At 30.8% G+C, this 57,671-nt stretch carries 55 protein-coding genes (1 of these 55 running past the window's edge); 51 read left to right on the top strand and 4 right to left on the bottom strand.

The window, feature by feature from the left end; genetic code table 11:
- The 18 genes from prdR to folK all read left to right on the top strand — a co-directional run.
- On the top strand, window positions 1–994 hold the 3' portion of the coding sequence (gene prdR / locus TR13x_RS07280; protein WP_054871256.1) for a sigma-54 dependent transcriptional regulator PrdR. It extends 761 nt beyond the left edge of the window; the window shows 994 of its 1,755 coding nt (coding positions 762–1,755); its start codon lies off the left edge, out of view; it ends in the stop codon at window positions 992–994.
- 311 nt (window positions 995–1,305) lie between these two features.
- Window positions 1,306–2,592 carry a proline reductase-associated electron transfer protein PrdC gene (gene prdC / locus TR13x_RS07275; protein ID WP_200905834.1) on the top strand — a complete coding sequence of 429 codons (1,287 nt, stop codon included), beginning with the start codon at window positions 1,306–1,308 and terminating at the stop codon, window positions 2,590–2,592.
- A gap of 59 nt (window positions 2,593–2,651) precedes the next feature.
- On the top strand, window positions 2,652–4,547 hold the full coding sequence (gene prdA / locus TR13x_RS07270; protein WP_054871254.1) for a D-proline reductase (dithiol) proprotein PrdA: 1,896 nt from the start codon (window positions 2,652–2,654) through the stop codon (window positions 4,545–4,547).
- Window positions 4,548–4,564: 17 nt separating this feature from the next.
- The gene (locus TR13x_RS07265; RefSeq protein WP_054871270.1) at window positions 4,565–4,816 is read left to right on the top strand and encodes a CBO2463/CBO2479 domain-containing protein; all 252 of its coding nucleotides are present in this window, start codon (window positions 4,565–4,567) and stop codon (window positions 4,814–4,816) included.
- Between the two features lie 4 nt (window positions 4,817–4,820).
- On the top strand, window positions 4,821–5,546 hold the full coding sequence (prdB, locus tag TR13x_RS10960) for a D-proline reductase (dithiol) protein PrdB (RefSeq protein WP_082394828.1): 726 nt from the start codon (window positions 4,821–4,823) through the stop codon (window positions 5,544–5,546).
- Between the two features lie 43 nt (window positions 5,547–5,589).
- Entirely contained in the window at window positions 5,590–6,351 is a 762-nt protein-coding gene (gene prdD, locus TR13x_RS07250) for a proline reductase cluster protein PrdD (protein WP_054871251.1), read from the top strand.
- A gap of 11 nt (window positions 6,352–6,362) precedes the next feature.
- The gene (locus TR13x_RS07245; RefSeq protein WP_054871250.1) at window positions 6,363–6,836 is read left to right on the top strand and encodes a glycine/sarcosine/betaine reductase component B subunit; all 474 of its coding nucleotides are present in this window, start codon (window positions 6,363–6,365) and stop codon (window positions 6,834–6,836) included.
- Window positions 6,837–7,844 carry a proline racemase gene (locus TR13x_RS07240; RefSeq protein WP_054871249.1) on the top strand — a complete coding sequence of 336 codons (1,008 nt, stop codon included), beginning with the start codon at window positions 6,837–6,839 and terminating at the stop codon, window positions 7,842–7,844.
- A 93-nt stretch (window positions 7,845–7,937) separates the two neighbouring features.
- A complete protein-coding gene (locus TR13x_RS07235; RefSeq protein ID WP_054871248.1) occupies window positions 7,938–8,825 on the top strand; it encodes a sulfite exporter TauE/SafE family protein in 888 nt (295 codons plus the stop codon).
- A gap of 225 nt (window positions 8,826–9,050) precedes the next feature.
- On the top strand, window positions 9,051–9,860 hold the full coding sequence (gene proC / locus TR13x_RS07230; protein ID WP_054871247.1) for a pyrroline-5-carboxylate reductase: 810 nt from the start codon (window positions 9,051–9,053) through the stop codon (window positions 9,858–9,860).
- A gap of 790 nt (window positions 9,861–10,650) precedes the next feature.
- Window positions 10,651–11,229, top strand: coding sequence for an aminodeoxychorismate/anthranilate synthase component II (locus TR13x_RS07225; protein ID WP_054871246.1), 579 nt, complete (start codon window positions 10,651–10,653; stop codon window positions 11,227–11,229).
- Entirely contained in the window at window positions 11,183–12,589 is a 1,407-nt protein-coding gene (gene pabB, locus TR13x_RS07220) for an aminodeoxychorismate synthase component I (RefSeq protein ID WP_255351320.1), read from the top strand. Before TR13x_RS07225 ends, pabB begins: the two co-directional genes overlap by 47 nt.
- Window positions 12,570–13,337: an aminotransferase class IV gene (locus TR13x_RS07215; protein ID WP_054871244.1), complete on the top strand. Its 768-nt coding sequence runs from the start codon at window positions 12,570–12,572 to the stop codon at window positions 13,335–13,337. The genes pabB and TR13x_RS07215 overlap by 20 nt, the downstream gene beginning before the upstream one ends.
- A complete protein-coding gene (locus TR13x_RS07210) occupies window positions 13,315–13,986 on the top strand; it encodes a nucleotidyltransferase domain-containing protein (protein WP_054871243.1) in 672 nt (223 codons plus the stop codon). The genes TR13x_RS07215 and TR13x_RS07210 overlap by 23 nt, the downstream gene beginning before the upstream one ends.
- A 2-nt stretch (window positions 13,987–13,988) precedes the next feature.
- A complete protein-coding gene (folE, locus tag TR13x_RS07205; protein ID WP_054871242.1) occupies window positions 13,989–14,552 on the top strand; it encodes a GTP cyclohydrolase I FolE in 564 nt (187 codons plus the stop codon).
- A gap of 10 nt (window positions 14,553–14,562) precedes the next feature.
- Window positions 14,563–15,354 (top strand): dihydropteroate synthase, encoded by a 792-nt coding sequence (gene folP, locus TR13x_RS07200; protein ID WP_054871241.1) that lies wholly within the window; start codon window positions 14,563–14,565, stop codon window positions 15,352–15,354.
- A gap of 7 nt (window positions 15,355–15,361) precedes the next feature.
- Window positions 15,362–15,730 carry a dihydroneopterin aldolase gene (gene folB / locus TR13x_RS07195; protein ID WP_054871269.1) on the top strand — a complete coding sequence of 123 codons (369 nt, stop codon included), beginning with the start codon at window positions 15,362–15,364 and terminating at the stop codon, window positions 15,728–15,730.
- Window positions 15,723–16,223 (top strand): 2-amino-4-hydroxy-6-hydroxymethyldihydropteridine diphosphokinase, encoded by a 501-nt coding sequence (gene folK / locus TR13x_RS07190; protein WP_054871240.1) that lies wholly within the window; start codon window positions 15,723–15,725, stop codon window positions 16,221–16,223. The genes folB and folK overlap by 8 nt, the downstream gene beginning before the upstream one ends.
- Here the strand turns inward: folK and TR13x_RS07185 are convergent.
- Complete coding sequence (locus TR13x_RS07185; protein ID WP_054871239.1) at window positions 16,215–16,472, bottom strand: hypothetical protein; 258 nt, start codon at window positions 16,470–16,472, stop codon at window positions 16,215–16,217. The genes folK and TR13x_RS07185 overlap by 9 nt on opposite strands.
- A gap of 309 nt (window positions 16,473–16,781) precedes the next feature.
- On the opposite strand from TR13x_RS07185, the gene TR13x_RS07180 reads away from it, so the two are divergent.
- On the top strand, window positions 16,782–17,090 hold the full coding sequence (locus tag TR13x_RS07180; protein WP_054871238.1) for a YerC/YecD family TrpR-related protein: 309 nt from the start codon (window positions 16,782–16,784) through the stop codon (window positions 17,088–17,090).
- A 13-nt stretch (window positions 17,091–17,103) separates the two neighbouring features.
- Here the strand turns inward: TR13x_RS07180 and TR13x_RS07175 are convergent, their stop codons facing one another.
- Window positions 17,104–17,979: a nucleoside hydrolase gene (locus TR13x_RS07175; protein ID WP_054871237.1), complete on the bottom strand. Its 876-nt coding sequence runs from the start codon at window positions 17,977–17,979 to the stop codon at window positions 17,104–17,106.
- A 244-nt stretch (window positions 17,980–18,223) separates the two neighbouring features.
- Between TR13x_RS07175 and TR13x_RS07170 the strand changes: the two genes are divergently transcribed.
- The 10 genes from TR13x_RS07170 to TR13x_RS07125 are packed head-to-tail and all read left to right on the top strand — an operon-like array spanning window position 18,224 to window position 26,079.
- Complete coding sequence (locus TR13x_RS07170; RefSeq protein WP_054871236.1) at window positions 18,224–18,925, top strand: YeeE/YedE thiosulfate transporter family protein; 702 nt, start codon at window positions 18,224–18,226, stop codon at window positions 18,923–18,925.
- Window positions 18,926–18,941: 16 nt separating this feature from the next.
- Window positions 18,942–19,169 (top strand): sulfurtransferase TusA family protein, encoded by a 228-nt coding sequence (locus TR13x_RS07165; RefSeq protein ID WP_054871235.1) that lies wholly within the window; start codon window positions 18,942–18,944, stop codon window positions 19,167–19,169.
- 20 nt (window positions 19,170–19,189) lie between these two features.
- Window positions 19,190–19,708 (top strand): YeeE/YedE thiosulfate transporter family protein, encoded by a 519-nt coding sequence (locus tag TR13x_RS07160; RefSeq protein ID WP_054871268.1) that lies wholly within the window; start codon window positions 19,190–19,192, stop codon window positions 19,706–19,708.
- Between the two features lie 14 nt (window positions 19,709–19,722).
- The gene (locus TR13x_RS07155; protein WP_054871234.1) at window positions 19,723–20,961 is read left to right on the top strand and encodes an ABC transporter substrate-binding protein; all 1,239 of its coding nucleotides are present in this window, start codon (window positions 19,723–19,725) and stop codon (window positions 20,959–20,961) included.
- A gap of 4 nt (window positions 20,962–20,965) precedes the next feature.
- The gene (locus tag TR13x_RS07150; protein WP_152912130.1) at window positions 20,966–21,829 is read left to right on the top strand and encodes an ABC transporter permease; all 864 of its coding nucleotides are present in this window, start codon (window positions 20,966–20,968) and stop codon (window positions 21,827–21,829) included.
- Between the two features lie 6 nt (window positions 21,830–21,835).
- Entirely contained in the window at window positions 21,836–22,642 is an 807-nt protein-coding gene (locus tag TR13x_RS07145; RefSeq protein ID WP_054871233.1) for an ABC transporter permease, read from the top strand.
- Between the two features lie 13 nt (window positions 22,643–22,655).
- A complete protein-coding gene (locus TR13x_RS07140; protein ID WP_054871232.1) occupies window positions 22,656–23,705 on the top strand; it encodes an ABC transporter ATP-binding protein in 1,050 nt (349 codons plus the stop codon).
- A 4-nt stretch (window positions 23,706–23,709) separates the two neighbouring features.
- Window positions 23,710–24,381, top strand: a complete 672-nt coding sequence (locus tag TR13x_RS07135) for a TIGR04283 family arsenosugar biosynthesis glycosyltransferase (protein ID WP_054871231.1) — start codon at window positions 23,710–23,712, stop codon at window positions 24,379–24,381.
- 2 nt (window positions 24,382–24,383) lie between these two features.
- A complete protein-coding gene (locus TR13x_RS07130; protein WP_054871230.1) occupies window positions 24,384–25,091 on the top strand; it encodes a TIGR04282 family arsenosugar biosynthesis glycosyltransferase in 708 nt (235 codons plus the stop codon).
- Window positions 25,066–26,079, top strand: coding sequence for a phosphotransferase (locus tag TR13x_RS07125; RefSeq protein ID WP_054871229.1), 1,014 nt, complete (start codon window positions 25,066–25,068; stop codon window positions 26,077–26,079). Before TR13x_RS07130 ends, TR13x_RS07125 begins: the two co-directional genes overlap by 26 nt.
- 22 nt (window positions 26,080–26,101) lie before the next feature.
- Here the strand turns inward: TR13x_RS07125 and TR13x_RS07120 are convergent, their stop codons facing one another.
- Window positions 26,102–26,992 (bottom strand): LysR family transcriptional regulator, encoded by an 891-nt coding sequence (locus TR13x_RS07120; protein WP_054871228.1) that lies wholly within the window; start codon window positions 26,990–26,992, stop codon window positions 26,102–26,104.
- A 349-nt stretch (window positions 26,993–27,341) separates the two neighbouring features.
- On the opposite strand from TR13x_RS07120, the gene TR13x_RS07115 reads away from it, so the two are divergent.
- The 3 genes from TR13x_RS07115 to TR13x_RS07105 are packed head-to-tail and all read left to right on the top strand — an operon-like array spanning window position 27,342 to window position 31,655.
- Window positions 27,342–29,897 (top strand): FAD-dependent oxidoreductase, encoded by a 2,556-nt coding sequence (locus tag TR13x_RS07115; RefSeq protein WP_054871227.1) that lies wholly within the window; start codon window positions 27,342–27,344, stop codon window positions 29,895–29,897.
- 18 nt (window positions 29,898–29,915) lie between these two features.
- Complete coding sequence (locus TR13x_RS07110; protein ID WP_054871226.1) at window positions 29,916–30,899, top strand: sulfurtransferase; 984 nt, start codon at window positions 29,916–29,918, stop codon at window positions 30,897–30,899.
- A 48-nt stretch (window positions 30,900–30,947) separates the two neighbouring features.
- Window positions 30,948–31,655 (top strand): TVP38/TMEM64 family protein, encoded by a 708-nt coding sequence (locus TR13x_RS07105; RefSeq protein ID WP_054871225.1) that lies wholly within the window; start codon window positions 30,948–30,950, stop codon window positions 31,653–31,655.
- Window positions 31,656–31,696: 41 nt separating this feature from the next.
- Here TR13x_RS07105 and TR13x_RS07100 read toward each other — a convergent pair whose 3' ends face one another.
- The gene (locus TR13x_RS07100; RefSeq protein ID WP_054871224.1) at window positions 31,697–34,171 is read right to left on the bottom strand and encodes an ABC transporter substrate-binding protein; all 2,475 of its coding nucleotides are present in this window, start codon (window positions 34,169–34,171) and stop codon (window positions 31,697–31,699) included.
- 235 nt (window positions 34,172–34,406) lie between these two features.
- Here TR13x_RS07100 and pdxS point away from each other — a divergent pair, with 235 nt between their 5' ends.
- From pdxS to TR13x_RS07005, 19 genes are all read left to right on the top strand, one after another.
- Window positions 34,407–35,279 (top strand): pyridoxal 5'-phosphate synthase lyase subunit PdxS, encoded by an 873-nt coding sequence (pdxS, locus tag TR13x_RS07095; RefSeq protein WP_054871223.1) that lies wholly within the window; start codon window positions 34,407–34,409, stop codon window positions 35,277–35,279.
- A gap of 2 nt (window positions 35,280–35,281) precedes the next feature.
- Window positions 35,282–35,863, top strand: coding sequence for a pyridoxal 5'-phosphate synthase glutaminase subunit PdxT (pdxT, locus tag TR13x_RS07090; protein ID WP_054871222.1), 582 nt, complete (start codon window positions 35,282–35,284; stop codon window positions 35,861–35,863).
- A gap of 150 nt (window positions 35,864–36,013) precedes the next feature.
- Window positions 36,014–38,203, top strand: a complete 2,190-nt coding sequence (gene pcrA, locus TR13x_RS07085) for a DNA helicase PcrA (protein WP_054871221.1) — start codon at window positions 36,014–36,016, stop codon at window positions 38,201–38,203.
- A gap of 162 nt (window positions 38,204–38,365) precedes the next feature.
- Window positions 38,366–40,366, top strand: a complete 2,001-nt coding sequence (gene ligA / locus TR13x_RS07080) for an NAD-dependent DNA ligase LigA (protein WP_255351319.1) — start codon at window positions 38,366–38,368, stop codon at window positions 40,364–40,366.
- Window positions 40,367–40,408: 42 nt separating this feature from the next.
- Window positions 40,409–40,726 (top strand): Asp-tRNA(Asn)/Glu-tRNA(Gln) amidotransferase subunit GatC, encoded by a 318-nt coding sequence (gene gatC / locus TR13x_RS07075; protein ID WP_054871219.1) that lies wholly within the window; start codon window positions 40,409–40,411, stop codon window positions 40,724–40,726.
- A gap of 159 nt (window positions 40,727–40,885) precedes the next feature.
- Window positions 40,886–42,370, top strand: a complete 1,485-nt coding sequence (gene gatA / locus TR13x_RS07070) for an Asp-tRNA(Asn)/Glu-tRNA(Gln) amidotransferase subunit GatA (RefSeq protein ID WP_054871218.1) — start codon at window positions 40,886–40,888, stop codon at window positions 42,368–42,370.
- The gene (gene gatB / locus TR13x_RS07065; RefSeq protein ID WP_054871217.1) at window positions 42,360–43,790 is read left to right on the top strand and encodes an Asp-tRNA(Asn)/Glu-tRNA(Gln) amidotransferase subunit GatB; all 1,431 of its coding nucleotides are present in this window, start codon (window positions 42,360–42,362) and stop codon (window positions 43,788–43,790) included. Before gatA ends, gatB begins: the two co-directional genes overlap by 11 nt.
- Before the next feature lie 521 nt (window positions 43,791–44,311).
- The gene (locus TR13x_RS07060) at window positions 44,312–45,229 is read left to right on the top strand and encodes an ABC transporter permease (protein WP_054871216.1); all 918 of its coding nucleotides are present in this window, start codon (window positions 44,312–44,314) and stop codon (window positions 45,227–45,229) included.
- A gap of 18 nt (window positions 45,230–45,247) precedes the next feature.
- The gene (locus TR13x_RS07055) at window positions 45,248–46,171 is read left to right on the top strand and encodes an ABC transporter permease (protein ID WP_054871215.1); all 924 of its coding nucleotides are present in this window, start codon (window positions 45,248–45,250) and stop codon (window positions 46,169–46,171) included.
- 14 nt (window positions 46,172–46,185) lie between these two features.
- Entirely contained in the window at window positions 46,186–47,208 is a 1,023-nt protein-coding gene (locus tag TR13x_RS07050) for an ABC transporter ATP-binding protein (RefSeq protein ID WP_054871214.1), read from the top strand.
- A gap of 2 nt (window positions 47,209–47,210) precedes the next feature.
- A complete protein-coding gene (locus TR13x_RS07045) occupies window positions 47,211–48,173 on the top strand; it encodes an ABC transporter ATP-binding protein (protein ID WP_054871213.1) in 963 nt (320 codons plus the stop codon).
- 430 nt (window positions 48,174–48,603) lie between these two features.
- Entirely contained in the window at window positions 48,604–50,313 is a 1,710-nt protein-coding gene (locus TR13x_RS07040; protein WP_054871212.1) for a peptide ABC transporter substrate-binding protein, read from the top strand.
- A gap of 352 nt (window positions 50,314–50,665) precedes the next feature.
- The gene (locus TR13x_RS07035; RefSeq protein ID WP_054871211.1) at window positions 50,666–51,283 is read left to right on the top strand and encodes a hypothetical protein; all 618 of its coding nucleotides are present in this window, start codon (window positions 50,666–50,668) and stop codon (window positions 51,281–51,283) included.
- On the top strand, window positions 51,261–52,244 hold the full coding sequence (locus TR13x_RS07030; protein WP_054871210.1) for an AIR synthase family protein: 984 nt from the start codon (window positions 51,261–51,263) through the stop codon (window positions 52,242–52,244). Before TR13x_RS07035 ends, TR13x_RS07030 begins: the two co-directional genes overlap by 23 nt.
- Before the next feature lie 220 nt (window positions 52,245–52,464).
- Window positions 52,465–54,513 (top strand): N-acetylmuramoyl-L-alanine amidase family protein, encoded by a 2,049-nt coding sequence (locus tag TR13x_RS07025; RefSeq protein ID WP_054871209.1) that lies wholly within the window; start codon window positions 52,465–52,467, stop codon window positions 54,511–54,513.
- 58 nt (window positions 54,514–54,571) lie between these two features.
- Complete coding sequence (locus TR13x_RS07020; RefSeq protein WP_054871208.1) at window positions 54,572–55,594, top strand: GerMN domain-containing protein; 1,023 nt, start codon at window positions 54,572–54,574, stop codon at window positions 55,592–55,594.
- Between the two features lie 114 nt (window positions 55,595–55,708).
- Window positions 55,709–56,485 (top strand): ribonuclease PH, encoded by a 777-nt coding sequence (gene rph, locus TR13x_RS07015; protein ID WP_054871207.1) that lies wholly within the window; start codon window positions 55,709–55,711, stop codon window positions 56,483–56,485.
- Window positions 56,472–57,080 carry an XTP/dITP diphosphatase gene (locus TR13x_RS07010; protein ID WP_054871206.1) on the top strand — a complete coding sequence of 203 codons (609 nt, stop codon included), beginning with the start codon at window positions 56,472–56,474 and terminating at the stop codon, window positions 57,078–57,080. Before rph ends, TR13x_RS07010 begins: the two co-directional genes overlap by 14 nt.
- A gap of 5 nt (window positions 57,081–57,085) precedes the next feature.
- Window positions 57,086–57,565: a metallophosphoesterase gene (locus tag TR13x_RS07005; protein ID WP_054871205.1), complete on the top strand. Its 480-nt coding sequence runs from the start codon at window positions 57,086–57,088 to the stop codon at window positions 57,563–57,565.
- Window positions 57,566–57,671: the final 106 nt, after the last annotated feature.

Raw genomic sequence — 57,671 nt, 5'->3', positions numbered from 1 at the left:
TTATCTAAAAAAAGAAGTTGATAAATATTCTAGTAACAGTTTTAGTCATATTATTGGAAAAAGTGATAAAATACTAGAAAAAGTAGAGATAGCAAAACAAGTGTCGAAATCTGATATATCTATTTTAATAACTGGTGAAAGCGGAACAGGAAAAGAGGTTTTTGCAAGAGCGATACATGAATATAGTGGTAAAAAAGGATTGTTTGTACCAGTAAATTGTAGTGCTATTCCAAGTGAATTACTTGAAAGTGAACTTTTTGGGTATGAAGGAGGAGCTTTTTCAGGCGCAAATAAAAAAGGGAAAATAGGTCTTTTTGAACTTGCTAATAATGGTACTATATTTTTAGATGAAATTGGTGAGATGCCTTTATTTATGCAAGCTAAATTATTAAGAGTTTTACAAGAAAAAGAAATAAGAAGGGTAGGAGGAACTAAAAATATTAAAATAAATACAAGAGTTATCTCTGCAACAAATAAAGATTTGAAAAAACTAATTAAAGAAGGTAAATTTAGAGAAGATTTATATTATAGATTAAATGTAGTAGAAATTAACATACCACCTTTGAGAGAAAGAAAAGAAGATATAGTCTTATTAATTGATTATTTTATAGAAAGTATTTGTAAAAGAAATAGTTTGAAACTTCCTGAAATTGAAAAAGATGTTTATGACATATTAACAAATTATGAATGGAAAGGGAATGTTAGGGAGTTGAAAAATATTATTGAGTATTTAATTATTTTTTCTAAAAACAGCTACATTAGTAAAGATATTATTCCAAATCATATTTTATTAAAAAATAAACATTGTGATCAATCTCAGGAAGAATGTATTTTAGATTTGAACGAAGCTATAAAAAGATTAGAAGTAGATTTAATAAAGAAAGCTTTAAAGGTTTCAAAATCCAATAAAGCTGAAGCAGCCAAATTACTAAATATACCAAGGAGTACATTGTATTATAAAATTAGCAGTTATAATATAAAGATTGATAAATAAGTGTCAAATAATTGACGAGCGTCAATTATTTGACACTTATTTATTATAATAAATTATTAATCTTATTAAATTATTAATTTAAGTCTAAAACTAGGATTTGTGAGATGGATATTAAAATAATCCATCTTTTTTAATTTATTTAAAATGTTAAAATATTGTTTTTGTATGTCAAAAAATTGACAATCATTTTTGTGAAAAAGTTTTTTCTTAGACAAATTATAGATAGTTTATAAAAAAATATAATAATAATTTTGGCATAATATTTGCAAGAATTAATTACAAGAGTTAATTATTAGAAAGGTGGTGAAGAAATGAGAATCATTTTGCCATTAAAACAGCATGTGGGGAACAGATGCAAACCAATAGTAAAAAAAGGAGATGAAGTTACAAAAGGCCAGCTTATAGCAGTACCAGACGGTTTAGGAACAAATATACATTCGAGTGTTTATGGAAAAGTAATCGAATTAAATGATGATTATGTATTTATTGAAGCTTTTGAAAAACAACCAGATGAATATCAAAAGATAAAGGAAACAGATAATTATTTAGAAGCTATTAAAGAGGCAGGAGTTGTTGGAGCAGGTGGAGCAGGATTTCCGACTCATGTTAAGTTAAATGTCGACTTAGAAGGTGGATATGTAATAGCAAATGCTGCAGAATGCGAACCAATTTTAAACCACAATATAAAATTAATAGAAGAAAAACCAGAGATGATTGTAAGAGGTATGAAGTATGTAATGGAGATAACAAATGCATCTAAAGGATATATAGCGATAAAAACTAAACATAAAAAAGCGATTATTTCTATTGGGAGATCATGTAAAGATGAAGAAAATTTAGAAGTTAAGTTTTTACCAGATATTTATCCAGCTGGAGATGAAAGAGTAATAATTAGAGAACTTTTAGGTATTGAACTGAAACCAGGACAATTACCACTAGAAGCTAAAGCTGTAGTTATTAATGTAGAAACGTTAAAAAATATCGTTTTGGCTATTGAGGAGAGGAAACCTGTAATTACTAAAGATATAACATTAGGTGGGAGAATAAAAGATTCAAAAAAAGGTAAAATATTTTTTGATGTACCAATCGGATTCCCAATAAAACATTATATAGAAATAGCAGGTGGATATATTGAACCTTATGGTGAAATAATTATGGGTGGTCCTTTTACTGGTAGAAGATCAGATGAAAATGATCCTATTATCAAGACAACAGGCGGTATTATTGTAAGCATGCCATTTCCAACTGAAAAGAGAAAAGTAGGATTAATAGCTTGTGAATGTGGTGCTCAAGAAGATAGATTAAAACAAATTGCTGAAGGAATGGATGCTAAAGTTGTTGCTATTACAAAATGTAAAAGAATGATAGAAGTTAGTGGAAGATTTAGATGTGAAAAACCAGGAGTGTGTCCTGGACAAGCTGAAAAAGTTCTGTTTTTAAGAAAACAAGGAGCTGAAGCGATAATAACCGGTACATGTGAAGATTGAACAAATACTGTGATGAAAGTAGCTCCTAGGTTAGGAGTAGTTGTATATCATAGTACAGATCATATTTTGAGAGCAGCTGGACATAGGTTGTACAGAAGAAGAAAAAGTTAATTTTATTTACAATTTTAAGTTTAATAAAACAAATATCAACAGAAGGAGGGAATATTAATATGTCAATTACACCAGAAACTGCGAAGCAACATGAAAATGATTATGCTGTAACTTGTTGTAGATTTGAAGCAGGTACTATTATCGAACCTTCTACATTAGAAGACCCAAATATTTTGCCAGATTTACAAGATTCAGGTTTGCTTGAAATACCTAAAAATTGTTTGAAGATTGGAGAAGTTTTAGGTGCAAAATTAATTAAAACAATTGATGCTCTTACACCATTAACTCCTGATTTATTAGAGGGTGTAAATTTAAAAGAAGAAAAAAAAGAAGTTTCAGAAGATATAGTGGAGAAAAATATTGAGGCTAGCAAACAAATTTTAACATGTACGAATATTGATAATACAAAAATGAATAGTCAAGTTATTAAGATTCACATTGGAGAAGGTAAAGATATTAATTTAGAGATACCTTTTATATATGGCTATAATGGACAAGCATTAGATACTAATCAAGATATATTAGAGCAAAAAAACAACATAAATCAAGTTGCTATAGAAAAAGAAAAGCAAAAACAAGAACTTAAGCCAAAAGCTATCAGAAAATTAATAAAAAAACATTATAAAATTGATACAGTTAAATTTGGAGATGAAACTAAAATTGAAGGAACTACTTTATATATAAGGAAAGACATATGTAAAGACGCTGTTAATGCAGATGATTTAGTAACTGATATTAAATTAGATATTATTACTCCTGATAAATATAACCAATATAGTGAAACTATAATGGATGTTCAACCAATTGCAACAAAAGAAGAAGGTAAATTAGGAGAAGGTGTTACAAGAGTACTAGATGGAGTAATAATGATGGTTACTGGTACAGATGAAAACGGAGTACAGATAGGTGAATTTGGTTCTTCAGAAGGTATACTTGAGAGAAATATAATGTGGGGTAGACCTGGTGCTCCAGATAAAGGCGAAATTTTTATAAAAACTCAGGTAACAATTAAAGAACATACAAATATGGAAAGACCGGGGCCATTAGCTGCGCATAAAGCTTCAGATTATATAACTCAAGAAATTAGAGAAGCATTGAAAAAATTAGACGATAATTTAGTTTCTGAAGTAGAAGAATTAGTGCAATATAGAAGACCTGAAAAGAAAAAAGTGGCTATAATAAAAGAAATTATGGGCCAAGGAGCTATGCATGACAATTTAATTCTACCTGTTGAGCCAGTTGGTATATTGGGCGGTAAGCCTAATGTTGACCTAGGAAACATACCAATCGTTTTATCTCCACTTGAAGTTCTAGACGGTGGAATACATGCATTGACATGTATTGGACCAGCATCTAAAGAAACTTCAAGACATTATTGGAGAGAACCTCTTGTAATTGAAGCTATGAAAGATGAAGAAATAGATTTAGTAGGTGTTATTTTCGTTGGTTCACCTCAGATAAATTCTGAAAAATTCTATGTTTCAGAAAGATTAGGTATGCTTGTTGAAACAATGGATTTAGATGGTGCAATAATAACAACAGAAGGTTTTGGAAATAACCATATAGACTTTGCAAGTCATCATGAGCAAGTAGGAAAGAGAGGTATCCCTGTTGTTGGAATGACTTTTGCTGCAAATCAAGGTGCATTAGTGGTTGGGAATGAACACATGAAATATATGGTGGATCTTAACAAATCAGAACAAGGTATAGAAAATGAAATTTTATCTAATAACACATTATGTAAAGAGGATGCAATAAGAGCTTTAGCAATGCTAAAAACTGTTATGGCTGGTGAAGAAGTAAAGGAAGCTGAAAGAAAATGGAATGTAAATGTAAAACTAAATAACATTGAATTGATAGAAAAAGAGTTGGGAGCGAAAATTGAATTAGTTGAAAATGAGCAGATTTTACCTAAGAGTAAAAAACGAAAAGAGATCTATGAAAAGGAAGATTAATGAAAAGAGGTTACAAAATGAATAGATTTAAATATAGTAATTCTCCAATGTATTTTGAAGGAGTTATTGTTGAATTAAAAGATGGATTAGTAGGTATTGATTTAAAAGGAAGATTAGGTCATATTAGAATTCCGAAAAGAATGCTTATTACAGATTATGATTTGAAACTAGGTCACGAAGTTGGATTTATGTTAAGTTATCCAGAAGTACTGAGTGATGACATAAATGAAAAATATATAAATAGTATAAGATTTAAGAAAGGGAGGTAAAGAAATGAGATTAACAGCAATAAAAGGTCTTCAGTCGGAAATATATGTTCCTATAACACCTCCTCCAGTATGGACTGAGGTTAAAAAAGAATTGAAGGATATGACAGTTGCATTAGTTACAGCAGCAGGTGTTCATCTAAAGTCTGATAAAAGATTTAATTTGGCAGGCGATTTTACTTTTAGAGTTATACCAGGAGATGTAGATTCAGGTGAGTTGATGGTATCACATGGTGGATATGATAATGCTGACGTTAATAAAGATATAAATTGTATGTTTCCAATAGATAGGATTAGAGAATTAGCTAAAGAAGGTTTTATAAAAGCTTTATCACCTATCAATTTTGGATTTATGGGTGGTGGAGGAGATCAACAAAAATTTAAAAATGAAACAGGACCTGAAATTGCAAGAAGACTGAAACAAGAAAATGTAGATGCAGTTATTTTAACTGCTGGCTGAGGAACTTGTCACCGCTCTGCCGTGATTGTGCAGAGAGCAATTGAGGAAATAGGCATACCTACAATAATTATTGCAGCCCTTCCTCCTGTTGTAAGACAAAATGGTTCACCAAGAGCAGTTGCGCCATTAGTACCTATGGGTGCAAATGCAGGGGAACCAAACAATCCAGAAATGCAAAGAGCTATTGTAAAAGATACATTAGTAAAGCTAACTGAGATAACAACACCGGGACAGATAATATCATTACCATATGAATATATTGCTAAAGTTTAATATTATTCAGGAGGAGCTTTTCCTCCTACAAAAAGGTGGTTTTATGAAAAAGGAGATTTATAAAAAAAGGTTATTAATTAAATCTTTTCATATAACTAAAGTGATTTTTGGTAATAAGAGTGATATCAAAGATAGGGAATTGATTATTAATAAAGAGATTTTAGATGAATTAATAAAAAACTATGAAATAATCGAAAAAATTAATATTCAAATTATTGAACCTAGAAAATATAATATTTGGGTTAATAATATAATGGATGTAATTCCTATATCAACAAAAGTTTTAGGAAATATAGGTGAAGGAATAACACATACAATAACTGGTGTTTATGTTTTATTAACAGGTGCTTATTCAGATGGAAAACAGATAACTGAATTTGGTTCTTCTGAAGGCATTTTGAAAGACCATATAGTTTTTGGGAAAGCAGGTACGCCTTCCTTAAGTGATTATATTATAAATTTTGACGTTATATTGAAACCGAATTTGAAATTTAATAGAGAATCTCCATTGACTATTCATAAGGTTTGTGATGAGTTTATACAGATTTACAGAAATATATTAAAAAAGTTTGATGGTAGAAAAGCAGATGAAGTTAATGAGTATTTTGATATAGTTAGACCTGGCAAAAAGAAGGTAGTTATTATAAAACAAATAGGTGGACAAGGAGCAATGCACGACAATCAGCTATTACCTAAAGAACCATCGGGTTTTATTGGTGGTAAATCGATAATTGATATTGGTAATGTTCCAATTATTCTTACACCAAATGAATATAGAGACGGAGCTTTAAGGGCAATGACATAAGAGGTGATTTTATGGGGATTGGACCATCTACTAAAGAAACTACTTTGCATCATTTCAGAGATCCTTTATTAGATGTAGTTTCAAATGATAAAGATATAGATTTATTAGGGGTTATTTTGGTAGGTACTCCTCAAAAAAACAATGAGAAGTATTTTGTAAGTAAAAGAGTAGCTGTATGGGTAGAAGCTATGCGTGCTGATGGAGTGATAATTTCTGTAGACGGTTGGGGAAATTCTCATATTGATTTTGCTAATGCTATTAAAGAAATAGGAAAAAGAGGAATAGAAGTTGTTGGGATGAGTTTTGTAGGCACTCAAGGTAAATTTGTAGTTACAAACAAATATATGAATACAATTGTAGATCTTAACAAATCAAAATTAGGAGTTGAAACAGAGGTCGTAGGAGAGAATAATGCAGATGAGTTAGATGCAAAAAAAGCGTTGGCGTTATTAAAATTAAAAATGAAGAGGAATGGAGGGGAATAAATGCTTGCTATAAGGGGTATACATGCTGTTGATTCACATACCATGGGGGAGCCAACAAGAGTAATTATCGGAGGAGTACCTAAAATTCCAGGGAAAACTATGGCGGAAAAGAAAAGTTATTTAGAGCAAAAAATGGATAATATCAGAACTGCGGTTATGTTAGAACCAAGAGGGCATAATGATATGTTTGGATCAATTATTACTGCTCCAGTTAATGAAGAAGCTGATTTTGGGATTATATTTATGGATGGTGGAGGGTATTTAAATATGTGTGGTCATGGCTCGATTGGAGCAGTTACTGTTGCGATTGAAACAGGCATGGTTGAAGTAGTAGAACCTATTACAGAAATTAAAATGGATACTCCAGTAGGGCTAATCAAAGCAAAGGCTAAAGTTGAAAGAGGTAAAGTAAAAGAAGTTTCAATTGTTAATGTGCCAGCTTTTCATTATATGAAAGATGTTAAGATTGATGTACCTAATATTGGCGAAGTTACATTAGACATTTCTTTTGGTGGAAGTTTTTTTGCGATAGTAGATGCTCAACAATTAGGTATCGAGGTACAACCTAAAAACACACAAAAATTAATTGATTTAGGGTTAACAATTAGAGAAATTATTAATGCTTCTATTAAAGTTCAACATCCTATATTAAAGCATATTAATAAAGTTGATTTAGTAGAAATATTTGATAAGCCTACTAATAAAGAAGCAGATTTAAAGAATGTAGTTGTATTCGGTCAAGGACAAATTGATAGATCACCTTGTGGCACAGGAACAAGTGCTAAACTTGCAACTTTGTATTCAAAAGGGAAACTAAGAATAGGAGAATATTTTGTTTATGAAAGCATATTAGGAACAACGTTCAAAGGAAGAATTTTGGGTACAACTAAAGTTAAAAACTATGAAGCTGTAATTCCAGAAATAACAGGTTCAGCATATATAACTGGATTTAGTCATTTTGTTATAGATCCTGAGGATCCTGTAAAATATGGTTTTGTTTTAAAGTAGTAATAATATTAAAGATAAATGAAAAGCGGCTAAACTTTTATTTATGTAGTTTTTTATAAATAAAAATAAATGTAAAATTAAGGAGGAGATTGGATGATTACTGCTGTTTTAGGAACTTTGGGGGCTTTTGGTATTTGGTTTAGTAGTGTATTTTTAAGAGATTTTATGAAACATAAGGATAATTTAGAAGATAATTCTTGGGCTAAAGTTTCTGTGATTGGATTCATTACAAACTTTTTTGATACTTTAGGAATTGGTTCGTTTGCACCAACAACAGCACTTTTAAGAGCATTCAAACAAACTAAAGATAGAGTAATACCTGGAACATTAAATGTATCATGTACTATACCTGTTATTTTAGAAGCTTTTATCTTTATTAAAGTTATTAAAGTTGATACATTAACTTTAGTTTCGATGATAGCAGCAGCAACAATTGGAGCGTGGTTGGGTGCTGGAATTGTTTCAAAATTCCCTGAGAGAAAAGTTCAATTTATAATGGGTATAGCTTTATTTGTAACAGCATTTTTAATGTTTGCTGGCCAAATGGACTGGTTTCCAGGTGGTGGAGAAGCTATTGGTTTAAGAGGAGGCAAATTAATAATTGCGATAGTAGCTAACTTTATTTTAGGAGCTTTAATGACTGCTGGAATAGGTTTATATGCACCTTGTATGGCTTTGGTTTATTTATTAGGGATGTCTCCTAGAGTTGCTTTTCCTATAATGATGGGTTCATGTGCATTCTTAATGCCAGTTGCATCAGTTAAATTTGTAAAAGAGGGAGCTTATGATAGAAAAGCTTCAATGGGGATAACTATTGGTGGTGTAATCGGTGTTATAATAGCAGCTTATATAGTTAAATCATTACCATTAAATATGTTAAAATGGCTAGTGATAGCTGTTATCCTATATACTTCATTAACAATGATTAGAGCAGCTTTAAATAATTCTGTAAGTAATAAAGAAGTAATTGAAATAGAGTAATTTATAGAAAAGCAAAATTTATAGTTACTGTAAAAAAACCTCTGTGGATATTTGCTATCCACAGAGGTTTTTAGTGGCATGTAAAAAGATTTTATTTAATGTCGAAATACTTAAATTAGATTCATATATATTAACATTAGTTAATAATCAATAGAACATAATTTTTTATTAATCTAATGTGAAAGTTTTAAAGTATAATAGAATAGAAAGGAAGGAGGAGCAAAAATGCAAAAGATAATAGGATTTATTGGTTGTGGCAATATGGGCCAAGCAATGATGGTGGGAATAGTAAAATCAAATTTAGTTTTGCCTGAGCAAGTGATAGTATCAGATATTAATGAGAAAAGGTTAAGTTTTGTTTCAAACGAGTATGGAGTAAAAACTACAACAGATAATAAAAAAGTAGCAAAGGCGGCAGATATTTTAGTATTAGCAATTAAGCCGGATATATATGAACAAATAATAGAAGAAATAAGAGATTTTGTGAAAGAGGATGTAATAATAGTTATTATAGCAGCAGGAAAAGACATAAATGGAATTGAAAAAAGTTTTGGGAGAAAGTTAAAAGTAGTCAGGACAATGCCTAACACGCCAGCTCTTGTAGGTGAAGGTATGACTTCAATGTGTTTCAACGAAAAATTGACTAAAGAAGAAATAGATGAACTAATAAGTATTTTTGAGAGCTTTGGCAAGGTTGAAATAGTAGATGAAAAATTAATGGGAGCTGTAATTTCGGTAAGTGGTTCTTCGCCTGCTTATGTATTTATGCTTATAGAAGCAATGGCAGATGCTGCAGTTCTTGATGGACTTGCAAGAGATAAAGCATATAGAATGGCAGCTCAAGCAGTTTTAGGTGCTGCCAAGATGGTATTAGATACCAAAAAACATCCTGGTGAATTAAAGGATATGGTATGCTCTCCAGGTGGGACAACTATAGAAGCCGTAGCTACTCTTGAAAAAGCTGGATTTAGATCAGCAATTATTTCTGCTATGCAAAGCTGTACAAAAAAATCTATAGAAATGTCAAAAAAATAAATTAAAATCCATGCTTTTTTCCTATTCTCTATCCTCTGTACCCTGATTTCTAGTTCCAATACCCAGACTCTAGACCCCAGTACCCAGTACCTAGTACCTAGAACCTAACATCTGTAATCACTTTTATTGTCGTTAAATTTTGTTATGAAATGTCATTTCCCAGGAAATATGTCGCATTTTCGCTGTTTGATATCGTCATTTTTGTTTACTACTCGTCATCTAATTATCGAACAGCGAATAGCGACCTACGAACAGTTCCTAGTTATTAGTTGTTCCCTGTACCCTGTCCTCTGTCAACTGTAAACTGATTCCATATTTTCCATTTTCAATTTTACATTTCTTTAGTCCATCTCCAGTACCCAGTACTTAACCTCTATTCCCAATTGACACTAATAAGATATAAGTTTAAAATTAACTTAAAGGTAGAAAATTGAAATTATTTGTCAGAATAATATGAATAAAAAACCCTTAAAAATATATATGAAAAATACGCTCATGCAAACAAATTTAGAAAAAACTTAAGGCTCAAATTTTCAGAAAATCCTAACGCACCTAATCAAGACGTCCTGTCTTGTAGGATGCTGGCTTAACATCCTATTAAGCCTACGGATTTTCTTGAAAATTTTCACCTAGTTTTTTAACTAAATTCTTTCAAGCATTCGCTTTATTTTCATATATTTTAAAAGGTAAGTTTGTAAATAGTTTGTGAAAACAGATAGTTATCTGGTGAATTTCAAACATAGAATAAATAGCGAACGACGAACAGTGAGTTAAAAAGGGAGGAATATTTTTGATCTTCATGCTTGATAATTACGACTCTTTTACCTATAATTTATACCAATTTTTAGCTGAATTAGGGGAAGAAATATTAGTTAAGAGAAATGATGAGATTTCAATAGAAGAAATAGAAAAATTAAATCCAGAGATTATTATTATATCTCCTGGACCTTGTTCACCTTCTGAAGCGGGTCTTTCGATAGATATAGTAAAACATTTTAAAGGCAAAGTGCCTATATTAGGTATTTGTTTAGGTCACCAAACAATAGGACAAGTATTTGGCGCAGAAATCATAAAAGCAATAAGGCCAGTTCACGGGAAAGTAGAACCAATAATTCATTATAATAAAGGAGTATTTAGAGGATTAAACAATCCTTTGAAAGTTACTAGGTATCATTCGCTTGTTATTGATAGAACTACTCTTCCTAATGATTTAGAAGTTACGGCTGAAACTGACAAAGGAGAAATAATGGGAATAAGACATAAAAAATATTTAATAGAAGGAGTGCAGTTTCATCCAGAGGCTATTTTGACAGAAAAGGGGCATGAATTACTTAATAACTTTATTAAACAAGCAAGAGGAGAAGATTAGAATGATTCAAGAAATATCTACTAAATTTAATTCGTTTGAATTATATACGATATTTAAAGACGATAGTTTTAGCTTTATTCTTGATAGTGGGATGGATGCAAATAGATTGGGAAGATACTCTTTTATAAGTTCTGATCCATTTAAGATAATAAAAATATACAAAAATTCTACAAATCCATTTGATATACTTAAAGAGGAGCTAAATAAATATAAGATTAAGAATTCTACTCATTTACCTTTTATTGGAGGTGCAGTAGGATATCTTTCATATGATTTATGCAGGTTTATAGAAAGAATACCAGACAGTGCAATAGATGATATAAATATACCACTATTATATTTAGGGCTTTATAATTGGGTAATTGTAGTAGACCATCTAGAAAACAGAACATATATAGCAACGCCAGATATAGATAAGGAATTAGAAAATATTGCTGTAACAAAAGTTTTAGAAAGAATAAAAAATGCACAATTAAGTGGTATTGATTCAATATACTATCAAAATAAAGAATATCCAGAAGTAATACTAAAGTCTAATTTTACAAAAAAGGAATACTTACAAAGCGTAGAGAAAATAAGAGACTATATTAGGTCTGGAGATGTTTATCAAGTTAATCTTACACAAAGGTTTGAAGGAAAGGTAATGGCCACAGGGTATGAAATATATAAAGATTTAAGAATGGTGAGCCCTGCACCATTTGGTGCTTATCTCAATTTTGAGGAAGTTGAAATTCTTTCAAATTCTCCTGAAAGATTTATTAAAGTAAAAGATAGAGTTGTAGAAACTAGGCCAATCAAGGGGACAAGGCCTAGAGGCAAGACGCATGAAGAAGACTTACGTTTAAGAGAAGAACTTTTAAATAGCGAAAAGGACAAGGCAGAACTATTAATGATAGTTGATTTAGAAAGAAACGATATAGGAAAAGTAGCCAAAATAGGAAGTGTAAAAGTACCTGAACTTTTTAAGCTAGAAGAGTATTCTAATGTACATCATTTGGTATCTACTGTAGTTGGAGAATTAGATGAAGGCAAAGATTTAGTAGATTTAATAAAAGCAGTTTTTCCTGGAGGTTCCATTACAGGTGCTCCAAAAGTAAGAGCTATGGAGATAATAGACGAATTAGAGCCAAATCAAAGAAATATCTATACAGGATGTATTGGTTATTTAGGGTTCGATGGATCTGTAGATTTAAATATAGCAATAAGAACTATAGTTAAAAAAGGTGATTGTGTATATTTTCAAGTAGGTGGAGGAATAACCTGGGATTCAAATCCTTATGATGAATATGAAGAAACTCTCCATAAAGCAAAATCTATAATAAAAGCACTTAGGGGGCAATATGAAGAGAAAAGCAACTGAAAATAGCGAACTTTTTAAGTTTGGTATTGGTGTATTTGAGACGATGAAAATATATAAAGGAAATCCGATTTTATTAAAAGAACATCTTGATAGAATGTATAATTCAATTAAGGAATTAAATATAGAAATTAATATCTCTTATGAAGAATTACAGAAAAAAATATATGAATATGTAAAAAGCTATGATTATAAAGCTTTGCGAATTACTGTATTTGATGAAGGATATAACTTTATGATAAGAGATATACCTTACAAGTATGAAGACTATGTTAGAGGATATAAGCTTAATATTGCACATATAAGAAGGGGAGAAAGTTTTATATACAGATATAAAACTACAAATTATTTTGAAAATATTTATTTAAAGAGGTTAGCTTTAAATAAAGGCTTTGATGAATCTTTAATAATAAATACTGATAATAAAATACTTGAAGGTACAATGACAAATATTTTTTTTGTAAGACGAAATGAGCTATTTACGCCAAAGCTTTCCTTAAATATATTGCCAGGTATAATGAGAAGAGAGGTTATAAAAATAGCAAAGAATATAGGAATAAAAGTACATGAATGTACAATAGATGTAAAAGACTTAAATAAATTCGATTTTGCTTTTATAACTAATAGTTTGATAGATGTTTTAAAAGTTAGAGAGATTGAAGATATAGTGTATGATAAAGATAATGAAGTTTTTTATAAATTGAGGACTGCCTTGGAGGAAAAGCTTTATGAATGCTTTAGATGTTGTTAAATATCAAATAAAGGAAATTAGGAAAAGCACAAATGTAAATTCCATTATTTTAGTGGGTTCTATGAGGAATTTAGAGTTTGATATAAAGTCAAGTGATATAGATATATTTGTAATAACTGAAGAAGGTAATAGACAAATAAGGAAGATTTTAGAAGTTTCAGGCATAGAATTTGATTTAAATTTTTTTCCTAAAAAAACTTCAGAAGAATTAATTAAGAAAAGAGAGCAATTTTTCATTGAATGTCTTAAAGATGGTAATTTAGTATATGATAAAGATGGATTTGGTGATTATATTATTAAAGAGTCTATTAAAGAATATAATAAAGGGCCAAAAAGAATAGAACATTATGAAATAAATAATTGTATAATTAAGATAAATGATTATTTTAAAAAGCTTAAGAAACTACAAAATGGACCTAAGTATGAATTTCATTTTCTTTCAAATCTATGTTTGAAGGAGATGATAAAATTATATTATAAATTAAATAATATGTGGATTCCAAAGGATAAAAAACTTCTAAAAAGTCTTAGAGATTTTAATAATGATTTATTTAGTATTGTTGTAGATTTCTATAATGAATATGATATTAATAAATTAAAAGAAGTATTTGATTATATTATAGAAAAAAACACACAAAAGGAGATGTAAATATGGATAAAGAAAAGATTAAAAGAGCTATTAGAGATATTTTAGAGGCGATAGGTGAAGATCCAGATAGAGAAGGACTTAGAGGAACACCTGATAGAATAGCTAGGATGTATGAAGAAATATTTTCAGGATTAAATGAAGATCCGAAAAAGCACTTAGAAATATATTTCCAAGATGAAAAATATGAGGAATTAGTTTTAGTTAAAGATATACCTTTTTATTCAATGTGTGAACATCATTTAGTACCTTTCTTTGGTAAGGCACATGTTGCATATATACCTAAAGATGGAAAACTTACGGGACTTTCTAAACTAGCAAGGGTAGTTGAGACTGTAGCAAAAAGACCTCAATTACAAGAGAGAATTACTAAGACTATTGCAGATACTTTAATGGAAGTTCTAGAGCCTTATGGTGTAGTAGTTGTAGTTGAAGCTGAACATATGTGTATGACTATGAGAGGAGTAAAAAAACCAGGTTCAAAAACTGTGACATCAGCAGTAAGAGGTATATTTGAAACAAGACCAGAATCTAGAGCAGAAGTTATGAGTTTGATTAATCACAAGTAAGGGGGATATTATGTTTAAATTTGGCAAAAAAACTTATATAATGGGGATATTAAATGTAACTCCTGATAGTTTTTCAGATGGTGGCGAATATTTTGATATAGAAAAAGCTGTTGAGCATGCAAAAGAAATGGTTAGAGAAGGTGCAGATATAATTGATGTAGGAGCTGAGTCAACAAGGCCTGGAGCACAGGAAGTATCTGAAGAAGAAGAGTTAAAAAGAATAATTCCAGTAGTTAAAAGATTAGTTAAGGAAATTAATATACCAATTTCAGTAGATACTTATAAGGCTAGGGTTGCTGAAGAGGTTTTAAAGCTTGGTGCTCATGTAATAAATGATGTTTGGGGACTTCAAAGAGATAAAAATATGGCAAATGTTGTTGCTAAATATGATGTTCCAGTTATTATTATGCATAATCAAATAGGGACTGAATATAAAAAAGATATTATGGAATCAATAAAAGATTTTCTAAAAGAAAGTATTAGATTAGCAAAAGAAGCAGGTGTAAAAGAAAAAAATATTATATTAGATCCAGGCATTGGTTTTGGAAAAACTCCTGAGCAAAATATGCAGGTTATGGCTAGATTATCGGAACTTACTGAGCTAGGATATCCAATTTTATTAGGCACTTCTAGAAAATCTATGATTGGTAAGATTTTAGACTTACCTCCAAAGGAAAGAGTTGAAGGGACTATAGCGACAACAGTTATGGGAATCATGCAGGGAGTTGATATTATAAGAGTACATGATGTAAAAGAGAACTTAAGAGCTGCTAAAGTAACCGATGCTATTTTTAGAAAGTAGGGATATTTTGGATAAAATAATATTAAAGGGCCTAAGTTTTTATGCTTATCATGGAGCATTAAAAGAAGAAAATGTTATAGGTCAAAAATTTATTATTGATTTGGAAGTCTTTTGTGACTTGAAAAGGGCAGGAAAAACTGATGATTTAGCTCAGTCAGTAAACTATGCTAAAATTTACGAATTAGTCAAAGCTATATGCGAAAATAATACATTCAAGCTTATTGAGGCATTGGCTGAGAATATTGCAATAGGGATTTTAAATGAGTTTAAGAATGTTAAAGAGATAGTTGTAACAGTAAAGAAACCTCAAGCTCCTGTTAATGGGATATTTGACTATTTTGGTGTAGAAATAAGGAGAGCAAGAAAAGATGGCTAAGGTATATCTTGGACTAGGAACAAATTTAGGAGATAGACTTAATTATTTAAAGGAAGCTATACAGCTTATTAAAAACTTTAAAGATACTAAATTAATAAAAGTTTCTAAAATATATGAGACCGAGCCTTGGGGTTATACTCTACAAGATAGCTTTTTAAACTTATGTATAGAGATACAAACTGATTTAAGCCCATTTGAACTTTTAGAAGAATGTCAGAAGGTTGAGAGAATATTAAAAAGAGAACGTCATTTTAGATGGGGTCCTAGAACTATTGATGTCGATATATTGATTTATGATGATGTTTTTATAGATGACGATAAGTTGATAATACCTCATCCTAGAATTCAAGAAAGAGCTTTTGTTTTAGTACCATTAAAGGATTTAAACGAGAATCTAGTAATTAAAGGAAAAACGATTACAGAGTGGATAGATATTGTAGGGCTTGATGGGATAAAGGAATTTAAGGCTTGCAATTGCAAGCCTCTACCTTAAATCAGTATTTTCCATATTCTTTGGACTGGCAGGAATTCCTTCAATTCCTCTTTTTTCAGTAATAGGAGTAGTTTCTGCATAGAATCTCATAGTATCAATGGCGTCTACATCTCTTTGCATATTCCAAGGGAATACAAATGCATTTGTTTGTCTTTCTATTATTGGATATTTTTCTGCGTTGTATGTTGATAGTATGATGTCTTGACCGTTTGAAGCATTAGGCTTGTTTTGGTTATAGTAATTTTTCAAAATATCACTTCCTTTATGATATGTTAAATAAAAGAGGATAAACTTCAAAAATAGTATTTGCAAAATAAGTTAAAATATTATAATTTTTTTAAAGCCTTTAGTAGACAGGGAACAGAGAACAGGGATCAGAGAATAGAGAACAGAGGACAGGGATAAGGAATTGAAAATTGAAAATGTAAAATGTAGAATTAGCTTATAGTCAATAGTTGATAGTTATTAGAAGTAGTATAGAATTAATTCTTTGCTATAGATGACAATATATATATTTAGCATTTAAAATTTAAAATTCAATTGTTCGGGAGGGGTTTAATGAGTTACAATTCTAAAATTAAAGATTCTCATATTGATGAGCTTTTTGAAGCTATTTTAGAACTTAAAAATATAGAAGAATGCTATAGATTTTTTGAAGATATTTGCACAATAAAAGAAATAAAGTCTCTGGCTCAGAGACTTCAGGTTGCAAAATTATTAAGAGAGAATAAGACATATATAGAAATTGAAAATGAGACAGGTGCTTCTACAGCAACTATTAGTAGAATAAATAGAGCGTTAAATTATGGAGCCGAAGGATATAACTTAATACTGGATAGATTAGAGCAAAAGAAAGGTAATAAATAGATTTTGTAGGTAATTATATAATTACATTATCCCATGTTTTAAAAATTATATTATTAAATCTTTCTACGTCTTTAATTCTAGTAGGTATATTAATTTTATATCCTTTAGGTGAATTTTTATCTATTATAAGATATCCTTTTTCTAAATCATTTGGGGTAGATATTATGTTTTGATAGTTTTCTTCAAACAATTCTGGATTTGTTACGTAAACTGCAGCAACTATGTCCCAGTTGTAAAATCCTTTTATACCAAATTCATTCATTACAAAGTTAAACCAATTGATGGTTTTATCTTTAATATATTTATATATTTTAGATTTACTGTTCATCAATCTTTTGTATTCATATTCACCAAAGAATGCTTGTAAGCAAATATGTCCTGTTAAAATTGTTATTTTAACTCCAGATGTTAATACGATATGGGTAGCTTCTGGGTCACATGAGAAATTAAGTTCGTCTAAATTTTTTCCATTAATGATTAAAGGCTTTGTTATGCCTCCCATTAACACAATCTGTTTTAATTTTTTGAAAAAGTTTTTATCAATTTCATAAGCATTTTTAAGATTTGTAAGGGAACCTGTTGCTAACAGTGTAATTTCATTAGGATATTTATTCACAATATTTACTAAAAAATTGGCAGCAGGACTATTTTTTTTAGATTTAGAACTAGCTCCCTTGTAAAGGGGTAAATTTATATTTAATTCTTTAAACATTTTTTTAGTATTTTCATATACTGAGTCGATTGTACTGTTTCCATAAGTTGTTGTAACACCTAGTAAATCTACATCTTGTCTACCTAACAGATATATAAGTGTAAGACCATCATCTACATCTTTACCTTCTAAACCCATGGTGTTATCACAATCAAATATTACCTTTATTTTTTCCATACAAGCTACCTCCTTCATTTAATTTATAATATATTTTGTTTTATTTTTATCAGTTAAACAAACCTAAATTTATTATATCACTTTATTAATTATACGGGTTTAATACAGATTAACACAACTATAAAACATTCTTATTCTATATAATTATACTCTATATGAAATGAATGAGCGGTGATGTATAATATAGATTATAGGGTGTTTGTTTGATAATTAACATACTTATAGATATCTAGGGGTTGATTATATGTCTTCTAATAAGATTGAAGAGTTAAAAAAAAGAAGGCAGCAAGAGATTAGAGTTAATAAGAAAAAAAATCAAAAATTTTATGCATTTATAATGTCTATTATTGCTATAATAATATTTATATTTTTATTGCGACACAACAAAATTTATAGTATTTTTTGGTTTGTTGGACTTTTAATAGGTATAACACTTCAAAGGTCAAGGTTTTGTTTTGCTGCAAGTTTTAGAGATCCAATAATGGTTGGTAGTACATCTATTTTAAAAGCAATTATTATAGCTTTCATGGTAGCAACTATAGGATTTGCAATTATTCAGTATTATTCAATAGATAGTAGTGGTGTTATTGATGTATATAGATTACCAGGTCAAATTAGTCCAGTTGGAATCCACACAGCTATAGGAGCAATACTTTTTGGTATTGGTATGGTAATTGCTGGTGGATGTGCTAGTGGAACTCTTATGAGGATAGGCGAAGGTTTTTTGCTACAAATTGTTGTGCTCATTGGATTTATTATAGGAACTGTATTAGGAGCACATGATTTTGAATTCTGGGACAAGCTTATTATTAGAAAGTCGCCAACAATTTATATACCTAAGTATATCGGGCTACCGACAGCAGTAATTTTACAAATAATTTTTCTTACAGTATTATATTTTATTACAGATTGGTATGATAAGAAAAACAATTTGATGTCTAGTTGATTTAGGAGGGATATAATTGAATGAGATAAAACTAGATTGTATGTATGAAGCATGCCCGATTCCTTTGTTGAAGGCTATGAAGAGATTAGCAAAAATGGATATAGGAGATGTGTTAATTTTAGAAACAGATCATAGTTGTTCTATTAAGAATGTAGTTGAATGGGCTAAGAAACAAGGGCATAATGTAGATTATATGGAAATAGGAGAAGGTGAATGGGAGATATATATAGAAAAGCGAAAATAAAGGGGTGATATGTGGGAGTTATGAAATTTTTTCAAAAAATCATAAAAAAACCTTGGCCATATTGGGTAGGTGGTATTTTACTTGGAGTTTTAAACATTATTTTATTAGCATCAACTGGAAAAGCATGGAAAATAACGACTGGTTTTTTATATTGGGGGCTATCTTTTTTAGAGCTTTTAGGATTTAATTGTTCAGATTGGTATTATTTTAGTGTTTATTCTAATCAATTGAGAAAAGGTGAGACTTTTATTTATAATTATTATACAATAATAAATTTAGCTGTAATTGTTGGAGCATTATTAGCTGTTCTTTGGGCATCTGAATTTAAATTTAAAAAAATAAAAAATAGAAGACAACTATTATTTGGATTATTCGGCGGAATAATTATGGGATATGGAACAAGACTGAGTTTTGGATGTAATATTGGAGCTTATTTTAGTGCAATCCCTTCATTTTCTTTACATGGGTGGGTATTTGCAATTTTTATGTTTGTAGGAGCGTTTATAGGGACTAAAATATTATTTAAATATTTATTATAAAGGAGGTATTTATTATGAAAAAAAAGTTTTTGAGTATACTGCTTATTTTAGCTTTAGCCATAAGCGTAGTTGGGTGTAGTAGTAATGAAAAGATAGAAGGAAATGTTTTACAAAAAAGTTGGGAAGATATATTGGCTGAAGCTAAGGGAACTACTGTTAACTTTTATGGTTGGGGTGGAAGCCAAAAAGTAAATAATTGGATTGACACATATTTAGCGAAAAGGCTAAAAGAAGAGTATGATATAACTTTAAATAGGGTACCTATGAACATTGATGATATTTTAAATAAATTATTAGGAGAGAAACAATTAAATAGTCAAGAAGGGACTATTGATATAGTTTGGATTAATGGTGAGAATTTCTATACAGCTAAAAAAAATAAGTTATTATTCGGACCTTTTACAGATAAGTTACCAAATTTTAATAAATATATTGATGGTAGCTCTGATGAAGTTAGATATGATTTTGGGTTTAAGGTTGATGGTTATGAAGCACCTTATGGTAAAGCTCAGCTTGTTATGATATATGATAAGAAAAAAATAGAAACAACACCTAGAAATTATAAAGAGCTACTAGAATTAGCTAAGAAAAATCCTGGAAAGTTGACATATCCTGCTCCTCCAGATTTCACAGGTAGTGCTTTTGTAAGAAATATAATATATGATATTGTTGGATATAAACAATTTATGGATATGGAGCCGGATAAAAAGACAGTTGAGAAGGCAATCAAACCAGCTATTGATTATCTAAAAGAGTTGAAACCTTATTTATGGAGAGAAGGTAAGACATATCCAGCTACAATATCTCAGCTTGACAATATGTTTTCTGATAACGAGGTATTGATGACTATGAGTTATAATCCAAACCATGCTGCAAGTAAAATCCAAACAGGTGAGTTTCCAGATACGACAAATACTTTTATTTTTGATAAAGGGACTATAGGAAATACACATTTTCTAGCAATACCTTTTAATGCACCAAATAAAGCAGGAGCTTTAGCTGTTATTAACTTTATTTTGAGTCCTGAAGCACAAGCTTCAAAATATAACCCTAAAAATTGGGGAGACTTACCAGTTTTAGACAACAATAAATTAAGTGATAGTGAAAAGAATTTGTTTACTGATATTAAAATAGGAAAAGGGACATTACCACAACAATACTTGTTAGATCATAGAGTTCCTGAGATGCCTGCAAATTTGATACCTATTATTGAAGAGATATGGTTAGAAAACATACCTGTAGAGGGTGAGTAGAATATTGAATACAAAAATGAAACCATATATACTTTTGCTTCCTGCATTGACAATATTAATAGGAATATTCATCTCTGGACTAATTTTGGGATTAGTCCAGAGCTTTGGGTATTTTCCCGTAATAGGACTAAAAAATTTTACTTTAAGATACTATTTAGAAGTATTAACAGATAAAGATTTTTTGCAGTCGTTAAAGTTTAGTTTTTATATTTCTTTGATTTCATCTGTAATCGCAGTAATATTGGGAGTTATACTTGCTTATTCTATACTAAAAAGCAGACATAAAAAGAGTATAGAAAAATTTATTTATAAGTTACCTATCATAGTTCCTCATACAATTGCTGCTTTGCTTGTATATAATTTATTTTCGCAGAGTGGTGTTATACCTAGGATACTTTATAATGTTGGAATAATAAATAGCCAGAATCAATTTCCATCTTTAGTTTTTGATAAAGTTGGAATTGGGATAATAATAGCTTATTTGTGGAAAGAGATACCTTTTATAGCTATGGTAGTATATACAATTCTTAGTAATATAAATAATAGACTTGTTGAAGTTGCCTTAAATCTTGGAGCTAATAACAGACAGATATTTTGGCATATTTTGTTGCCTTTAATTATGCCATCTATATTTTCTTCCTTTATAATAATCTTTGCTTTTTCGTTTGGGGCTTTTGAAGTGTCGTATTTATTGGGACCTACATCACCAAAGACACTACCTGTTAAGGCTTACATTGAATATACAAACCCAGATTTAACAAATCGTCCATATACTATGGTAATAAATATGATTTTAACTTTTATTTCTGTATTATTTGTATGGATTTATAGTAGAACTTTTAAATTGATATCCAAATATAATGGGTGATAAAAAATGAAAAAAAATAACTTTATATATACTGTAGTAATGTATTTTCTTATATTCGTTTTAATTTTTCCCCTAATTATTTTATTAATATGGAGCATAACCAATAATTGGCCTTGGCCTCATATGTTCCCTAATAGTTTTGGTTTAAGAGGTTATAGGCAAATTTTTAGCTTTTCTAACAAAACTATTAAGATACTATTATTTAGCGTATGGCTATCTTCTGTAGTTACCTTGATAACATTGATAATAAGTATACCTGCTGCAAAAGCATTAGGAGTATATAATTTCAAAGGAAAAAAATTTATAAAAATACTTGTATTAGCACCAATAATAGTTCCACCTTTGACGGTAGTTATGGGAATTCATGTTACATTCATAAAATTGGGACTAGCTAATACATTTTGGGGAGTCGTTTTAGTTCATTTAATTCCATGTCTACCATATGGAATAAGGATTTTAACTGATGTATTCGAGATAATAGGTGAATCAATGGAGATGCAAGCAAGAGTTTTAGGTGCAAGACCAATGCAGGCTTTTTTTAGAATTACTCTTCCTTTGATAACTCCAGGTTTAATATCAGCAGGAAGTCTTATTTTCATAGTTTCATTTAGTCAATATTTTTTAACTTTTCTAATAGGTGGCGGAAGAATAGTTACATTTTCTATGCTTTTATTTCCATATATCCAGAGTGGGGATAGGATGATGGCTTCAGCATATAGTGTAGTCTTTATTTTTACAGTTTTAATTGTATTGTTATCGGTTGAGAAAGTTGTTAAAATATATTATAAAACTGAAAACCATTTTTATTTATAAGGGGTAGTGTACAATGTCTGAAATTCTGCTAAAAAATGTCTCCAAGGTTTTTGACGGTAAAAAGATACTTAATAACATAAATATACATGTAAAAGAAGGAGAAATGGTTTCGTTATTAGGTCCTTCAGGTTGTGGTAAGACTACAACTCTTAAGATAATTTCAGGGCTTATAAAACCTGATGAAGGAGATGTAGTGTTTAACGGTAACTCTGTTATGAATGTTCCAGTTGAAAAAAGGGGAGCAGTTATAGTTTTTCAAGATTATCTACTTTTTCCTCATATGACTGTAGAAGAAAATATAGGGTTCGGCTTGAGAATGGCAAAAGTGAAAAAATCTAAAAGGATAGAAAAAGTTAAAGAGATGATTGATTTAGTTAAATTAACAGGACATGAAAAAAAATATCCTAAAGAGCTTTCAGGAGGGCAAAGACAGAGAGTAGCAATTGCAAGGGCATTAGCAATAGAACCAAAAGTTTTGTTACTTGATGAACCATTTTCTAATTTAGATACTAGATTAAAAGAGACCATGAGAGATTTTATTTGTGATATACAAAGGAAACTTAATATAACTACTATTTTAGTTACCCATGATAAAGAAGAAGCTCTTATGACTTCGGATAAGATAGTAGTAATGATGGATGGAGAAATTAAACAAATAGGTACTCCAAGAGAGCTTTATCAAACTCCTTCTACTATTGATGTTGCCAATTTTTTGGGAGAGAAAAACTATATACTAGGTGAAATTAAAGAAGGGAAATTTGTAAGTGATTTCGGAACTTATGAAATAGATTATAGAGACAGTAAAAGAGTAATAGTGATGATTAGATCTGAAGAGATTAGATTATTACCTAAAGAAATCGGCACGGGAATTCCAGGTATAATAACTGCAAAAAGGTATGCAGGGTATAGAGTATATTATAATGTTACTGCAAGCGGATATCTTTTTAAGTGTTTAAGCAAACCAGAAATTAATTTTGAAGTAGGTGACGAGGTGTTCCTTAATATAGATTATAAAAAGGCAGTATTTTTTGATGAACGGACTAAAAAGCGTATAAGTTGGTGATTTTATGATATCTATAATAATACCTGTACTTAATGAGGAAAAAGGCATAGAGCCTTTACTTAAACAGATTAATAAACTAAAAGGAGATAAAGAGGTTATTGTTGTAGATGGTGGCAGTGTAGATAATACGGTTAATATCGCAAAAAAATATGCCAAAGTTATAATGAGTGAAAAGGGCAGAGCTAAGCAGATGAACAAAGGAGCCAAAAACGCAAAGGGAAATATTCTATGGTTTGTTCATTCAGATTCGTATGTACACGAAGAAGCTTTAAAGAAAATAGAGGAAGCTATTCAAGCTGGTTATATTGGAGGTGGGCTTTCTCTATATTTCTATGACTTAGATACACGTTTCATGAAATTTGTAGCTATAACATCTAATTGGAGAGCAAAATATTTTGGCCTGTTTTTTGGAGACCAAGGAATATTTGTTAAAAAAAGCATTTTTGATGAATTAGGAGGATATCCTGAGATTGAGTTAATGGAAGATTGGGAATTGTCAAGGAAACTTATAAAAAAAGGTAAAATGACTATGATAAAAGTACCAATAGGCACGTCGGCCAGAAGGTTCATAAAAGGAGGCCAATTTAGGACACTACTTCTGATGCATAAAATCAAATTGTTATATTTATTAGGGGTGTCTACAGATAAGTTAAGTAAGATTTATAGGGGAGGCTAACTATGGATGCATTAATATTGATGACACGAATACCAATACCAGGTAAAACTAAAACTAGGCTAATTGGCACATTGACTAAGGAAGAATGTGCTGAAATACACAAAGCCTTCCTACTGGATATTTTCAAATCATTCAGTTTTATTAAAGATGAAATAGATATATATTTAACTTTTACTCCAGAAGATTCTCTTTATCTAATAGAGAACATATTACCAGATTATATTGAGTGTTTTCCTCAAACTGGAGATAACTTAGGTGAGAGGATGTCAAATGCAATAGAATATCTTTTTGAAAAAGGGTATACAAAGGTAGGATTAATGGGGTCAGATATACCTGATATTCAGCCTTTTGAAATAAGAAAAGCATTTGAAGTACTTGAAAACAATGATGTTGTAATAGGTCCTACATTTGATGGAGGATATTTTTTCATTGGATTAAAAGAAATGAACAGGCAATTGTTTGTAAATGACATAAAATGGGGTAATAAGTCGGTTTTAGAGGGTACAATTGATATTATCAATGGAATGGGGCTGAAGATAGCATTAATAGAAAAACACAGAGACATAGATACAAAAGAAGATTTATTTGCTTTTTATGAAAATATGAGAAAAGGTATTTGGGAAGATAAAATAATTCCCCACAATACTATAAAGTTTATACAAAATTGTTGGAGTGATATGGGAAATGTTAAAGGTTACGCTAAAAGATAAAATCATAGATTATATTAAAAACAATAAAGAATTACAATATCTCGGTTTTGAAAATGACTTTCGGGTAAAGTTCCTAGCTCAAGGAGAGTATAACATAAACTTTACCATATATTGTGGTGAAAAAAAATATGTGTTTAGAGTAAATACAGGTAGTCAAATAGATGTTAAAAGCCAAATTAGATATGAATTTGAAGCTTTAAAGAGACTTGAGATAAGTGGAGTTACCCCAAAAGTATTTTTTGTAGACGATACAAAAAAATATTTTAATTATGGTATATTGATTATGGAATTTTTAGATGGAAGACCTTTAGAGTATGATAAAGATTTAGATAAGGCAGCTTACATTTTTTCTAAGATACATTCTTTAGATTTGAATAAGATAGATATAAGTAATTTTATTGTTGAGGAAAAAATTTTTACAGACAGAGTGAATGAAGGAAAAAAATTACTCAAGGACTTCTTGGTTGAACCTAAGGTGAACAAAGATATTAAGAAATTTTTTTATAGGTTTTTAGAGTGGGCAGAAGAGAACAAGTGGAAGGAAAAATATTTTACAGACTATAAATGGCATGTAATAAACAATACAGAAGTGAATTCGCATAACTTTATAATTGGTGACAAAAAGAGTTATCTTATTGACTGGGAGAAACCTGTTTTGAGTGACCCTTGTCAAGATTTAACACAGTTTTTAGCTCCAACTACTACACTTTGGAAGGCTGACTATATTTTAAGTGTTGAAGAAAAGGAACAATTTTTTAAAGAATATACAAAAGGTCTTGGAGGTATAGATAATCAAATTAGAGATAGGGTAAGATTATATATGCCATATCTTTATCTAAGAGCATTGTCATGGTGTGCTTTTGCATACCTTGAGTATCAAAAACCAGACAAAGATATTAAAAATATGGATACATTCAAAAAGATTAGAGCGTATTTAGATATTGATTTTATGAGAACACTTTTAAAGGAATATATTGGTGATATCTAACAAAGCGGCTAATGCCGCTTTGTTAACAGAAACCGCGTTTTGAAGAGCGTATAAAATCTATAAAATTTAATTCATAAGGATTTAATTCGAGGTCTTTTCTGTAAGCTACGTAGAAGTCCGATAAAATTTCCATATTTTCTATTTCTATAACTTTCAATAAACCATCTTTTAGTTCTCTTTTAATTGATAACTCAGGAATAAAAGATATACCTTTTCCAGATAAAACAGAGGTTTTAATAGCTTCCATTGAGTTGAGTTCATATATGATATTTAAATCATCTATCTCAATGTCTTGACATTTTAAAGCTTTTTTTATAGTTTCTCTAGTACCAGAACCTTCTTCGCGGAAAATAAGAGGAAGTTTAACTAGTTCGTCTAAAGTGATTTTTTTCTTGATAACTGGTAACGATGTAACTAAAAGTAATTTATCAGAAGTGATTTTAAGAATTTTTAAATCTTTATTTTTAACATTTCCGTGTATGATACCTATGTTTGTATTTCTACTAATAAGATTTTCTATGACTTTTTTTGTATTGGTAATTTCTAGATTTATTTCTACGTCTTTATTATCTTGCTTATATACATATATGCTACATGGTAATGCGTATTCTCCTACTGCTTTACAAGAGCCTATTAGTAAGTGTTTTTTATGGGTTTTTAGATTTTCAAGATCTCTTTCTATATTCTCTTGAAGAGAAAGAATAGTATTTGCATAATCAAAAACTATCTTTCCAGCTTCAGTTAATTTAACACCTTTATTACTTCTGTTAAGCAAACTAACTTGTAATTCTTTTTCTAAAGATTGTATTTGCATACTTAATCCTGGTTGAGTTAGATGGAGTATTTTGGCAGCCTTTGAAATGCTATTAACTCTTACAGTTACATAGAAGGCCTTAAGATACTGTAAATTCATGATATCACCTATTCTTTGAATTTCTAGTAATACTAATTTCTGTTATGTGTTTTAAAAAAATAAACCCAATCAATTTAAAGATTGGCATTTAATTCTAGCTTGTATTATTAATATTATATCATATAATAAATTATGCAGCACATTACATTTTGAATCTTATACTTGTATGTGATATTATGGTAAAATAATTTCTATTGACAAAAAGTGTATATGCAATAAATTATTGTTATACATCATAAACAATGCTTATTATTTGTTAATAAAATTTTATATTATAATTTAATTGTAGACATTTTAACAAATTAAATAGAAGTTAATAAACTTTTATCGAATGAAAAGGGGGTCAATGATGAATAAGGTTACTTATCCAAAAGAAGTATTGGAAAAAATGAAGGAAATCGTAGATACTTGTATGGGTGATGCTCCACCTTATTGTGAAGCTACTTGTCCGATGCATACTGATGTAAAAGGCTATGTAAATTTGATAGCTGAGGGGAAATACAAAGAGGCGATTGAACTAATAAGAGAAAAACTATTCTTACCTGCAACTTTGGGAAGAATTTGTGCTCACCCATGTGAGGAGAAGTGTAAAAGAGGAGAATTTAAACAACCTATGTCAATTGCAGCATTAAAGAGATTTGTTGCAGATAACTATGATAATGAGAAAGATTGGAATCTAAGTATTGAAACTGAGAAGGATAAAAGAGTTGCAATTATTGGTGCAGGACCTGCTGGAGCTCAGGCAGCATTAGACTTAAGAAGAAAAGGCTATAATGTAACAGTATTTGAGAAGCTACCTGTTTTAGGTGGAATGATGAGAGTTGGAATTCCTGAATACAGGTTGCCAAGAAATATTATAGATTTTGAGTATAGCTTACTAAAAAAGATTGGTGTTGAGTTCAAACTAGGAGTAGAAATTGGAAAAGATATATCATTTGAAGCACTAAAGAAAGATTTTGATGTAGTGTTAATAGCAGTAGGAGCTCATAAAGGAGTAGTTATTCCAGTACCTGGTCGTGAGCTTAATGGAGTTTTAAATGCTGTTGAATTTTTAAGAGAAGTGAGTTTAACTAAAAAGGCTAATATAGGTAAGAAAATAGCTGTTATAGGTGGCGGAAATGTTGCGATAGATGTTGCTAGAAGTGCAAGAAGAGTAGGAGCAGAAGAAGTACATCTTGTATGTCTAGAGTCAAGAGAGACAATGCCTGCTCATACTTGGGAAATTGAAGAAGCAGAAGAAGAAGGTATAATTATACATGATAGCTTTGGTCCTGAAAAGATAATAGGAAAAGATGGTGAAGTAGTAGGGTTTGAAATAAAAGAATGTATATCAATTTTTGATAAAGAAGGGAAGTTTAATCCTCAATTCAATGAAAGTAATAAGCAAATTCTAGAAGTTGACAACGTTATTTTTGCTGTAGGACAAGCAGTAGATAATTCTTTTGTTTCAGATGGGATGCTAGAAACACAAAGAGGTGGCAGATTTAAGGTTGACCCTATAACTTTACAGACAAAATTAGAAAATGTATTTGTTGCAGGAGATGCATCTGGAAGATCTACAATTGTAATTGAAGCTATGGCAGAGGGAAGAAAGGCTGCAATTTCAATTGATAGATATCTTCAAGGCAAAGATTTGTATTCTGATAGGGAATTTGAAGGAAGTTATGAGACTTGGTTAGAAACTGAAATAAAAGATGATACTCCTAACTTACCAAGAGTTGAAACTACAAAGGTTGAACCAAGTAAGAGAATATTGAGTTTTGAAGAAGTAGACTTAGGTTTTAATGAAGAGCAGGCAAAAGAAGAAGCTTCTAGGTGCTTAAAATGTGAATGTAGATTATGCGTAAAAGAGTGTGAGATGTTAAAGGATTTTTGTAATTGTCCTAAGGACTTATTTGAAGAGATATTAGAAACAGGAGAAATTGATCCTAAAATACCATATTCATGTAATATGTGTAGTCAGTGTACTTTAGTATGTCCAAAAGACTTCAAGATTAAAGATAGATTTATGGATATTAGAAAGCAGATGATTAAAGCTAACAATGGTAAGTCTCCAATGAAAGGGCATAATGCAATTGAGGTGCATCAAGCTTTAGGATTTTCAAAATTATTTAATATAGCAATAAAAGATGGTAAAGCTAAGAAAACTAAACGTGTATTTATACCAGGATGTAGTTTGCCATCGTATAATCCTTACGCTGTAGGTAAGACTTTAGAGTATTTACAGGAAAAGCTACCAGGTACAGGTGCAATATTAAAATGTTGTGGTAAACCAACTAAAGCTTTAGGACAGATTGATAAGTTTAAAGAAAGATATGCAGGTTTACAAGCAGAAATAGACAGATTAGGGGCTGAAGAAATAATAGTAGCCTGTCAATCATGTTTCTTAACAATTTCAGAGTACAGTCCAAACCAAAAAGTAAGGTCATTATGGACAGTTTTACCTGAAATAGGATTACCTGAAAATGTTAGGGGTATAGGTAAGAATAGTGATATAACATTTGCAATACACGATTCATGTTCAACTAGAGATAGGTCAGATATACATGATGGAATTAGATGGATAATAAACGAATTAGGATATAAAATTGAAGAATTATCTTATTCAAGAGAGAATACTAGATGCTGTGGTTTTGGAGGAATGGTAGTGCCTGCTAATCCAGAACTGGCATTAAGAGTTATGAAAAGAAGGACAGCCGAGGCGAAATCTGATTACATGGTTACTTATTGTGCAGCTTGTAGGGAGTCTATGGTTAGAGGTGGAAAAAATGCACTTCATATCTTAGACTTGATATTTGGAGGTCCATGGACTTCAAAATCTAAGTTCCCTGGAGTTCCAAGCAGTCCTATTACAAGCTGGGCAAATAGATATAAATCTAAGAGAGAAATTAAAAAGAGAAAATAATTAGAAAGGGGTAATGAAATGAGTAAAGCAAAAGTTATAAGCATAGCGTTAATTGTAATTGTAGTTGGAGTATTAGTTTGGTACTTTGGTTTCCAAGGACCAAATGTAAAAACTAGTGACGAATTAATTAAACAAGAAGGTAAGTATGCTGAATATGCAAATCCGGAAGTTATAGTAAGTGCACTTAAGGCTAAGGAAATAATTGATAATAACAAAAATGTTGTTGTTATCGATATTAGAAAATCACCAGAATACTTATTAGGTCACATACCTGGTGCTGTTAATATATGGAGACCAGACTATGAGAGCGAAAATTATCCATTTGGTGGAATGAGAGCAGAAAAGGAGAAAGTAGAGAAATTATTAGGTAGCTTAGGAATCGATAATGATACATTTATATTGTTGTATGATGGAAAAGGAGATTATGATGCAGCTAGGCTATGGTGGATACTTGATATGTATGGTCATGAGAAAATGGCATTAATAGATGGTGGTATTGATGGATGGAAAGCTGCAGGACTTGAATTAACAACTGCTAAGCCAGAGATTACTCCAAAAGAATATAAATTTAAAGGTAAAGTAGATGAGAGTAAGCTAGCTACATTAGAAGATGTTAAAGCTGCAATGAATGATCCAAATGTGATAATATTAGATACTCGTTCAATAAAAGAATTTACAGGTGAAACTTTAAAGAAAGGTGCTTATAGAAAAGGAAGAATACCTACAAGTGTTTGGATTGAATATAAAGAGGCTATTAATGTTGGAGAAGGTGAAGACAAAACTTTCAAAACTGTAGAAGAATTAAAGAAAATCTATGAGTCAAAAGGAATTACTCCTGATAAGACTATAATAGCATACTGCCAATCAGCAGTAAGATCAGCTCATACTACTTTTGTTTTAACTCAATTACTTGGATATGAAAATGTTAAGAACTATGATGGTTCATGGATTGAATGGAGTTATAATAAAGATTTACCAATCGAAACTGGAGAGCCTAAATAATGTATAGGGAGCAATGCTCCCTATACATTTAAAAATGGAGGTGTAGTTATGGATAGTAAAAAAGAAGTAAAGCAAGATAAAAAGAAAAGTTATGTGAAACTTGCTATTACTCTTGGACTTATAGTGGTTGTTATTGGTCTTATGAAATATTTTGGACTATTTGAATATATTAGTCTTGAAAATATGCAAAATCTAAAAGCATGGATTAATAGTTATGGAGTCATTGGACCTATAATTTATATAATTCTATACATTGTAGCATGTTTATTCTTTCTTCCAGGATTACCTATAGCTGTATTAGCAGGTTTAGCTTTTGGACCTGTAATGGGAGCTGTATATGCTTCTATAGGATCTACTTTAGGTGCTTCAGCCGCATTTTTAGTAGCTAGATATGCAGCTAGGGATATGGTAGAAAGTTGGGTTGAAGGAAATGAACAATTTAAGAAGATAGACGAAGGTGTTGAAAAACAAGGATGGAGAATGTTAATGATAACTAGATTAGTTCCTGTATTTCCTTTTAACCTTCAAAACTATGCTTATGGTCTTACTAAAATTAAATTTGGCACTTATGTTTTAGTTTCATGGATATGTATGATACCAGGAGCTATAGCTTTTACCTTCATGGGAGGCTCAATTGTAAGTGGAGAAGGTAATATAGGTAAGACTTTAATGTATCTTGGAATTGGAGCAATTTTCTTTGTAATACTAACATTGATACCTGGATGGTTAAAGAAGAGAAAAGGATTGGAAATATAAAAGTTAGACCTACACCAAAATTAAAGGTGTAGGTCTTCCTATTATTCGCAAATAATATCTTCAAATCTAACTTTTCCTAATGGATTGAGTTGTACATTTTTTATATGTGTTTTATGAACATAAGCTGTTTGTGGATGATATAAGAATAGCCATGGTACATCTTCTATAATTTTATCCTGAATTGTCTTGTATAAATCAATTCTTTTTTCAGGATTTATAATTTCCCTAGCTTCTTTCATCAATTTTGTTACATATTCATTATTATATCCAGTAAAGTTAGTATAAGCTTTAGGATTAAATAAAGGCTCTAGATAGTTGTCAGGGTCCCCAGTATCAGCAATCCATCCCATAATGAATAAATGGCATTTATTCATGTTTTCGGCTTTTAAATATTCTCTAGAAGGAACTTTGATGATTTTACAGTTAATTCCTACATTATTCAAGTCTTCTACAATAAGTTCGATTATTTTATTGTTGGAATTATTGCTGTCACCTTCGTATCCTAGTATTATCAACTTTTCATTATTATAATTACTTTCTCTTAATAATCTTCTGGATAAGTTAGGGTTAAACTCAAAGCCTGTAAGATGACTATTGTCTAGAATTGCTGGAGGGAATACTCCTTTAGATTTAGAAGCAAGTCCATTAACAACTTCGTTAATTATTCTTTCTTTGTTTACTGCATGATTAATGGCTTTTCTTATACCTTTATCTTTGGCAAAAATTGAATTAGATTTTAAGTTAAATCCTGCAAAAAATGTTGTCATTACATCTTTTACTTTAATTTCACTACTAAATCCTTTTTCGTATAATTCTTTGACACCAGAGTTATTGAGCATTAAGAAGTCATATTTATTGTTTATATAACCTTCAACAGGATTGTTATCATTATGATAAACCTCTATTTTATCTATATATGGTTGTCCACCAAAATATCCTTCAAAAGCTTTTAATGTGTATTTTTCATCATCCATTTCTTCGATTATATATGGTCCACAGCCTATAAATTTATTATTAAGTGCTGAAATTTTTTCTATAATTGCACAACAAGGCTGAGCTAAGTTAAGTAGAAAACCACTATAAGGCTTTGTTAAGGTTATAGATAATCTGTATCTATCTATGACTTTTATACCTCTAACATGATTAGCTTCACTATTGTGAAATTCTTCAGCACCATCAATAGAATATAAAAGCCATGCATTAGGAGATTTAAGTTTTGGACTTAATATTCTTTCAAGAGAAAATTTAACATCTTCAGATGTAACTTCTTGGTTATTATGGAACTTGGCACCCTTTCTAAGATTAAAAGTCCAAGTAAGATTATCTTCACTTACAAACCAGCTTTTAGCTATGCTAGGCAATACATCAGTTGTAGCGCTTGAAGCTAGTAAACCAGTATGTACATTACCTAAAATTTTCAAACTATCTTGATCAAATGGAATAGCAGGATCTAATGTATCTAAACTTTTTCCCATAACTGTCCTTAGTTTAGTTTCTTTTCTATCTGCTAATTTGATATTGTTAAGGACTTCATTAGTTATGTTATTAAGGTTTTCTGATGTTTTAGACAAAATTTCAATTGAAGTTTTTGTATGCTGTGCATTCATCAAGGCAACTTCAATCATTGATATAATCTTTTCAGATATGTCATTCATTTCTTTAGCTGAAAATACAACTTCTTCTAAGTTACTAGTTTGCTGTGAAATTGCAGATGTTATTTCATTAGTTACTTCAGTAGTTGTATTTATTGATTCAATTATTTTATTAAAAACAGTTATTGTATTATTTGCAATGTCTACACCTTTATCAACCTTTAACCCACTTTCGTTCATAGCATTTATAGTTTCTTGTATACTGTCTTTAATTTTTATTATTACTGAAGATATTTGCTCAGCAGATTCCTCGCTTTTTTGTGCTAGTTTTCTTACTTCTTCTGCTACTACAGCGAAACCACGACCATGTTCTCCTGCTCTTGCAGCTTCTATTGCTGCATTTAAAGCTAATAGGTTGGTTTGATTAGCAATATCTTTGATTATCTTAAGCATATTATCAATTTGAGAAGTTTGCTTATTTAAATTTGCAACAATATTTTTAGTATTATCAACAGATATTTTTATTTCATTCATTGCTTGAATAGAATTATTTACAGCTTGGTTACCTTCTTTAGCAACCTCTTTTGTATCTTCTGCTATCTGAAGAGAACTAATAGTACTAGCTTGAACTTCTTCAGTTAATGCAGAATAGCTTTCAATTTCGTTTACAACTTTTTCGATAGCTTGCATTTGTATTTCAACATTTCTAGAAATATTGTTTATTATTTCGATTAAATTTTCTGTTGCAAATCCAGTTTCGTCTATTCTGTTCGAAATCTTATCGATTGTACATTTTTGATTATGTATTAGTAGGCTTGTGTAATCTGTATTTGTTTCTTTTTCCTTATCATTAGTTGGAATAACTTTGTTTTCAATGTTTGAACTTAAAGATTTTGGCTTTTTTCTCAGCAGGTTCTTAAACATTCCCGATACCTCACTTTTAGTTATTTTAGTTAATAAATAGACAAGCTATCACTATAATTTTATAATAATGATTTTGATTTTTCAAACAATATTGACGCAGTACAATTGTTGTGACATAATAGAATTGTACTGGTAATGTTATTATATAACGATACAATAGCATTACAATCTTAAAACAACAACCGATACAATATTGATTAATTTTTAAAATTAATAAAGCATAGGGGGAGATAGTATGAATAAAAGATATGAACTAAATAAAAATCTTGCACAAATGCTTAAAGGTGGAGTGATTATGGATGTTACAAATCCAGAAGAGGCCAGAATAGCTGAAAAAGCCGGGGCTGTAGCAGTTATGGCTTTGGAGAGAGTACCTGCTGATATTAGAAAGCAGGGTGGAGTGGCAAGAATGTCTGATCCTAAAATGATAAAAGAAATAAAAAAAGCAGTATCAATACCAGTTATGGCAAAGGTAAGGATTGGTCATTTTGTAGAAGCTCAAATTCTAGAAGCGATAGGAATAGACTTTATTGATGAAAGTGAAGTTTTAACCCCAGCAGATGAGATGTATCATATTAATAAAAAACAGTTTAAAGTTCCTTTTGTATGTGGCGCTAGAAATTTAGGAGAGGCATTACGAAGAATTGCTGAAGGAGCATCTATGATAAGAACGAAAGGAGAAGCAGGAACTGGTAATGTTGTAGAAGCTGTAAGGCATATGAGGCAGATGTTATCAGAAATAAGGAAATTGAAACTTATGCCTAAGGAAGAACTTATGACTGCTGCTAAAGAAATGGGGGCACCTTATCATTTGGTTGAATATGTAGCTGAACATGGAAGACTACCTGTTGTAAACTTTGCAGCTGGTGGAATTGCAACTCCTGCAGACGCAGCTCTTATGATGCAGTTAGGATGTGATGGAGTATTTGTAGGTTCTGGGATTTTTAAATCTTCTAATCCGGAAAAGAGAGCAAAAGCGATAGTGAAAGCAACCACATATTATAATGACCCTGAAATTCTTGCTGAAGTTTCTGAGGATTTAGGAGAACCTATGTATGGATTAGAAATTAGTAAATTGACTACAGAATTTGCTGAAAGAGGATGGTAATAATGATTAAAGTCGGTGTACTTGATTTTCAAGGTTCTGTAGTTGAACATATAGAAATGCTTAAGAAAATTGAAGGGATTAAGCCAATTAGGGTTAAATATGCTAAACAGATAAATGAAATAGATGGTCTGATTCTTCCAGGAGGGGAAAGCACGACTATAGGGAAACTTATGAAGGATTTTGATATATTTTTACCTTTAAAGGAAAGGATAACAAAAGGAATGCCTGTATGGGGAACGTGTGCAGGAATGATATTATTGGCGAAAAAAATTGTAGGGCAGGATTATGCACATTTAGAAGTAATGGATATTGAAGTGAAAAGAAATGCTTATGGTAGTCAGATAGATAGTTTTATGATAGAAAAAACAATACCGCAAGTTTCATCAAAACCAATATCATTAGTGTTTATCAGAGCACCTTACATTGAGAAGGTTGGATATGGAGTTAAAATTTTATCAGAACATGAAGGGAAAATTATTGCAGCAAGGGAAAAGAATATGTTGGCAACTTCATTCCATCCTGAACTTACGGGAGATGAATCATTTCACAGATATTTTGTTGATATGATTATAAAAAGATTATAATTTTGTTTTATTACCCCTGCTTTTATAAGTAGGGGTTTTATTTTTTAAAAATTCAAATTTAATAATATCAATATTGAAGCTTCAACAAGAAAGTACTTTCCTATATAATATAGTTTGAAGAAAAGAATGAAATCGAGAGGAGATAAATACATGATTTCTTTAGATACTTTAAATGATAGACAAAAAGAAGCAGTATTGACAACTGAAGGACCTTTGTTAGTATTAGCTGGTGCAGGTTCGGGAAAAACGAGAGTTTTAACTCATAGAATAGCATATCTAATAGAAGAAAAAGGGGTAAATCCAGAGAATATCTTGGCAATAACTTTTACTAATAAAGCTGCTAATGAGATGAAGGAAAGAATAGAAGGACTTATTGGTGGAAAAGCTGAAAGTATGTGGATTGGAACATTCCATTCAATATGTGTAAGAATTTTAAGAAGAAATATTGATAGAATAGGGTATAGTAGAAATTTTGTAATATTTGATACAACTGATCAAAAGACACTTATTAAGGATTGTATAAAAGAACTTAATTTAAATGAAAAGTTATATGACCCAAAAGCTATGTTAAATTTTATAAGCTCTCAAAAAGATAAGCTTATAGATGCTGATACATATATGAGAGATAATTATGGGGACTTTAGAGAAAGAAACAAGGCAGAAATATATAGTTTGTATCAAAAGAAATTAAAAGAAAATAATGCATTAGATTTTGATGACTTAATATTTAAGACTATAGATTTACTTAGAAAAAATCCAGATGTTTTAAATGATTATCAAGAAAGATTTAAATATATTTTAGTAGATGAGTACCAAGATACCAATAAAGCACAGTATGAATTAATTAGATTATTGTCTAGAAAATATATGAATATCTGTGTTGTTGGCGATGATGACCAGTCAATTTATGGATGGAGAGGGGCAGATATTAGAAATATACTTGAATTTGAAAAGGATTTTCCAAATACAAAGGTTATAAAGCTTGAGCAAAATTATCGTTCTACTAAAACTATATTAGAAGCAGCCAATCATGTAATAAAGAACAATTATGGAAGGAAATCAAAAAAATTATGGACTGAAAATGATGGAGGCACTCTAATAAAACTTTATAGTGGTTACAATGAACATGATGAAGCTGACTTTATAGCGAGCAAAATAAATGAAAATATTAAAAATGAAGGTTTAAAGTTTTCAGATTTTGCTGTTTTATATAGAACAAATGCTCAATCACGTGTTATAGAAGAAGCATTAATAAAATCTAATATCCCTTATAAAATAGTTGGGGGACTTAAGTTCTATGATAGAAAAGAAATAAAAGATATTATAGCATATTTAAGGCTTATACAAAATCCAGTTGACAATGTCAGCTTAAAGAGGATAATCAATGTACCTAAAAGGGGAATTGGTAGTAAGACTATTGAAAAGATTGAAGCATATTGTCAAAAGACAGGGGAAAGCTTATATAGCGCCATATTAGATGTAGAGGATATCCCAGGATTATCACAGAGAGCTATTGCTAATATAAATAAGTTTACTACTCTAATAAACAAGTTTATAGCTATGAAGGAAATTTTAGGAGTAAGAGAGCTTATAGAAAATGTTATAGATTCAATAGGATATATAGATGAACTAAAAAAGGAAAATACAGTTGAAGCAGAGAGTAGAATAGAGAATATAAAAGAATTTATTTCTGTAGCCATAGATTTTGAACAAAAAAGTGAAGAAAATACTTTAGAAGAATTTTTAGCAAGTATTTCGCTGCTTTCAGATATTGACAATGTAGAAGATGAAGGAAATACTGTTTTACTTATGACACTGCACAGTGCTAAGGGTTTGGAGTTTCCAGTAGTTTTTTTAGCTGGAATGGAGGAAGGAATTTTTCCACTTTCAAGAGCACTTAACAGTGATGAAGAACTAGAAGAAGAAAGAAGACTATGCTATGTTGGCATTACCAGAGCAATGAAGATTTTATATATAACTTATGCTGATGTAAGGACTTTATATGGACATACTATGTATAATACTGTATCAAGATTTATAAAAGAGATACCAGAATGGTTGGTGGAGAATTTAAATGAAAAAACAGTAAAGGTACTAGGTAAGATAAAAAAAGACGCCAACAAGCTTTTCACAGGAGTAGTAGAGAAAAGTACTGGCAAATCGAACTTATCTTCAAATGATATAAAGCCTGGAGCAAAAGTGAAGCATAAGATGTGGGGGATAGGTACAGTTGTACAAGTTAAAGATAAGGATGGAGATAAGGAAATAGCAGTTGCATTTGCAAGTAAGGGTGTTAAGAAACTTATGCTTAGCTTTGCACCAATAGAAGTGGTAGATTAGGTACTGGATATTGGGTACTAGGTACTGGATACTGGGTACTAGGTACGGGGTACTTGGTACTGGGTACTAGGTATTAGGTACTAGTTAGAGGACAGGGGACAGAGAACAGGGTACAGGGGATCTGTTTTCTGGCAACTGTAAAAACTGAAAGAAGGTGAGATGATGGATAAAAGAGAGCGTATTAAAGAGCTTGTTGATATAATAAATGACTTAAATTACCATTATTATGTTCTAGACAATCCTAAGGTCAGTGATAAAGAATATGATAAACTTTATGACGAACTAGTAAAATTAGAAGAGGAAACTGGGATAATACTAAGTGACTCTCCAACACAGAGAGTTGGAGGAGAGCCACTTGAAAAATTTCAGAAGCATAAACACTTAGGCAAATTATGGAGTTTAGATAAATGTAAAACTGCTTTAGAATTAAGAAATTGGGATACAAGAGTAAGAAGATTAATAAATGAATATAATAGAGAAAATGAAGAAAAATTACCTAACCCTACTTATGTAGTTGAATATAAATTTGATGGACTTACAATTAATCTTACTTATAAAGATGGAAAATTAGTTCAAGGTGCAACTAGAGGTAATGGAGAGGTAGGAGAGGCAATACTTATGCAGATAAAAACTATAAAATCAATACCTCTAAGTATAAAATTTAAAGGTACTGTTGAAATACAAGGTGAAGGTTTGATGCCTTTATCAGTTTTAGATGAATATAATAAAACAGCTGATGAACCGTTAAAAAATGCAAGAAATGCAGCAGCAGGAGCTTTGAGAAATTTAGACCCTAAAGTTACTGCGAAAAGAAAATTAATAGCTTATTTTTATAATGTTGGTTATATAGAGGGTAGAAGTTTTAATACACATCTTGAAATGATAGATTTCTTAAAAGAGAACAGGTTACCAGTTAGTGAATATATAAAGACTTTTGATAGTATTGAAGAACTTATAGAAGAAATAGAAAAGATAAAAGAAATTAGGAATTCTCTCGATGTTTTAACAGATGGACTTGTAATAAAGATAAATGACATGAGAACAAGGGAGGTTTTAGGTTATACACAGAAGTTTCCACGTTGGGCTATAGCATATAAATTTGAAGCAGAAGAAATGACCACAAAACTGATTGATGTAGTATGGAATGTAGGAAGAACCGGAAAGGTTACTCCAACAGCAATACTTGAGCCTATTGAAATAGGGGGAGTAACTGTTAAAAGAGCTACATTAAATAATTGGGATGATATTCAAAGAAAGAAAGTTAAAATTGGCTGTAGAGTGTGGATAAGAAGGTCTAATGATGTAATACCAGAAATAATGGGAACAATTGAAGATAGCTGTGAAAATCCTAAGAAAATAGAGAAGCCAAAAGAATGTCCTGCTTGTGGTAGTGAACTTATTCAAGAAGGAGTGCATATTTTCTGTCCGAACTCTTTATCTTGTAAACCACAGTTAGTTTCTAGATTAGTTCATTATGCAAGTAGAGATGCGATGAATATAGAAGGTTTTAGTGAAAAAACAGCAGAGCAATTATACGAAGAATTAGGGCTTGAAGATATACCTAAGCTTTATGAGTTAAAATTCGAAGAGTTGATTAAATTAGATAGATTCGGAAAGAAAAAAGCAGAGAATCTGTTAAAGGCTATTGAAAAAAGTAAAAATTGCAGATTAGACTCCTTCATTTTTGCATTGGGTATACCTAATGTAGGAAAGAAAACTTCAACTGATTTGGCTAATACATTTAAATCTCTTGAAAGATTGATGAAGGCAACATATGAAGAGCTTATAGCAATACCTGATATTGGAGACAAAGTCGCAAATAGCATAATAGAGTTTTTTGCAGATGAAAAAATAATTTCTAACATAAATAAGCTTTTAGAAGAAGGTGTAAATCCAGTTTATGAAGAAGAGGAAATAGAAAATGATACTATATTTTCAGGTAAAACAGTTGTTGTAACTGGCACTATTGAAGGGATTAGCAGGAAAGAAGCAAAGGAAATAATAACTAAAATGGGTGGAAAAGTAGCTGGTAGTGTTAGTAAAAAGACTGATTATGTAGTTGTAGGAGAAAATCCAGGATCTAAATATGATAAAGCAAAAGAATTAGGTATAAAAATAATTACTGGTAGTGAATTTTTAGATATTATCGGCTTTAACGATTAGCGAATGACGAGCGACCAATGACGATTTTTAGGAGGATATTTTATGAGAATCTCTCAAAAAGAAATAGAACGCATAGCAAAATTAGCTAAGCTAGAAATTTATGAAAAAGATATAGAGAAATTTACTAATCAATTGACAGCAATTTTAGAATTAGTTGAAAAATTAAAAGAAATAGATACAGAAGGTATTGAGCCGACTTATAATATACATAATTCCAAAAACTTTTTTAGAGAAGATAAAGTAGAACCTTCTTTAGAAAGAGAGAAGGTTCTTTCTAATGCAGAAGAAGTGAGAAATGGGTACTTGGTGCTGGGTACTAGAACTAGAGAACAGGGGACAGGGGACAGGATTCAGAAATGAAAAATTTAAAATGTAAAATTCTAGGTACTAGACAGGCTTTAGGAATGAAAAATTAAAAATTGAAAATGGAAAATTAGTTGACAGTCAACTTACATTATTTATTATCTGTTTTCTGTTCTCTGTATACTGTCAACTGATTCAACTAGAGGTGAGATAAAAGTGGATTTAACAAATCTTACGGTTCATGAGTTGAGAGATTTGATAAGAAATAGAGAAGTGTCATCAGAAGAAATAGTGAAAAATTTTTTAAAAAGAATAGAACAAGTAGAAGATAAAGTAGGTAGCTTTATAACTTTAATTAAAGAAAAAGCTCTTGAAGAGGCTAGAAGAATAGATAAAAAAATAAAAGAAGATATCACTAGCTTAAGTGATATAGCTGGAATTCCTGTAGGGATTAAAGATAATATAGTAACAGAAGGAATTAAGACAACCTGCGGGTCTAGAATTTTAGAAAACTTTATACCACCATATGACGCGACTGTTATAAAAAAACTTAAGTCAAATGGCGCGATTATAGTAGGTAAGACTAATATGGATGAATTTGCAATGGGTTCTAGCACAGAAAATTCTGCTTTCAAGATTACTAAAAATCCTTGGGATTTAAACAGAGTACCAGGCGGCTCAAGTGGTGGCTCAGCGGCAGCTGTTTCAGCATCTTTGGTTCCATATGCTTTAGGCTCATCTACAGGAGGTTCAATAAGACAACCAGCAGCTTTTTGTGGGGTAGTTGGGTTAAAACCAACCTATGGGCTTGTATCTAGATATGGGTTAGTAGCATTTGCATCATCATTTGACCAAATAGGGCCTTTGGCTAAGAATGTAGAAGATTGTGCGATTGTGTTAAACAGTATAGTAGGGTTTGATAAAAAAGATTCTACATCTACTGATAATGGCAGTGTTGATTATATAAAAGCATTAATGAAAGATATTAGGGGACTAAAGATAGCCTTGCCTAAAGAATACTTCAATAATAGGATAGATAATAGAATTAAAGAAAAGGTATTAGATGCAGTTAAAATTCTTGAAAAGCTTGGTGCTAAAATAGATTATGTTTCACTGCCTTATTCAGAATATGCTTTAGCTACTTATTATATCTTAGCACCTTCTGAAGCTAGTTCAAATCTTGCTAAGTTTGATGGTATAAGATATGGAAGAAGAGCTAAGAGCTACAATTCAGTTGAAGAGTTAGTTATAAAGACAAGAACAGAAGGCTTTGGAGATGAGGTAAAGAGAAGGATAATGATAGGGACTTATTTCCTAAGCTCAAGTCATTATAGTGAATATTATAAAAAGGCTCAGAAAGTAAGGACATTAATTATAAGAGATTTTGAAAAGGTATTTAAAGAGTTTGATATTATTATATCACCTACGACTCCTACATTACCCTATAAAATTGGAGAAAAAAAAGAAAACCCTATATCTATGTATCTTTCAGATATATTAACAGTTTCAGCAAATATTGCAGGAATACCTGCTATAACAATTCCTTGTGGATATATTGATGACCTGCCAGTAGGAATGCAAATAATGGGTAAAGCTTTTGGAGAAGAAGATATATTAAGTGTAGCATATACTTACGAAAAGAATAGTAATTTTCAAAGAAGAGCTCCTAAGATAAAGGAAGGGATAAAAAATGGCATATAAAACAGTGATAGGGCTTGAAATACATGCTGAACTTTTGACAAAATCTAAAATATTTTGCAGTTGTTTAGCTAAATTTGAAAAAGAAGCAAATAAGCATTGTTGTCCAGTTTGTTTAGGTCTTCCAGGGGCTCTACCTGTACTTAATAAAAAAGTTGTAGAATATTGTATAAGGGCTGGGTTAGCATTAAATTGTGAAATATCAAATAAAAGCAGAATGGATAGAAAAAATTATTTTTATCCAGATTTAGTAAAAGGGTATCAGATTACGCAGTATACAAATCCTCTTTGCCAAAATGGCTATATAAAGATAGATATAAAAGATGTTGAGAAGAAAATAAGAATTAAAAGAATACATATAGAAGAGGATACAGGAAAATCTATTTATGATGAAAAAGGAAATATTCTTCTTGATTATAATAGAAGCGGAATTCCTTTAATAGAAATTGTAACTTATCCTGATATGAATTCGCCTGAGGAGGCTAGGATATTTTTAGAAAAATTAAAAGCTATACTTAGGTATATTGAGGTTTCTGATTGTAAGATGGAGGAAGGGTCCTTAAGATGTGATATTAACATAAATGTTATAGATGAAGAAACGGGAGTAAAGAGTACAATTACTGAGATTAAAAATTTAAATTCATTTAAAGCCGCTGTTAAAGCTATGGAATTTGAGGAAAAGAGGCATATTGAATTATTGAAACAGGGGAAAAATACGCTCAAGGAAACAAGAAGATGGGATGAAAACAGAAATGAAACTGTAGTAATGAGAGTAAAGGAAACAGTTGAAGATTACAGATATTTTCCCGAGTCTGATTTAGTAGATATTGAAGTAGATGAAAACTTAATAAAAAACATTAAAGAAAATTTACCTGAACTTCCTCATGCTAAAAAAGAAAGATTCATAATAGAATATAACTTACCAGAAAACGATGCAAAAATTTTGACTTCTTCAAAGAATTTAGCTGACTTCTTCGAAGAGACTGTTAAATTTGTAAACGCTCCAAAACAGGTTAGCAATTGGATAACGGGTGATATATTGAGAAGACTTAATATGGAAAATAAAGAAATTAAGAATATGAAAATTACTCCAAAAAATTTAGCAGACTTGATTGGGCTTATAAATGAGGGGAAGATTAGTAATAAGATTGGTAAGAAAGTTTTAAGAATTATGTTTGAACAAGGTAAGACTCCTGAAGTAATTGTAAGGGAGCAAGGTTTAATACAGATAAGCGATGAGTCTGAGCTTAAGAATATAGTTAAGAAAGTAGTTGAGGATAATCGACAATCTGTAGTAGATTACAAAAATGGAAAAGATAGAGCATTAGGGTTTCTAGTTGGTCAAGTTATGAAGGCTACAAGGGGTAAAGCAAATCCTCAGATGGTTAATAAATTGATATTAGAAATTATAGAAGAAATGTAATGAAAACAAACTCGCTTAAAAAAAGTGGGTTTGTTAATTTTTTGTAACATATAGAAAAAGTAATTGAAAAAACAGAATTTTGAATTATAATGGAAATAAAACGTCAGAAACTTTAGTATGATAAAGTAGTGAAGCTAGATACCAAACAATATAACTTCGCACCCAGTACCTAGCACCCAGTACCCAGTACCTAGCACCCAGTATTTAATACCCAATACCAAGTACCTAGAACCAAATATTACAATTTATTAATATTTTATTAAAACTTATTTAATTGCATAATAAAGCAGTATAAAGTATCATAAAATAGAAAAGTAAAAAATTTCAGACAATTTAAACAAGTCGCTCAATATGTAAAATTTTAAATTAATGAAATTTTAAACTATTTCACAATATATAAATATAAAAAGTAGCTATATATAAAATTTGCATAACTTGTTTTAAAGGGGGGAGTATAAAGTTTAGAGTTCTTTTTTCTATTTTAAGTATTTTACATTGCAAAAATTGATGGAGGTGTATTTATGTTTAAGTATACTCTAAAAAGGTTAGGAACTATGGTTCTAACATTATGGGTTGTAGTAACTATCACATTTTTCTTAATGCACGCTATTCCTGGAGATCCGTTCACTGACCAAAAAAGGATTCCAGCAGAGATTTTAGAAAATCTTAAAGCTAAATATGGATTAGACAAGCCGCTAGTTGTACAATATTTTACTTATCTAAAGAACTTATTAAGAGGCGATTTGGGTATGTCGCTAAAGTATAAGAATAGAACAGTTGCTAGTATGTTGAAGTCAGGATTCCCTGTTTCTGCTCAATTAGGTATAGCAGCAGGTTTGTTTGGAATCACCTTGGGTATATTCCTCGGAATTGTCGCGGCCCTCAACCATAAGGGATTCTTCGATTATTTCGTTATTTTATTAGCTATATTGGGAGTTTCAGTACCTAACTTCGTTTTCTCAGCATTATTCCAATATTGGTTCGGAGTTAAATTACAATGGTTCCCGGTTGCAAGATGGGGAACACCATATCATGTTATACTACCTGCTTGGGCATTAGGTATGAGAATGATTGCGTTCCAAGCTAGGATGATGAGAACAAGTATGCTTGACGTATTAAATCAAGACTATATTAAGACAGCTAAAGCAAAAGGATTATCAAAGTCTGTTGTTATTTGGAAACATGCTATAAGAAATGCTATATTACCAGTTGTTACAGTTTTAGGTCCAATCGTAGCTATGTTATTAACAGGTACATTCATTATAGAAAGAATATTCGGTATACCTGGATTAGGAAAATACTATATTCAAAGTATACAACAAAGAGACTATACATTGATTTTAGGTACAACAGTATTCTATTCAGCGGTATTGGTATTTATAATCTTCTTGGTTGATATCGCATATGGATTAATAGATCCAAGAATAAGATTAGACTAATAGAGAGGAGTTGGCAAAATGGCTCAAGTTCAACTGAACAAAGAAATGTTTAAAATAGTCGGAAAAGATATTGAGAAGTCACAAGAGTTAGTAAGACCAAGTTTAACCTATTGGCAAGATGCTTGGAGAAGACTTAAAGAGAACAAGCTAGCTATTGCTTCAATGATATTACTTGGATTATTAATAGTACTTTCTTTAGTAGGACCTTACATGCAACCTTATGATTTTGCTGAGCAAGATTTTACAAATATAAATAAGCCACCTTCAGCTGAACACTGGTTCGGAACTGATGCATTAGGTAGAGATATATTTGTAAGATCTTGGATGGGTGCGAGAGTATCCCTGTTCATTGGATTTATGACGGCTATATTGAACTTTACAATAGGTGTAATTTACGGAGGGGTTTCAGGTTATTTAGGTGGTAATGTAGATATAGTAATGATGCGTATTGTTGATATTATATTCTCAATTCCACAAATGCTATGGGTAATTCTTTTAATGGTTGTTATCGGTCAAGGACTTCATACTATAATCATAGCGTTTGCTATATCAGGTTGGGGTGGAATGGCCAGACTGGTTAGAGGTCAGGTACTTCAATTGAAAGAAATGGAATTCGTATTAGCAGCAAAAACTTTAGGTGCAGATGGTTGGAGAATTATAACTAGACACTTAATTCCAAACTCAATGGGACCAATTATTATATCAATAACATTTGCGGTTCCAGCAGCGATATTCTCAGAAGCGTTCTTAAGTTATATAGGTCTTGGACTTCCATTACCATTAGCAAGCTGGGGTACTCTAGCAGCAGATGGTAGTAAGGTGCTTTTAATACATCCATATCAGTTATTCTTCCCATCACTATTAATCAGTATAACAATGCTTGGTTTCAACTTGTTAGGTGATGGTTTAAGAGATGCACTAGATCCAAGACTTAGAAAGTAAAGGAGGCTAATAAAGTGGAAAATAGAGATAGATTATTGGAAGTAAAAGATTTACATGTTTCGTTTGATACTTATGCTGGAGAAGTTAAAGCTGTAAGAGGGGTAGACTTCCATGTAGATAAAGGAGAGACTCTAGCTATAGTTGGTGAGTCAGGATGTGGTAAATCAGTTACAGCTCAATCAATTATGAAACTTATACCAATGCCACCTGGAAGAATTAAAAAGGGTAGTGTTATATTTGATGGAAAAGATTTAGCTAAATTTACAGATAAACAAATGGAGTCAGTTCGTGGTCGTGAAATCAGTATGATTTTCCAAGATCCAATGACTTCACTTAACCCTACTATGAGAGTAGGAAAACAAATAATGGAAGGTCTAATTAAGCATCAAAGCATGAGTAAACAGGAAGCAAAAGAAAGAGCAATTGAGATGCTTAAATTAGTTGGTATACCTAATCCTGCTAAACGTGTTGAGCAATATCCACATGAATTTAGTGGTGGTATGAGACAAAGAGCTATGATAGCTATTGCATTAGCATGTAATCCTAAGCTGTTGATAGCTGATGAGCCTACAACTGCACTAGACGTTACAATTCAAGCACAGATATTAGACCTTATGAAGGAATTACAGAATAAGCTAGACACATCAATCATAATGATAACACACGACCTTGGTGTTGTTGCTAATATAGCTCATAGAATAGTTGTTATGTATGCTGGTAAAATTATAGAATCAGGTACTAGTGATGATATATTCTTTAATCCACAGCATCCTTATACTTGGGGATTATTACAATCAGTACCAAGATTAGACGCTGCCAACAAGGAAAGACTAGTGCCAATAGTAGGACAGCCACCAGATCTATTTAAGCCACCTGTAGGATGCCCATTTGCAGCTAGATGTGATTATGCTATGCCAGTATGTAAAGAATACTATCCAGAAAAGACTCAAATAAGTGAGAAACATCATGTACACTGCTGGCTACAGCATGAAATGGCACCAAAGGTAAAAAATCCTATTGTTGAAGGAAGGAGATAGATATGGCTGAAGAAAGAAAAACACTTATAGAAGTAAGAAACTTAAAAAAATACTTTAACGTAGGCAGGGGCTTAACATTAAAGGCTGTTGATGGTATTAGTTTTAAGATAAAAGAAGGTGAAACTTTAGGTCTTGTTGGAGAGTCAGGCTGTGGAAAATCAACAACAGGTAGAACAATCATAAGATTATATGATGCAACTGATGGAGATGTTATTTTTGAAGGAATGAATGTTCATAAGTTAAATAAAGAAGAATTAAAACATTTTACAAGAAAAGCTCAAATGATATTCCAAGACCCATATGCATCATTGAATCCAAGAATGACAGTTACTGATATTATCGGTGAAGGAATAGATATTCATGGATTATATACTGGGGAAGACAGACAAAAAAGAATATATGAATTATTAGAGTTAGTTGGATTAAACAGAGAGCATGCGAATAGATTCCCACATGAGTTTAGTGGTGGTCAGAGACAGCGTATAGGTATAGCTAGAGCTTTAGCTATAGAGCCTAAATTTATAGTTTGTGATGAGCCTATTTCAGCCCTAGATGTTTCTATTCAGGCTCAGGTTGTTAACTTATTAATGGAATTACAAGAGAAACTTGGCTTAACATATCTTTTCATAGCTCACGACTTGAGTATGGTTAAGCATATTTCTGATAGAATTGCAGTTATGTATTTAGGCTCAATTATGGAGTTAACAACTAGTAAAGAGTTATATGATAAACCTTTACATCCATATACTAAGGCTTTATTGTCAGCTGTGCCTATTCCAGACCCAGAAGTTGAAAGAAATAGAAAGAGAATTATTCTTGAAGGAGATGTACCAAGTCCAATTAATCCACCACCAGGATGTAAATTCCAGGCTAGATGTAAATTATGTAAAGACATATGTAAAGAACAGACTCCAGAATTAAGAGAAGTAAGTCCAGGACATTTTGTAGCATGCCATATGATTTAATAAGTTATATAATTTAATAAGTTGCCGGAGTCATTTGCTTCGGCATCTTATTCAATTTATAGACAAAATAAAGTGTAATGTATGTCTATGTACATGCATAAGTATATTAATAGTTAATGCTTGGAGAAAAAATATTAGCTTGACAATATGTTAAATTTTCTTTATACTTTAATTAAAATTGCTTAAACGATATTAAGAAAACGAAATAAAAAACTGATTTCACTTAGAGTTTTCGAAAATTTTAAACTAAACAAAAAATTTCAAAAAATATAAAGGACTTTTTAAGTTTGTATAGAATTTAATTATTTAGAATAAAATTTTAAATTTAAAAAAAATTCTCACTTAACGAGCTTAAGGGGGGTGAGTATTAACCTTAATAAGTTAGCAAAAAAATTATTATCCTTAATTAAAATTAAAGGGGGATTAGTTAATGAAAAGAAGTAAATGGCTTATATTAGCGCTAGTTTTTACTATGGTATTATCACTAGCATTAGCAGGATGTGGTAAGACTACTCCTGAACCAACACAAAAAGAAGATCAAACTAAGACTGAAGATCAAACTCAAACTGATACAGGAGAACCAAAATTAGCTAAAGAACAAGTATTAAGAATAAATCTTGGTACAGAACCACCTGATTTAGATCCACAAACTTCAACTGATACAGTTTCATTCGTATTATTAAATGCTACTTTAGAAGGTCTTGTAAGACTTAATCCAGATGGTAGCGTAGGTAAAGGTTTAGCTGAGAGCTGGACTGTAAGCGATGATGGTAAAACTTATACTTTCAAATTAAGAGATGCTAAATGGTCAGATGGAGACCCAATAACTGCTTATGATTTTGAATTTGCTTGGAAGAGAGCTATAGATCCAAAAACTGCTTCATCATATGCATATCAATTCTATGGAATTAAGAACGCATATGCATTCAATACAGGAGAAATAACTGATCCAAACGAAGTTGGAATCAAGGCTCTTGATGAAAAGACTTTACAAGTTGAATTAGAAAGACCAATGTCATATTTCTTAAGTTTAACTTCATTCATCACTTATCTACCAGCTAAAAAGGCTGCAATAGAGAAGTGGGGAGATGCTTACGCATCAGAAGCTGACAAGATGGTATTCAGTGGACCATTCATGATAACTGAATGGAACCATGAACAAAAAATAGTTCTTGAAAAGAACCCAACTTACTGGGATGCTGACAGTGTTAAACTTCAAAGAATCGAAGCTGACATGATTAACGATACAAATACTCCAATCAACCTATATGAAACTGGCGAATTAGATATGACTGGAGTACCTGCTGAATTCTTAGATAACTATAAAGATTCACCAGAATTCGGTAGAATGGCAGAAGCTGTTACATTCTACTTAGAGTTCAACTGCAAAGACAAATTCTTCAGCAATAAGAAAATAAGAAAAGCATTCTCACTAGCTATAAACAGAGATGCTTACGTAAATGGAGTTCTTGCTAACGGTTCAATTCCAGCTTATGGTTTCGTACCTGGTGGAATCCCAGGAAAAGCTGGTGGAGAATTCAGAAAGCAAAATGGAGATTTAATCTATGATGCTGGTACTAAAGGACAGGCAGCTATAGATGAAGCTAATAAGTTATTAGAAGAAGGATTAAAAGAAGTTGGAGCTACTAAGGAAGAGTTAGCTAAGAGTGTTAGCTATCTAACTGGAGATAGTGACTTAGCTAGAAAACTAGCTCAGGCATTACAACAAATGTGGAAAAACAACTTAGGTATTGAAGTACCTATCGAATCAGTATCATTCAAGATCCGTCTACAAAAAATGGATCAAGGCGACTACACTATAGTTGGTGCTGGTTGGGGTGCTGACTACAACGACCCAATGACTTTCATGGATATGTGGGTAACTGATGGTGGTAACAACGATGCATTCTGGAGCAACGCTAAGTACGATGAGCTAATCGAAAAGGCTGTTAACAGTACTGGCGACGAAAGAATGGAATATATGTTAGAAGCTGAAAAACTATTAATGGAAGAAATGCCTATATCACCAACTTACTTCAGAGCAAGAAACTTCTTACAAAAACCATATGTTAAAGGTATAGCAAGATTCCCAGTTGGTGTTTCTACTGAATACAAGTGGGCATACATCTTAGAGCACTAAGATATTAGGAATGGCGGCTTAGCCGCCATTCTTCTTTTTTTGTCTTAATTCATTTTTATTTTTAAAATAAGGACAGTTACTTTTAGAGCTTCCTGAATATGTTGTTACGTGAGTTAATGTACATATTCCATCAATTTGATATAAACAGTTATCTAAGCAATTAATAGTTATCCATATCACCCCCAAAATTTTTATCTAAGTATTATTTTCCCCTGATTTTTCATAGTTATTTAATTTAGCTAAGTTATGTGTTATATTAATAATTGGAAGTATAATATTTATCTATCTTCGAAAATAATATATAAGAGTAAAACAAAATTTTCGATTTAAATTTGTACAAGGAGATGGATAAATGATATTTGCAGACTATACAGATACGGGATTAGTTTATCACATTATACCCATTACAGATTTAAAAACAGTACTTAGTGAAGGAATTAAGTATGACGATAAAACAACTTATGTAACTAAATATTTAGAATTTCATAAGTTTATGGATGAATTTAGACCAGACAAATTGCCACAGTGGGTAGAAAGGAAAAAAGCTATTTTTGCAAGTTTAAATTTTGATAAAAATCACTGCTGGCATTCTCATACAGTCATATTAGGAATAAAAATAAATCAGGACAAATGTTGGATAGCAAATGAAAATTTAGCTAACTCAGTGTATGAGTCTTTTATACTTAAAGATATTCCAAATTTTAATTATGCAAAAATATTTTTAGAAAATAGAGGTAAAAAATTAATAAAAGATTATTGGAATACATCTTTAAGTTTTGTAGAAAATTTGAAAATAAGAAAGGATAAGACTGCTGGTTACGATGCTGAAGTATTGATATTTCACAACATTAGACCTGACGATATAGAAATTATTTCGATTATATCAGATCATAAAATTATGACTGCACAGGAATGGAATGAATACTTTAAAAGGGGCGGACAAAGTGATGAAAATTGGAAAGTTACCTAATGATTTATTGAAGAGCATTGTATTTTCAAATATAAAATACAAAAGAGATGAGGTTGTTACAAGGGCAGGTATTGGAGAAGATTGTGCTGTACTTAATTTAGGAGATGATTTATGTGTAGTATCAACAGATCCAATAACAGGAGCAAGTAAAAATTTAGGTAAGCTAGCAGTACATATTTCATGTAATGATGTGGCTTCAAATGGAGCAGAGCCAGTGGGCTTACTAATGACTATATTAGCTCCTAAAGGTACAGAAAAAGACGAGATAGAATTAATTATGAAAGAAGCAGGTTTAGTTGCAGAACAATTAAATGTAGAAATAATTGGTGGTCATACAGAGATTTCGAGTGCAGTTAATAAAATAGTTGTATCCACAACAGTAATAGGTAGACAAGCTAGAGAGTGTTTTGCAAATAAAGATTCTATCAAAATAGGTGATAAAATTTTATTAACAAAATATGCAGGATTAGAAGGTACAGCAATAATAGCATATGAATTAGAGAATAAATTAAAAGATAAATTAAGTCTTGAAACAATAGAAAAAGCTAAAGAATATATGGAAAAGATAAGTGTTGTAAAAGAAGGGCTTTTAGCAAGTAAAAAAGGAGCTTTATACATGCATGATGTAACTGAAGGTGGAGTACTTGGTGCAATATGGGAAATGGCAAATGCGATATCAAAAGGAGTAAAAGTATTTAAAGAAAATATACCTTTGACTAGTGAAACAAAGTCTATATGTAAGTTACTTAACATTGACCCTCTTAAGCTTATATCTAGTGGTAGTATGCTTATAATAGCACCTAAAGGAAAAGCAGATGAAATAATATCAGAGCTTATTAATAACAATATTAATGTAAGTTTAATTGGAGAAATTATAGAAAAGGGTATTTTAATAGAGGATGAAGGTTCTGTTAAAGAAATACTTCCACCTGAAAGTGATGAATTATATAAAGTTGTATAAAGCTACGCTGGTAGTTTGAGGTATGGTTATTTTTACAAACCATACCTTATTTTGCTTAATATTAAAATATTATTACAATATTGCAAGTTCCGTTGACATAAGATATTTGCAATGATATAAATAAAAATAAATGAGGAAGAAGTCGGATTTTGTCGGATTAAATTCATTGTATAATATATTTAGAAACGTATAATGTATTTAAAAACAAGGGGGACAAATGATGAAGAGATTAATTGCAACAATACTTATGATGATTATGTTTTTTCTATTAATTCCTGTATCTTATGCAAAACAAGGACCAGAATTAGTAGATGTAACAGTTGATGGAAAGGTTATTAAAGTGAAAAAGATAAATATCCTTATTAATGGCGAACCAATCCAATCTGATGTCCCACCTATTTTATATAATTCAAGAACATTAGTCCCAGTCAGATTTGTTGCCAACTACTTAAATGCTGATATTAGTTGGAATCAGGAAAAATATGAAGCTACTATAAAAACTCAAGAAAAAGAGATAATATTAAAAATAAATAGTTCAGATGTAATTATTAATGGGGAGGTTAAAAAATTACCTTATAATGTACCAGCGAAACTTATTAATGATAGAACGATGGTACCGTTAAGATTTGTGTCAGAAACTCTTGGATTTGATGTTGGTTGGATACCAGAAACTTGGACTGGAACAATAGATTATAAAAAGCAAGATGTAACCAATATAACCATAACCGAAAGTGAAGGTAATTTACCTAAGATTAAAATAGAAACTACAGGATTAGTTTCATATAAAGATATATTTTTAGAAGATCCTTACAGATTAGTAATAGATATACCTAGAAGCAATTTTAAAATAGAAAACAAGAAAATTATTGCTTCAAGAGGTATTTTAGAATTAGATACAAATAAGTATCCAATAAAAAAGATTAGAGCTTCTCAATTTTCAATAGATCCTGATATAACAAGAGTAGTTATAGAATTGGATAGATTTGTAAGTTACAATATTAACAGGTCTAAGGACAATAAACAAATTGAAATAGATTTTGTCAATAAAGTAAGTGATATAAAGCTAGAAACTATAGGAGATAAAAAAGGAGTTGTAATATATAACACAAATAGACCTGATTATAATATACTTAGACTTTATGAACCTGATAGAATAGTTATAGACCTTTTGGATTCACTGTTAGAAATGGATAATAATAAAATTGGAATAGAAACTGAATTTATAAAAGATATTAGGACATCACAATTCAAACCAGATTCGCTATATAATGAGCAGGATAAAATAGTTAGAGTTGTTTTAGATTTAAAAGAGAAAGATGTAAAACCTCACTTAACTACTCAAGTAGAAGATGATAAAATAATTTTATTCCTTGATGACAATGGGTTGAAAAATATAAATTTTGAAAAATTAGATGATGAAAGCCGATTATTGCAAATTAAAGCTAATAAAAGGATGAATTATTATATAAAATATGATGAAGATAGTAAATTAATGGAGATAAGATTTTTTAGAAAGTATGCTGATTTAGAAAATGGTATAATTGAGCTTAATGATGAACTTACAGACTATATTAAAGTTGAAAACATAGGTGACTATTATAAAATATTTGTAAAGTTTAAAAAAGACATTTCTTATACTGTATTGTCATCGGCTAAGGATGATACGATTAAGGTAAAAGTTTTGGACAAGATTAAGAAATATAGTGATAAATTAATAATAATTGATGCAGGACATGGTGGTAAAGATCCTGGAACTATTGGTCCTGTAACTAAGATGAAAGAAAAAGATATAGCATTAGATTATGCTTTAAGCTTAGAGAAAAAACTAAAGAAATTAGGTTTTAATACTTTATTAATCAGAAATAAGGATGAATATATAGATTTATATGATAGAGTGGATAAAGCTAATCGAAGCAATGGAGATGCGTTTATAAGTATACACTTTAATGCGCATGATGATGAAGATATATCTGGGATACAAACTTTGTATTGCCCTTCATATTTAAGTGATGTAAAAACTGTAGATAATTATCCCTTTGCAGAAACAATACATGAAGAAGTATTAAAGGCTACAGATGCATTAGATAGAGGAATTAAAAGAAGGCCTAAACTTGTAGTTGTAAGAGAAACAAAAATGGTAGCAGCATTATTAGAGTTAGGATTTGTAACTAACCCTTATGAGGAGAAAAAAATAGTTACAGAGGAATATAAGAACAAAGCTATTCAGGGTATAGTTAATGGAATTATCAGATATTTTGAAGCGAAATAATCATACTCCCTCTTTGTCAGTAATATATATTAGTAAGAATGGCAAAGGGGGAGTATTTATGTCTATAAAAAAAGTCGTAGTAATAATTTTAATTTTAGCTCTAAGTGTAAGTATTTATGGGTGTAAAGCAATTGATACGATGAAAAACTTGTTTACTGATGAGGAAGAAACAGATGTTGATATAGTTAGAAGTGATGAAGATAACTTAGAAGTATCGAGTGAAGTAGAATTAAGAGATACTGTTCTATATTTCCAAGATCAAAGTGGATACTTAATTCCAGTAAAGAGACAAATACCTTGGGAAGAAGGCATTGCTAAAGCAGCGTTGAGAAATATGATAGACAGTGTAGCTTTAAGAGAAGATATAGGGGTAATTGGTTTAGAGCCAATTATTCCAACAGGTACTCAAATTAGAGGTATGTCAATAGACAAAGAAACTGGTTTATGTAAAGTTGATTTTTCTAAAGAAATAATGAATTATAATTCTAAAACTGAAGAACAAAATCTTGTTAAAGGTATTGTATATACATTAACTGAATTTCCTACTATAAATAAAGTACAATTTATGATTGAAGGTAAGATAGTAGACAGTCTAAAATTTGGAACTAAAATTGGAAAGCCTTTAGTAAGAAAAGATATTAATCTTATTGATACAGCATCTAAAGGTGAATCAAGAGTAGTAGTTTATTTTAAAAATACTGCTAATGGTGAATATGAATATTATGTGCCTGTAACAGTACCTACTTCTGCACCACAAGCTAATATTTTAACAGCACTTCAAAAGCTTTTTGAAGGGCCTCCTGTAGACACTGCTTTATATAGTGACATACCTGATGGGGTTAAACTTCAAGGTGTAGAAATAAAAGAAGGTATAGCTTATGTAGATATATATGATGAAAACGATGCACAAGTGAAAGACCAAGCAGTATTTGATAAGATGGCTAAGAATATTGGGTTAACTTTAAGTGAATTTGAGGATATAATTGGTGTAGAAATTTTATTAGATGGTAAAACTTTAGAGGAAGCAGGGATTGAAGTTGAGCAGCCAGAAACTTTACCTGTATTTGCTAATGAATATTAAGCTACCAGTTTTCTGGTAGTTATTTTTTTTGTTGCTAATAACAAACATTATTGTTATCATAAAGTTATATATGGAAATAATATGATTATGTAAAAATAGATAGGAGAGATAGAGATGTTGAGATTAGACGGCAGAAAGAGAGATGAGTTAAGAAAAGTTAGGATTACTAGGAATTTTTTAAAACACCCACATGGATCAGTTTTAATAGAAATGGGAGATACTAAAGTTATATGTACAGCTATGGTGGATGATAGAGTTCCGCCATTTTTAAAAGGAACAGGTACGGGTTGGGTTACAGCTGAATATTCAATGTTACCTGGTTCTACAGAGACAAGAAAGGTTAGAGAATCAGTTAGAGGTAAGCTTGAAGGAAGGTCTCAAGAAATTCAAAGACTTATTGGAAGAGCATTAAGGTCAGTTGTGAAATTAGAAGATTTAGGTGAGAGAACCGTTTGGATAGATTGTGATGTAATACAGGCTGATGGAGGCACTAGAACTGCATCTATTACTGGTGCTTTTGTAGCATTAGTTGATGCATTATATAAATTATATGAGAGTGGAGATATTAGCTATTTACCAGTTAAACATTTTCTTTCTGCAGTAAGTGTAGGCATAGTTGAAGGGAATAGACTTTTAGACTTATGCTATACAGAGGATTCTAATGCTAAAGTTGATATGAATATTGTAATGACTGACAGTGGTGAATTTGTAGAAATTCAAGGGACTGGTGAAGAATCACCATTTAGCAGAGAAGATTTAAATGAACTACTTAGATTAGCGGAAAAGGGCAATAGAGAATTAATAGATATTCAGAAAGAGGCTCTTGGTGAAATAGGAGAGTTAGTCGGAAAAGAAAAGCAAGAAGGAGAAGTTAAAGATGAAAAAAACTAGATTAATAGTAGCTAGTGGTAATGTACATAAGATAGATGAGATAAAAAAGATATTGAAGGGGTTACCCTTAGAAATATTGTCAAAAGATGAAGTGGGATTAAAAGAGTTAGATGTTATAGAAGATGGAAAAACTCTAGAAGAAAATGCTATAAAAAAGGCAGTGGAAGTGTCAAAAAGAGTTGATGGAATTGTTATTGCAGATGATACAGGCTTGTTTGTTGATAAGCTTGAAGGTAGACCAGGTATATATTCTTCAAGATATGCTGGAGAAAGGGCTACTTATGAGGATAACAATAGAAAACTATTAAAAGAGTTAGAGGGAGTAAGACTTGAAGATAGAACTGCTAAATTTAAAACAGTTATAGCCATTGTAATGGAAGATAAAAGTTATAAAACTGTAGAAGGAGAATGTTTAGGGAAAATAGCTTTAGCTCCTAAAGGTGATGAGGGATTTGGCTATGATCCACTATTTATAGTGGATGGGTATAATAAGACATTTGCTGAATTAGGTGAGGATATAAAAAATAAAATAAGTCATAGGGCTAATGCATTAAAAAAATTACGTGTAGAATTAGAGAATTTACTAAAAGGATGATAGAAATGAAATTAATTGTATTAAGTGATACTCATGGCAATATAACTCCTATACTAAGAGAAATAAATAAAATAGGAAATGTAGATTTACTAATACATTTAGGTGATTATTCTAAAGATGTAGATAAACTAAGAGAAATGTTAAGAGTAGATATAGTAAATGTAAGAGGTAATTGTGACTTTTATGATTACAATACGAAAGAAGAGGAAATAATAAAAGTTAAAGGAAAGAAAATATTACTAACTCATGGGCATAGGTATAATGTTAAATTTGGCGTTAATAATCTGTATTATAGGAGTAAAGAACTAGGGGTGGATATAGCTTTATTTGGACATAGTCATGTTCCAATGTTACTTGAACATGATAGTATTTTATTCTTTAATCCAGGAAGTCCAACATATCCTAGAGGTGGAAATGGTAGAAGTTATGGGATTTTAGATATTGGCGATGAAGTTAAACCGATAATATGTAAGTTTAACCCATAAAATTCCATAAAAAAATTTTTTAAAATCTATTGACAAACCGTTAATACAGTAGTATAATTCTTTATTGTCAGCCGATGAAATGCGGGTGTAGCTCAGTGGTAGAGCC

The sequence above is a fragment of the Caloranaerobacter sp. TR13 genome (assembly GCF_001316435.1).
GTDB lineage: Bacteria > Bacillota > Clostridia > Tissierellales > Thermohalobacteraceae > Caloranaerobacter.
This window is presented reverse-complemented; position numbering and strand designations above follow the sequence as displayed.

Bases quoted from the DNA above. Each gene is read 5' to 3' on its own strand.
- prdA (WP_054871254.1), top strand. From the start codon at position 2,652: ATGTCAATTACACCAGAAACTGCGAAGCAACATGAAAATGATTATGCT.
- TR13x_RS07265 (WP_054871270.1), top strand. From the start codon at position 4,565: ATGAATAGATTTAAATATAGTAATTCTCCAATGTATTTTGAAGGAGTT.
- prdD (WP_054871251.1), top strand. From the start codon at position 5,590: ATGAAAAAGGAGATTTATAAAAAAAGGTTATTAATTAAATCTTTTCAT.
- TR13x_RS07245 (WP_054871250.1), top strand. From the start codon at position 6,363: ATGGGGATTGGACCATCTACTAAAGAAACTACTTTGCATCATTTCAGA.
- TR13x_RS07240 (WP_054871249.1), top strand. From the start codon at position 6,837: ATGCTTGCTATAAGGGGTATACATGCTGTTGATTCACATACCATGGGG.
- TR13x_RS07235 (WP_054871248.1), top strand. From the start codon at position 7,938: ATGATTACTGCTGTTTTAGGAACTTTGGGGGCTTTTGGTATTTGGTTT.
- proC (WP_054871247.1), top strand. From the start codon at position 9,051: ATGCAAAAGATAATAGGATTTATTGGTTGTGGCAATATGGGCCAAGCA.
- pabB (WP_255351320.1), top strand. From the start codon at position 11,183: ATGAATTACTTAATAACTTTATTAAACAAGCAAGAGGAGAAGATTAGA.
- TR13x_RS07215 (WP_054871244.1), top strand. From the start codon at position 12,570: ATGAAGAGAAAAGCAACTGAAAATAGCGAACTTTTTAAGTTTGGTATT.
- TR13x_RS07210 (WP_054871243.1), top strand. From the start codon at position 13,315: ATGAATGCTTTAGATGTTGTTAAATATCAAATAAAGGAAATTAGGAAA.
- folE (WP_054871242.1), top strand. From the start codon at position 13,989: ATGGATAAAGAAAAGATTAAAAGAGCTATTAGAGATATTTTAGAGGCG.
- folP (WP_054871241.1), top strand. From the start codon at position 14,563: ATGTTTAAATTTGGCAAAAAAACTTATATAATGGGGATATTAAATGTA.
- folK (WP_054871240.1), top strand. From the start codon at position 15,723: ATGGCTAAGGTATATCTTGGACTAGGAACAAATTTAGGAGATAGACTT.
- TR13x_RS07180 (WP_054871238.1), top strand. From the start codon at position 16,782: ATGAGTTACAATTCTAAAATTAAAGATTCTCATATTGATGAGCTTTTT.
- TR13x_RS07175 (WP_054871237.1), bottom strand. From the start codon at position 17,979: ATGGAAAAAATAAAGGTAATATTTGATTGTGATAACACCATGGGTTTA.
- TR13x_RS07170 (WP_054871236.1), top strand. From the start codon at position 18,224: ATGTCTTCTAATAAGATTGAAGAGTTAAAAAAAAGAAGGCAGCAAGAG.
- TR13x_RS07160 (WP_054871268.1), top strand. From the start codon at position 19,190: ATGAAATTTTTTCAAAAAATCATAAAAAAACCTTGGCCATATTGGGTA.
- TR13x_RS07155 (WP_054871234.1), top strand. From the start codon at position 19,723: ATGAAAAAAAAGTTTTTGAGTATACTGCTTATTTTAGCTTTAGCCATA.
- TR13x_RS07145 (WP_054871233.1), top strand. From the start codon at position 21,836: ATGAAAAAAAATAACTTTATATATACTGTAGTAATGTATTTTCTTATA.
- TR13x_RS07140 (WP_054871232.1), top strand. From the start codon at position 22,656: ATGTCTGAAATTCTGCTAAAAAATGTCTCCAAGGTTTTTGACGGTAAA.
- TR13x_RS07135 (WP_054871231.1), top strand. From the start codon at position 23,710: ATGATATCTATAATAATACCTGTACTTAATGAGGAAAAAGGCATAGAG.
- TR13x_RS07130 (WP_054871230.1), top strand. From the start codon at position 24,384: ATGGATGCATTAATATTGATGACACGAATACCAATACCAGGTAAAACT.
- TR13x_RS07125 (WP_054871229.1), top strand. From the start codon at position 25,066: ATGTTAAAGGTTACGCTAAAAGATAAAATCATAGATTATATTAAAAAC.
- TR13x_RS07120 (WP_054871228.1), bottom strand. From the start codon at position 26,992: ATGAATTTACAGTATCTTAAGGCCTTCTATGTAACTGTAAGAGTTAAT.
- TR13x_RS07115 (WP_054871227.1), top strand. From the start codon at position 27,342: ATGAATAAGGTTACTTATCCAAAAGAAGTATTGGAAAAAATGAAGGAA.
- TR13x_RS07110 (WP_054871226.1), top strand. From the start codon at position 29,916: ATGAGTAAAGCAAAAGTTATAAGCATAGCGTTAATTGTAATTGTAGTT.
- TR13x_RS07105 (WP_054871225.1), top strand. From the start codon at position 30,948: ATGGATAGTAAAAAAGAAGTAAAGCAAGATAAAAAGAAAAGTTATGTG.
- TR13x_RS07100 (WP_054871224.1), bottom strand. From the start codon at position 34,171: ATGTTTAAGAACCTGCTGAGAAAAAAGCCAAAATCTTTAAGTTCAAAC.
- pdxS (WP_054871223.1), top strand. From the start codon at position 34,407: ATGAATAAAAGATATGAACTAAATAAAAATCTTGCACAAATGCTTAAA.
- pdxT (WP_054871222.1), top strand. From the start codon at position 35,282: ATGATTAAAGTCGGTGTACTTGATTTTCAAGGTTCTGTAGTTGAACAT.
- pcrA (WP_054871221.1), top strand. From the start codon at position 36,014: ATGATTTCTTTAGATACTTTAAATGATAGACAAAAAGAAGCAGTATTG.
- ligA (WP_255351319.1), top strand. From the start codon at position 38,366: ATGGATAAAAGAGAGCGTATTAAAGAGCTTGTTGATATAATAAATGAC.
- gatC (WP_054871219.1), top strand. From the start codon at position 40,409: ATGAGAATCTCTCAAAAAGAAATAGAACGCATAGCAAAATTAGCTAAG.
- gatB (WP_054871217.1), top strand. From the start codon at position 42,360: ATGGCATATAAAACAGTGATAGGGCTTGAAATACATGCTGAACTTTTG.
- TR13x_RS07060 (WP_054871216.1), top strand. From the start codon at position 44,312: ATGTTTAAGTATACTCTAAAAAGGTTAGGAACTATGGTTCTAACATTA.
- TR13x_RS07055 (WP_054871215.1), top strand. From the start codon at position 45,248: ATGGCTCAAGTTCAACTGAACAAAGAAATGTTTAAAATAGTCGGAAAA.
- TR13x_RS07045 (WP_054871213.1), top strand. From the start codon at position 47,211: ATGGCTGAAGAAAGAAAAACACTTATAGAAGTAAGAAACTTAAAAAAA.
- TR13x_RS07040 (WP_054871212.1), top strand. From the start codon at position 48,604: ATGAAAAGAAGTAAATGGCTTATATTAGCGCTAGTTTTTACTATGGTA.
- TR13x_RS07035 (WP_054871211.1), top strand. From the start codon at position 50,666: ATGATATTTGCAGACTATACAGATACGGGATTAGTTTATCACATTATA.
- TR13x_RS07030 (WP_054871210.1), top strand. From the start codon at position 51,261: ATGAAAATTGGAAAGTTACCTAATGATTTATTGAAGAGCATTGTATTT.
- TR13x_RS07025 (WP_054871209.1), top strand. From the start codon at position 52,465: ATGAAGAGATTAATTGCAACAATACTTATGATGATTATGTTTTTTCTA.
- TR13x_RS07020 (WP_054871208.1), top strand. From the start codon at position 54,572: ATGTCTATAAAAAAAGTCGTAGTAATAATTTTAATTTTAGCTCTAAGT.
- rph (WP_054871207.1), top strand. From the start codon at position 55,709: ATGTTGAGATTAGACGGCAGAAAGAGAGATGAGTTAAGAAAAGTTAGG.
- TR13x_RS07010 (WP_054871206.1), top strand. From the start codon at position 56,472: ATGAAAAAAACTAGATTAATAGTAGCTAGTGGTAATGTACATAAGATA.
- TR13x_RS07005 (WP_054871205.1), top strand. From the start codon at position 57,086: ATGAAATTAATTGTATTAAGTGATACTCATGGCAATATAACTCCTATA.